A 55976-nucleotide genomic window follows, 5' to 3' on the forward strand; every position below is an offset into this window, starting at 1 on the left:
CATTTAAGTCTATATCCTTTGTTTTCCTTTCTACCAGGATTTTGTTCACTAAGTTAATTTCGTCCTCCCAGTAATTCCAAGGATACATAAACCAAGCCCAGTTTACAATCTCTTCTGCGTAGTAATCTGGCATTATTTTTGCAGCTGGTTTTATATATTGTAAAGTTGCTGTTTTAACTTCTTTTGGTCCAAAATTTTCCATTACATATTTCCGTGCTAATTCTATGCTATCTCCAGTATCTGTTATATCATCTACTATAATTACGTTCTTATCTGATAGGTCAACCTTAAATGGATATTTCACCTTAGCCTCTGGAGCATGAGATGCTGTCACTATCCAATGCTCTATCTTTATTGATAATATATCAAAAACACCTAAGACGTCAGCCACTAATCTAGCTGGAACTAAACCTCCTCTTGCTATCGCAATTATCACATCCACATCATAATTATCATCTTTAATTTTCTCGGCCAATTTAGTAGAAAGACTTACTATTTCATCCCATGTGACTACTTTCACTGGTATTTTGGGCAAAATTAACTCCCTAAAAAATCTCTGTTAAAACTTTATCAATTTTTTGGTTTATACTTTATAAGGTACGTTAATGTATTTCACTTATGATTGAGGAAAATGAAAAAGCCTCGATAGGAATTATTGGTGGTTCTGGGTTATATGATCCGGGTATTTTTTCGGAGAGTAAGGAAAGAAAAGTATATACACCATATGGAGAACCTAGCGATTTAATAACGATAGGTAAAATCGGAAATAAGACTGTAGCATTCTTGCCTAGACACGGAAGGAGACATAGAATTCCTCCTCACAAAATAAACTATAGGGCTAATATTTGGGCATTAAAAGAACTCGGAGTTAGATGGGTGATTTCAGTTTCTGCAGTAGGTAGCTTAAGAATTGACTATAAACCCGGTGATTTTGTTATACCAGATCAATTTATAGATATGACAAAGAAAAGAGATTACACCTTCTTCGATGGGCCCGTAGTAGCTCACGTCTCAATGGCTGATCCATTTTGTAATAGCTTAAGGAAATTGGCATTAGAGACTGCTAAGGAACTAAATATTAGGACGCATGAAAGTGGTACCTACATATGTATTGAAGGTCCTAGGTTTTCTACAAGGGCTGAGAGTAGGACATGGAGAGAAGTTTACAAGGCTGATATAATCGGCATGACGTTAGTACCAGAGGTTAATCTAGCTTGTGAAGCACAAATGTGTTATGCTACTATTGCCATGGTGACTGACTACGATGTTTTCGCTGAGATTCCAGTTACAGCAGAGGAGGTCACTAGAGTTATGGCAGAGAATACGGAAAAGGCTAAGAAACTTTTATATGCGTTAATTCAAAGGTTACCAGAAAAACCAGAAGAGGGGTCGTGTTCCTGTTGCAACAGTCTGAAGACAGCACTAGTATAAGAAAATTGGTGAAGTTTTTAAACATTAATTTTCCGCAAATAGATTTAATAGTATATGGTCGTGGTCTTGAACTCCCTTCATTTACTCTTGCAAGAGCTCTTTCTTCCTTGAAGAATAAAATAATCAGCACATTAAATATTTATGATTTTCTGTTTATTTACAATCCCTATGTTGAAGTTTCAAACGTTGTAGCGTTTACTGGGGACGAAAATGAATTGCGGGAACTTTTAGATGGTCTAGAGAGTTTAAGAGTAAGAGGAAGCATTTACCATTGTGGTGTTACAGATATTAAACCTAGATATAATCTTATTTCAATTAATAGTTTGGATAAAACTTTCTGTGAGATTAATCTATCCCTATCCATTTTAAAGGTATTAAGTAATAATAAAAATACAGAGAGAGAAAAAAGAATTTTAGATCAATTAAACGACCTTTCGGATTTAGATGATTACGTGAAGAATTATGCCAAAGTTTTCAACCCGGATTTGCCTATTCTCTTATCTCCGGTCATGGTTCCAGCTAAGTCCTTCTTAGAGAGTCTTGGGATAAATGTTTCAAGTTATTTTGATACTAAAATATTAGATGGTGCACAAATAGTTTATACTGGTGTCGATATGTATATTACTAGAAGGATGATTTTTTCCTTAAAATCAAAGGGGAAAAAGGTTACTGATGTTCTGATAGATGTAGACCCACTATTAGCACCCATATATTTAAGTATGATTATGTTTTACTTAAAAAAGAAATAAAGGAGGTTCTGCTGATTGAGCATCATAGAGTTTTGGCTAGAAGCTAAGACTACTATAGACAAATTAATCGAACAATTTCTAAATTCAAATAGGGATTGGGATCTAGTTGATATAAGTACTTATATTCTTAAAGATGGTAAGCGCTTTAGGGGAACTTTAAACATGTTCTTTACTGTTGCTTTAGGTGGAGATATTAAGGACTCTTACGGTGGTGCTTTGGCTATTGAAATTTTACATTCTGCTTCTTTAGCTTTAGACGATATAGTTGACCTTGATGTGACTAGGAGAGGTGATAAAGCTGCGTGGGTTATATACGGAAATAGGAAAGTAATATTCATAACCAATTATCTTATTCCCACTGCTCTCAGGATAATTCAGACTTCTTATGGTGACGATGCGTTAAATACGAGCATTGAGTTGTGGAAAGACACTTCAGTTGGCGCTTTAAGGGATATGTATGATAATAATGATTACATACGAACAATTGAGTTAAAAACTGGTAGTTTATTTAAGCTTTCCACAGTGTTATCTGCATATGCTTCTAAGCACTATAATACGAAACAACAGATGTTGGATGTTGGCAAGTATTTAGGAATAATCTATCAAATAATAGACGACTTTGTTGACTATAAAACTAAGAAATTAGAGGAGATAGATGGTAGTGCCAAGCAATTATTCAAGTATTACAGAGAGGGAAAGTTGGAAGAGTATGTTAGGTCAGTATATTTAGAATATAAGCAAAAATATGATGAGCTAATAAGTAACATTCCCTTCCAATCTAAATATATTAGTGAGATACGATCCCTTCCAGAGTTCTTAGCTAACGGTCTTCTAAAGGAGGCTAACATAGATAAGATTTAAGAAATTTAAATTCAAGGTCTTTTTGGTGAATTATTATTAGACTTGCAGTAATCCATGAATCTGAGAAAGTAACTAAGGCTTCTAAGCAACTTTTATTGGAAATAAAAAATAGGAATCATAGTGCCTATTATATTAGAATTTCTAAATTGAATGCAGAAATAACAGAAAAGGGTATAGAATTCACATATAGTGGAAAGAAAATTGACATAGATGGTGGGCTAATAAGGAATTTAGGCTTCATCTCCACCACTGAACAATTCATAAAAAGACTCGACGTATTGAGGGAGCTAGAAAGAAGTGGAGTAGTATTAATGAATAGGCCAGATTCTATGTTGTTGGCCAGGGATAAATTTGCAAGTTTAATGCGAATGAGAAGAGCGGGTATTCCAGTTCCAAACACTGCCTTAGTCGAAGATCCCTTTGAAGTTATGCGATTAGTAGAAAGGTGGGGTGAAGTTGTAATAAAACCCGTAGTGGGAAGTCTTGGTTTAGGATCTGTTAAAGTTTCAGATCCGGATATAGCATTTAGAGTAGCAAAGGCCATTTTATCAGTAAACCAACCAGTTTACGTTCAAAAATATGTGAAGAAACCAGATAGGGATATTAGAGTAATTGTAATTGGTGATAGGGTTTTAGGGAGTATATATAGGATATCAAAAAGCGGATGGAAGACTAATATAGCTCAAGGTGCTACAGCACAAGTTTTAATTCCAGATGCTGAATTGGAGGAGATAAGTTTAAAGAGTGTTAGAGTGCTTGGTCTGGATTATGCTGGGATAGATATTATAGAAGATGTAGAGAACGGTGGTTACAAGATAATTGAAGTCAATGCAGCGCCTTTATGGGATGGATTTGAGGCAGCTACAAACATTAATCCAGCTAAATATATTGCCGCGCATTTAATAGAAAAGATTAGGAGATGAGGAATAGAAAACCGTCTGATATGTGATGAGGAGCTCTCGCACCTGATTCAAAGATCAAGCTCTTTCTTATCCTTTATTGATCTAAGTACAAGCATCGTATAAGTTGATGTAACTCCATCCATATTTCCTATCTTATCTAATACTTTTGCCAAATCTTCTCTAGTTGGTACTCTCACTTTCAGTACTGCATAGTATTCTCCAGTTACATCATAAATTTCATAAATCTCTTTCATTTCCACTAATTGTTTTAGTATGTTATCATATTTCTTGGGATCCGCTTTTATTAATATAAAAGCTACAACGCTGAGTCCAATCTTATCGAAATCTATTTCAGTATAAAAACCCCTAATTACACCATTTTCCTTTAACCTCTTTATTCTAACATATATTGTAGCCTCACTCAAATTGAGCATCTTAGCTAGTCTAGAGAAAGGTATTCGTGAATCTTGTTGTAGTATATTAAGTATCTTTTTATCAATATCGTCAAGATAATAAAATGAGGAATTCAAATAAGAGACCTCCCAAAGATCTTTATTAAATCAACTCTATTAAAGTCGCCTATTGCAAATTTTAAAATTAGTTGGGGATCATTATTAAGTAACGCCTTCGAAAGTCTTACCGTGGTTGGATCTCTCTCTTTCGTCATTTTTATAATTTTTGCATGCCATTTTAACGACCAATATAACTTACTCTTTTTAAATTCCTTTTTGAAATCTTTTCCATTTAATATGGAGTCCGCTAAAATTTTTGAAGAAATAATCGACGGTCTTATTCCCTCTCCAGTTATTGCATATACTGTACCCAACGCCTCACCCGTATAATTACCGTCTAATCTGTCTTCTATCACTCCGTAATCGGTAACCCTAGCTCCATGAAACATTTTAATTCTCCCCTTGAGGATTTGTTTTAATCTTTCCTTTAGCTCTGGAACCTCAGCATATCCTCCAATTCCAATTTTTGATCCTTCCCTATCTGGAAATACCCAAGCATAACCCAAAAAGCCAGAGTAAAAATAGAATTCCACTACTTCCTTATCTATTTCGTAGTCGGTAATGTACTGAATTGCGGGAATTGACATAGACTTACTTACACTATAATGCCCAGTTGCAAATATCACCTTGTCATGATCTATTGGTTTATCATTTACGTAGTATTTATCATCCTTTTTTACAACTTTTGAATTAAATTCTACATTTACTTCTTCTGAAAGTCTTTTTAAGAAGAGAGGTTTATCAATAATGTATCCTAATTTGTTATCTGTGCTTATATCAAAAACAAGTTTATTATCAAGATATATTCTAAAACCCCTTATCTCACTAATTATAGTTTCATTTGGTATTGGTATTATATTTTCTATTCCAGTTATTAAGCCCCATGCGCACGGTTTAAGTCCAGGTTCTTCCATACTCTCGTAAATTGTTGCATCAACTTTTCTATTCCCTTTTAAAAAATAAGCTAGAGATAATCCTGCGGGACCAGCGCCTACTATTGCTATTCTCGTCATATATTGTTCACTTTTTTCTGAAGTAAAATAAAGCTATAATAGCTAGTATTAAAAATCCAGTATATAATGGTAAGAGCGCGTAAAAGTTTGTTATAAACGCTCTGCCTATTATTGCTCCAATAATTAAAACTAATATAAATGCAAAGAATCCATTTCCTACATATAATATATCTCTCTTTATTATATTAGGTAATACCGATTTCAACACTAGAAACAAGTTATATATGAATGGAATAGATAAGGTTAACGTAACTATGGCGAATTTGTACTCATCCTGATATGCCATAACAAAGAAAACCCCCGCTACATCTGCAAATGTTGACAACGCAGTAAAGTAAAGAGTGCTAATTGCAGTTTTTATATCATTTGCCCAAGGTTTTTCAGAAATTAAAACATACACTGCAACAATAAAGTCTATTAGAGCTCCTACCAAAAATGCTATAAAAGAGTCTACCAACCCTGGAACTATTGGTAAAACTATCATCAATATGGAAAGGGGTAATGTATAACTGGCTTTCATCTTATTCTTAAAGACTACTAATTAGAAAATAAAAATATCTATTCCCAATAGAAGAGTGTGAGATATAATTTACCAGTACTCGTAATACACGGCGGAGCAGGAAGTTGGCAAATAGTTAATCAAGATAAGGCGAAACTGACAATAAGCGAAGCGTTAGAGAGAGGATATTATGAGTTTAGGAAAGGTTCTGCGCTTGAAGCCGTAGTAGAGGCCATATACTATATGGAGGAGTCTGGAGTTTTCGATGCTGGAAAAGGTAGTGTAAGAAACTCAGCTGGATATATTGAAATGGACGCTGGAATAATGATAGGTAATACACTTCAAGTGGGGGGTATTATGGGATTGAGAGAAGGTAGCGCGATAAAAAAGGCTTTGGAAATCTTACTTCAAAATAGGCATGTATTAATGATAGGTAGTGGCGATAATACTTCTAATAATAAGAATGCAATTTCAGAAAGTAAGGTTTCCGGAGATACTGTAGGTGCAGTAGCTCTAGACCAACATGGTAATCTAGTTGCCGGAACTAGCACTGGTGGGATAAAGGGAAAATTACCGGGTAGAGTTGGGGATTCTCCTATTCCGGGCGCAGGCTATTACGCAACGCCGAATGTAGCTGTTTCTAGTACTGGAATTGGTGAGATAATTTTAAGGATGTTACCAGCTAAAGAAGTTGATATTTTAGTCTCATTGGGTTTCACTATTGATGATGCACTAAGAGCTGTGATAAACAAAATAACTAAAATTTTTGGAAAAGATAATATAGGAATGATAGGATTAGATAAATATGGAAATGCCTCGGCTTACTATAATACAAAAGGGATGGCTAGAGGTGTCATTTCCTCAGATGGAGTTAAGAAAGTGTATGTCTTCGAGGGTGAGATCTAAATGAAGATATTAGTAATGAGCAATATTAGATTCCCCGAACCTCATGTTGAAAGTATGTTATCAAGTATTATAAAGAAGGAGGAGCCAGAAGTTATAGTATTAAATGGTGATACTACCCAATGCTATTGGGACTATGAGTGTCCTAGAGTCATTGATGTGCTCTACGTTATTAGGAGTATAGCTCCCTGGGCTCAGATAATATACGTTCAAGGAGATATGGATCCTCATGCAATAAAATGTATAACTGCAGAACCCAGATATAGGGAGGAAATAATTGGTACAACTATGTATATTGCGGAAGCAGCCTCTGTCAAATACCACATTATTCATGGACACCAGGGAGAAATAGATCAGTTGAGGAAAAGTATTGGGGCTGGACCATGGGATTGGCTAGTAATAGGACAATATAAGAGGTTAGAAATCGATAAACTAGCAAGAGTATTATATAGTGGTGGTATCACTAGGGAATTTCCGCCAGAAGCAAGAGGTTATGTAGTTATCACTGACTCAAATTTTTACATTAGGAATCTCAGAACCTAACCACATGTTGGGAAATACATTCTTCGCGCAAGTTCTAGTATTTTCACATCATATACTTCTTCTATGGGATTCAAATCAGATCCCTCTTCCCAAATTTTGTAGTTGTTTGCAAATATACTATTCTTCTCTCCACTATAAAACAATATTTCTTTTATAAATGGTATTTTTCTGAGAGAGTTGACTATTTTTCTTATATTATTATCCATTATCCTATACTTGACTACTACAATCACATATTATAATTGTCCCTCTATTCTCTTAAGATAATTGATAATAATAGATGGTATTTTCATAAACCATTTAAATCTGAGTCTTACTAATAGCTTATGCAACTTGAAAATAAGCCAATTGTAGTGATCTCTTCAACCAACGCTGAGGAAATACCGAATTTCATTAGGGCGATGTTTAAGGATTGCAAGTTAAATGGGAGTAAGAAATTAATAATAAATTTCATTTCATCAATTTCTTACCCAGAGTTTATACAAAATGCCAGGGAGGCCCTTTTAGATAATATAGATTTAGGTGCGTATATTTACATTTGGAAACCCGAAGAGGTTGACCAAATGATGAAAAAGATCTTGGAAAATCGTCAAGATATGAAAGGTATAATAATATATTGTGATGATAATAATAAACATAAGATCGAAAAAATACTTCATAAGGTTCCTAATTCGATAAAGGCAAATATTATAAAGGATTATTGTAAATAATTTTTTATTCTAACGAGGGAAGTAGATAGTGGTGCTAAATTGAAAAGCGCCGAATATGATGTTTTAATTATTGGTTTAGGTATAGCTGGTGCATCACTTGCTTGGAAACTATCTCAATCTAACCTTAAGGTCTTAGCCATAGATAGTAAACCATGGAATAGGTTTGGCGATAAACCTTGTGGAGATGCAATAAGCAAGGAACATTTCGATAACTTGGGGATGCCTTATCCTCAAGGCAAAGAGTTGGAGGAGAAAGTGGAAGGTATAAAGCTGTATAGCCCTGACATGAAAACCGTTTGGACTGTAAAAGGAGAAGGTTTTGAAATTGATTCTCCCAGTTATGTACAGAGGCTGACCAAAGAGGCTAGAGATAGGGGAGTTGAAATTTTAGATCTAACGACTGCGATGAAACCGATAATAGTTGGCAATAAAGTGGAAGGAGCGGTCTTGTTTAACAGAAGGACTAATGAAACTATAGAGGCTAAAGCTAAAATTACCGTCGATGCTACTGGATATTCAACCAGTTTTAGAAGTAAGCTTCCATTTGAATTTCCGGTGACCGAGTCATTAGATGACAAAGACGCTGATGTTGCATATAGAGAAGTGTTAAATAGTAAGGATGAAATTGATGAATATCCGTATTTAAGGATATTCATAACACAGAAGGCTTCTCCAGGTGGTTATTGGTGGTACTTTCCGAAAGGACCAAATAAGGTCAATGTTGGTTTAGGTATACAGGGAGGCATGGGTTATCCCAGTATTCATGAATTCTACAATAAATACGTCGACTATTACGCTCCAGATATAGATAAGAAAAGGCTATTAGTTAAAGGTGGAGCGTTAGTACCTACTAGAAGGCCCCTTGCAACTATCGTATGGGATGGTGTAGCAGTAATAGGTGACTCGGCATTTACAGTGAATCCAGTACATGGAGGAGGTAAAGGTTCTGCAATGATTTCAGCTTATTGTGTTGGTAAAGCTATACTTAATGCATTTGAGAATAATGATTTCTCTGCAAAAGGACTATGGAATGCTAATGAGTGTTATATAGAGAGATATGGTGCTAAGCAAGCTAGCCTTGACTTATTTAGAAGATTTTTACAGAAGTTAAGTGATGATGAGATAAATTATGGAATGAGTAGGAAAGTGATAAGAGAGGAGGACTTATTGGAGGCAAGTGCGAATGGTGATCTTCAGCTTTCCACAGCTGAAAAAGCAATGAGAGCTATTATGGCTCTTGGAAAGCCATCATTACTATTTAAGCTAAAGACTGTTGCCGAGTATATGAAAAAGGTTAAGGATGTTTATAAGCGCTTCCCAGCAGAGCCTAATGGTTTAATGAAGTGGAAATATAGCGTGGACTCGATAATTTTAGAATTTAATAAGGCTTTGGAAAAGTAGTATAACTACAAGTAAAACATATGGTGCTACTAAGGGAATCCAAAACGTTTTTGAAGTATAACTCCCTACGTCCTCTAGCGCCTTTAGCATAATAGAAATTATTTTTCCGAGGATCTTTACACCTTTTATCTTAACCACTTTATATTCTATGCTATTTATCTCCTTCATATTCTCTGTGGATCTCTTAATTAGTTCAGATGCTTTATTCACGATATCTTCACAAAAAGTAGCTGGAGAGTATGTAATCCCTAGGCTTATCCCAGTACAAGAGTGATCATCTGGTGTGACTAAAATTACCTTATCAACGATTTGCCTGACTGCACTGGATATAGCGTTATTAAGTTCTTTAGTTGAGTTATTAGCGTAGATGTAAACTATAGATACTCTCTTTACTCTATCATCAAATGTGAAGACTCGTATACGACTATCACATAATCCCTCACATGTTTTAGCTAATTTTCCTTCTGCATATCCTACCAAAAGTTTCCTTGTACTTTTAATCCCTCTTTGATCCATGATGAATTCCTTTAAACTATTTATTTCGTGATTATCGTATTCTTTTACTAGAAAAGAGTTATGGCAATCTATAAGGTAGTTATTTGAGGATAGCATATACTTCCATAGGGAAGATGGTAAATCATCTATTCCAAACTCAGGTCTCTCCATAAATGATACTCTGAATTTATCGAATTCTAATGATGTAATATCAAAAGTAGAGCGTTTTTCGATTGAAATGCCGTAAAAAGTGGCCTTATACCAATTACTACGTTCTAGCGTACTTTTCGAGATTTCTTCCATTACTTTATTTACCTCGGCTGATGAGGGTAAATCTAATTCATGGCTACCTGGTCCATGAAATACCGTTACTACGTTATTTCTTAAGGTTTTTTCAATATCATAAACGAATCTAGAACTACCAACACTATCGAAAACTCCGAAATGTATTTGTGGTATCATGAAAAGAAAATCGTCCAATTTGTACATAAATACACTCAGATTAGTTTTTACAGATACTAAATTTAGAAAATTTTCTAGAGGTACTTTATTTTTTTCAGTTATTGCTGTTATGAAGGGAACAGCTACTTGCGTTGACTTGAACCCAAGTATTTTTACGCCCTTTCTATTAACTGTATATATATAAAAATGGAATATTAAACCTATTATAATTATATAGATTAGAAAGATAATCGAGTATTTAACGTAAAATATTATAGGGACATACGATGTAATTCCAGATAGCACTATGGAAGGAATTTCCTTATAACTACTTAGGAGAATATAAGCCATTAGCGGCATGAAAAATCCAAATGCGTAAAATGGAGCTATAGGTAACAGAGAAAGAAGAAGGTAAGGTATCGCAGTTAGATTCATAAGAAATAAGGCTAATTTTATCTTATTCTTAAAAATTATCGTTAGAAGAATTGAGTAGAGTGCAAATGAAAATAGATAATCGAAAGTTAGTTGGAAACTCCTTAGCATTATAAATAAAGATTCTGCTGAAAAGGTTGTTGCAAATATTTTTATATTTGGCAGAGTTTTAAGATAACCATAGTATTTCCTTGTTAAGTTTTCAGTATCCATGCCCATGATAAGTTGATGGGGTGAAATAAAATGGTTTTGTCAATCAATAAGGAAAAGTTAGGTGTAGACAAAGTTATAAGAAATTCGTTAGATTATTGTGACCTATATATCATACAAAAAGGTGACAAAGTGTTTCTTCTATATCTATTTGAGAGAGAAAAATACTATTATTTCAAAATAATGCCGGAGATAATTGGGAAATGGGAAGATTGTGAAAACGTACTCTATACTGCAATCGGGCTTTTTGGCTTTGTGAATAAACAAGATGAATTGGAACAAAAAATTAGAGAAAAGATGGAGGCGTTAATCAAAAATGTCAACACTTAATGACTATCAATTAATAATAAGTGATGTAGATGGGGTAATAGTAAGAGAAGGGGAACCAATATGGGAAAATATACAAGCGTTAAGGAATATACAAAATAATGGAGTTAAGGTTATATTTGTAACTAATAATTAAAAGATGGAGGCGTTAATCAAAAATGTCAACACTTAATGACTATCAATTAATAATAAGTGATGTAGATGGGGTAATAGTAAGAGAAGGGGAACCAATATGGGAAAATATACAAGCGTTAAGGAATATACAAAATAATGGAGTTAAGGTTATATTTGTAACTAATAATTCCGGTTTTAGTAGGATCTTATTATCTAAACAGCTGTCCTATTTAGGCCTTAAGGTTACTCCAGATATGATAATTACAAGTGGTTTGGCTGCTGCAATTTACATGAAGGAGAAGCTTAATGTTAAGTCTGTATTCGCAGTAGGCGAAGAGGGGCTTATTGAAGAATTGAAAAATCATGGTTTCTTAGTATTCTCTAATGTGGAATCAGAGAGAAACTTACCAGATGCCGTAGTGATGGGACTGGATAGGTTAAGTACGTATGATAAACTATCGTTAGCCATGAGGTGTATAAGCAAGGGATCGAAATTCATAGTAACAAATATGGATAGACTTTGGCCAGCTAAGAATGGGTTAAAGTTGGGTGCTGGGGCGTTGGCTAGTTCTATAATTTACGCCTTGAGAAGGGATCCAGACTTTATAGCAGGGAAACCTAACACTTGGATAATAGAAATAGCCATGCGAATTTCAAGTGTTAAGAAGTTAGATAAAATTCTAGTTATAGGGGATCAGATAGAGACTGATATCCAAATGGGATACAATATAGGTGCTGATACAGCATTAGTTTTAACTGGTATATCAACTGTTGACGATGTTGATAGGAGTAGTGTTAAGCCGAAATACGTAGTAAATAGTTTATTAGACCTTTTGTGAAATTGTAGAAAGAATACTTAAAAACTATTGTGCAAATATAAACTTGTATGGAAAAGATCGAATACGATGCAGTTGTAATTGGAGGAGGACTAGCTGGCTTAATGAGTGCACACGAGATAGCCTCTGCTGGTTTTAAAGTTGCTGTTATTTCAAAGGTGTTTCCCACAAGGTCACACTCTGCTGCTGCAGAAGGTGGAATAGCTGCCTACATTCCCGGCAATTCAGATCCAAATGATAACCCAGATTATATGACATATGATACAGTTAAAGGAGGAGATTATTTAGTAGATCAAGACGCGGCAGAGTTACTTTCTAACAAATCCGGAGAAATAGTAATGCTACTGGAAAGATGGGGGGCTCTATTCAATAGGCAACCTGATGGCAGAGTCGCAGTTAGATATTTTGGAGGACAGACCTATCCGAGGACTAGATTTGTGGGAGATAAAACAGGTATGGCGCTTTTGCATACGCTTTTTGAAAGGACTTCCGGTCTAAATGTGGATTTTTACAACGAGTGGTTCTCCTTAGACTTAGTTACTGATAATAAAAAGGTAGTTGGTATAGTAGCAATACAAATGAAGACGCTGACTCCATTCTTCTTTAAGACAAAGGCTGTCGTATTGGCAACTGGAGGAATGGGGATGCTGTATAGGCATACAACCAATAGTTACATTAACACTGGTGATGGCTTCGGAATTGCATTAAGAGCGGGAGCTGCGTTAAAAGATCCAGAATTTGTGCAATTTCATCCCACAGCATTATACCCATCAGACGTTCTTATTAGTGAAGCCGCTAGAGGAGAAGGTGGGATACTGAAAAATGTTAAAGGAGAAAGATTTATGACGAAATATGCTCCCAAAAAGCTAGATCTAGCGCCTAGGGATATAGTTTCAAGAGCAATCATCACCGAGATAAGGGAAGGAAGAGGGTTCCCTGGTGGATATGTTGGCTTAGATTTGACTCATTTAGGTGAAGAATATATTAAAGAAAGGTTAGCTTTAGCTGTAGAAGCTGCAAAAAGTTTTGCAAGTGTTGATGCGTTTACTGAGCCTATTCCAGTCAGGCCCGCTCAGCATTATTATATGGGAGGAATAGATGTGGATATAGATGGGAGGAATCCGGATATTGCGGGATTATTCTCTGCAGGTGAAGCAGCTTGTGTATCAGTACATGGGGCTAATAGATTAGGCTCAAATTCACTTCTGGACACTTTAGTATTTGGCCAAGTTACAGGTAGAACTGTTGTACAATTTCTTAAGTCTAATCCAGGTAACCCCACATCAAATTATGAGAAAGAGGCTGAGAAAGTTGTTGATGACGCTTACAAGTTCGTAAAGAGCGAGAGTGGTGTGCATTTTGGCCAAATATTAGAAAAGCTAAGAGATACAATGTGGGACTATGTTGGAATATATAGAGATGAGGGTGGTCTACTAAATGCAATGTCCGAGATAAATAAATTAAGAGGTATGATTAGTAGTATGTATGTTACAGATAAGAGTAAAGTCTATAATACAGAATTCTTTAACGCTCTTGAATTAAGGAATATGTTAGATTTAGCATTAACTATAACCAAGTCAGCTTTAGAGAGGAAAGAGTCAAGAGGGGCTCATTATAGGACGGATTATCCAGATAGAGATGATAATAATTGGTTGAAACACACGATTGCGTATTTAAGGGGTAATACGGTTGAAGTCACATTTAAACCAGTTAAAATAACCAGATGGAAGCCAGAACCTAGGGTGTATTAAAATGACTCAGTCTCAAGAGGAAGAAGTTATATTAAAGGTAAAAAGATTCAATCCCGAAAGAGGATTCTGGTGGGCAGAATATAAGCTGAAGGTTGATAGGTTTACACAATTTACAGAGGCCCTTAGGAGAATAAAGAGTGAACAAGATCCTACACTATCGTACAGAGCATCTTGTCATATGGCAGTATGTGGAAGTTGTGGAATGAAAATTAATGGTGAACCTAGACTGGCTTGTAAAACGTTAGTTTTAGATGTCGCCAAAAAATATAACAGCCATGTGATAACAATTGAGCCAATGGATTATTTTAAACCAATCAAAGACTTAATAGTGGACTGGAATGAGTTTTACGAAAGGATGTTCAAGGTAAAACCAAGATTATATCAGGCTAAAGAGGTATTAGAGGGTAAAGCTGAACATAGACTTAAACCCGAAGATCAGAAAGAGTTATGGAAATTCGCTCAATGCATATGGTGTGGATTATGTGTCTCAGCTTGTCCAGCGGTTATAATAGATCAGCAATTTTTAGGACCAGCTGCTCATGCTAAAGGTTATAGGTTTTTAGCTGATCCAAGGGATACAATAACCGAAGAGAGAATGAAAATATTAATTGATAGTTCATGGCGTTGTACTTATTGCTATCAATGCTTTAATGTGTGTCCAAGAGATATAGAGCCAGTGACTGCAATAAAGAAAACTAGAAGCTTTACTAGAATATACAAGGCCAAATCAGAAGTAGCAGAAAGAGGCGAAAATCATGTTGAGGCTATTCGTGAATCTATATTTAAAACTGGAAAGCTCTCTGAAGCACCAGTATATTTAAAGACCTACGGAGTGTTGCAATCCCTTATTGATCTAGTGTATATGTCGAGGGCAGGAAAGCTTAAGTACATATTAGTTCAAGAGAAACCCGTACAAAATATAAACGAAATTAAAAAGATAATAGGTGAGTGATAAGAATGAAAATAGCTTACTATCCTGGATGTGCAACCCATGGTTTATCTAAGGATGTAGATATAGCAACAAAAAAGGTAGCAGAAGTACTTGGAGTTGAGCTGATAGAAGTACCAGATTGGAACTGTTGTGGTGGTGGATTTTATGACGAATATGATGAAGTTGGTCATGTGGCTCTTAACTTAAGGAATTTATCACAAGTAGAAAAGATGGGTCTTACGAAGATGGTAACACCTTGTAGCGTATGTCTTCATAGCCATAGGCTAGCAACATACAAATATAAGGAAGATAGAGATATTAAAAGAAAGACTGATAAAAGACTAGAAGGCACTTCAGTTAAATATGAGGGAAAGGTGGATGCGGAACATATAGTTTGGGTTTTATTAAGAGATGTAGGAGTAGAGAATATTAAGAAACACGTTAAGAAAACTTTAACTGGACTTAAAGTAGGCACTTATTACGGATGTCAAATGCTAAGACCAGAACAAATAATGGGATTTGAGAAGGCATACAATCCCACTAGCTTATCTGAATTGGTTGCAGTAACTGGAGCTATACCAGTTCCTTTCCCTACCATGACCTCATGTTGCGGATTTCCCCTAGTTGGAAGCAATCCTAAGGGCGCTTTAAAGTTAGCATTTAACGTTCTTAATGGTGCCAAACAAGCTGGAGCTGATTTAGTAATACACCCGTGTAGTTTATGTCATCTTCAGCTGGACTCTTTACAGTTAAAGGTTAAGGCTGAATTTAACGTAAGTTGGACTATGCCTGCAATATATGTAACACAACTATTGGGTTTATCCTTTGGTTTCAGTCCTGAAGAACTAGGAATAGGAAAGATTGCAATTGACGTATTACGAAATAAGGGAGTGATATAAATGAGTGAGGAAATTAAGAAAATTATTCAAGATATTGGAGGAAAGCCGGAGGAATGGATTAGTGTTTCCGAAAGGCCGGGGAAGGAACCATTTGCTAAGGAACTTAATTATATTTTTAATGATTATTTCTGGGGTAAAGTTCATGTTAGGAATGAAGGAGATATTTACGTTCTTGTAATCTCAAAGGACGTATTCAATTGGAAAGATAGAATAAAGGATTTGAAACTCAGTGGCGAGGTTGTGGATGCCGCTGGGGGTTTAATGTGGATCCAAGAGTTTGACATCCAAGGGTTAAAAAGAGATTTCGCGTCCTTAAAGACTTTCATAGAAAATATAAGAAAGCAGAAACAACAGAAAACTTCATAATGTTTTTATTATATATTTAACATGGCCATACTCAGCAGACGCCCACGTGTCCCGTGGGGGGAGTGAAGTTGAGGCCTCCTCTTTTTAACTTTCTACCACTTTCAATAGGTCTTCGTGATCTAGTTTGTACGTTATTAAGTACTCATCAGACACTCTTCTAAGATCGGCATTATCTCCCCTAATCATTACACTTATCAATTGAGAATTGGCCTCTTTTAATGATCTTCTCACAGTAGTTTCTGCAATTTTATCTTCTCCATCTGTTAATAATATTATTTCACTAACTCCCTTAACGTGGCCTTCCTTTATATCTTCACAAGCAGATATGATTGATCTGCTTATATCTGTACCGCCTCCTCCTCTTATTTTCCCTATGTACTCAACCATTTTTATGATGTCTTTACTCTTAGCGTTCTTTTGAACTTTTATCAACGGATATGGAATGTTATCAAAGAATCTAAGGTAGAAATCTCTATTTTCTCTTTTCGCCCTACTATACAATGCTAACGCTACAGCTTTGGCCCATAATATTTTCTCTCCATCCATACTTCCCGATTTATCAAGTAACAGATATATAGGACCTAACGTTTCTCTAATCTGTTTTTGATATAATAACAACTGACCTTCTGCTAATTTCAAGTAAAAGAGCATATCTGGTAAGGCTAATTCGGAATAGAGTATTCTCTCAATATCACTTCCCTCTTCATATCCGTAAAGTTCACCTTTCGAGAATCTAGTTGTCCTCCTCTTAGTAATACTACCTAATTTTGGAATGCCGCTTAAAAACTCTAAGATCTTCTTAATTTCAGTATTCCTTGCAAGTCTTAACACTTCATGAATTTCTCCTTCAAATGTTAAAACACTCCCAGTGCCTGCCCCATTCCCTCCAACGATTTTTTGCATATTTCTAACTGAATTGGCATCTTCTATGGCCTTAGACATTGCCTTCTCATGAGCTTGTCTAAGGACTTTTTCCATGGACTGTTGGTTTGTGTTCTTTTGTTCTTTCCCTTCTTTCGAAGAGCTACCTTTCATTAAACCGTTTAGTATTTCTTCAGCTGCTTCCCTCTCCTCCATAGACTGAGAAGTTTTCTTTATTCTTTCTAACTCCTCAATCAGATTTTGGACGTAACTTACGGTTAAGGCTAAGCTTACGGCAGAGTTCACAATTGAGTATTCCCTATTTTTTAGAACCACGTCAGAAGATAGGGTAGAATTCACTAAAGAATACGCTATTTCTTTATTCTTTTCTATTTCGCTTTTTCCTTTAGTTATTGGTAATGGTAAATAGTGTACATAATAAGTATCGACTAAAAACGTTTCATTTAGTTGGACATCTCTTCCTAGTAATTTTTTCAAAGTATAGGAGATTCTCTCTCCTCTATATTTAACTAGAGGATCCTTATAATCTATTCCTCTTAATACACCTTCCTCTTCACTCATGGATAAATCCCTAATTTTCTAGCCACTTTTTCTATTAATTTGTCTATTTCACTTAAAACCTCTTTGGAAAACTCTTCGACTTTTTCGTCACCACTTTCTTTGCCTAAAGCTACTATCCTGTCCCTAGTTGCCCTTAGACTTCTAATTAATTCAATTAATCTTGGATCGGACTCATTTGCTGCTTCAACGTATTTTGCTGCTTCCTTAATATTATTATATATCTCATTCAATTCCTTCATGTATTTAATTGGTGTCTTTAACTCTTCAGATAATAATGCAGCTACTTTTTCAAAGTCATCTATCTCCCTCGGAGCTATATATTTTAAAACTATTAGATCTTCTTCAGTAGCCTTCAGTCTACTATTTAATATTGCATGTGCAGAAACCACTTTTAGAACTTTACCTTTTCTTCTATCTGGTAAGTGGATCCCTTTTTCCTCTAGCATTGCATATAGTTTTAATAATTTGTTTTTAACTCCAGACAGATCAACCTGGGATAAATATGAGTATAGTTTATCTAGATGCTCTATATTCATTATAGGCTCTTTAACCGCCCATCTATTAGTAAATTCTATTTCCCATGTTGCATCTAATAACTGTTTCCATAATTCCTCTCCCACAGGTCTAGCATAATGTCTTAAGAGTAGTCTATCGTAAAGTGCCTCCAATTCTGGTTCATCTGGTACTCTATTGCTTGCTGATATTAGAGTCCTTAGGGGTACTTTTATCACGTTGTAACCATCATAGATTACTCTTTCGTTTAACAACGATAATAAAGCGTTAAGTATTGCAGAGTTCGCATTAAATATTTCATCTAGAAATGCTATTTGGCTCTCAGGTAATCGATCTTTTGTAATTCTCTTATATTGTCCTTCTTTTAAAGCATTTATATCAAGCGCTCCAAATAATTCTGCAGGCTCTGTATATTTCGTTAATAAATACATGAAGAATTTAGCATTCAACAATTCTGCAGCTCTTCTTGCTAGCGCTGACTTCGCAGTACCCGGCTCACCTATTAGTATTACATGCTCTTTACTAAGTAAAGCTAATGTAATCACTTTTGCCTCTTCTTCTCTTCCTATAAATGGTGCCATTAAAGACTCCATGAATTTCTTGGGTAACTCAAGTAATGTCTTTTCACTCAATTTTATCCCATTCTTTACTTCTCAATTTTAGCTTATAAACAAAAATTAAGAACGACTTCTTATGAAGAAGAGAACTTTGATCCTTTAGTATAGGAAGTAAGATCTAATACGTTAGCTTTGATATTGCCCTTACATCTCATGAAATTTATACTACTAATTTAAGAAATATTGGAAATTTTTCTTATATCAAAATATATAAGAAATAATGCATGAAGATGAAAAAATGATTCTTGTTTTAGCTATGGCCACTCGTCATAACCCTTCTGTAGTGATTTGTCTAATATATTATCTAAAAATCTTTGGTTTATAGATGCTAACTCACTTGACTCTTCTTGATCCTTCATCTTCAATTCTTTTTAACATCCTTTCATTAGCACATAGATTTATAAATGGATAAAATGATAGTAGAAATAACAAATCTGTGAGTCGAGTCGAATGGGAGAAAAAGTAGGTAACCTAAAACCAAATATGGAAAGCGTAGATGTAACCGTAAGAGTTTTGGAAGCAAGTGAAGCAAGGCAAATACAGACAAAGAATGGTGTTAGGACTATAAGTGATGCTATTGTTGGAGATGAAACAGGCAGAGTAAAGTTAACATTATGGGGAAAACATGCTGGTAGTATAAAAGAAGGTCAAGTAGTAAAAATAGAAAATGCTTGGACTACTGCTTTTAAGGGTCAAGTACAGTTAAATGCTGGGAGTAAAACTAAGATAGCTGAAGCTTCAGAAGATGGATTTCCAGATTCATCTCAAATACCAGAAAACACGCCAACAGCTCCTCAGCAAATGCGTGGAGGAGGAAGGGGATTTCGCGGTGGTGGAAGAAGATATGGAAGAAGAGGCGGAAGAAGACAAGAAAACGAGGAAGGTGAAGAAGAGTGAATTTTGAAGATGTAAAAGACAAAAAACCAAAGAAAATAGGAGAATTAATCGATAGAAGCGAAGAGAATGAAAATTATATAGTAAAAGTAGCTGAAGATAAAGTATATGAGCTTGCTCCAATAGCTTATTATATTTGGACTATGTGTGATGGTAATAGAAGCGTGGATGAGATAGTTAATGAATTAAGTAAAGAGGCAAATTTAGATATATCGCAAGTTCGTGATCCCGTAGTAATGGTATTAGACGAGTTAGAAAAGGCGTCTCTCATAGCTTTTTAATCGTATAAGATATTGTTTTTTTATATGAGAGTGTTTGTTGGGGACGAATCATTATATTCAATAGATGAGGCAATAAAAGTCTACTTATCATCATTAAATTTCACTCCTAAAATTGTAAAAGTAGAAGTAAAGGACTCTTTCGGTTACGTATCTGCAGAAGACCTTATGTCGCCTATTGATTATCCTCCATTTTCAAGATCAAACGTAGATGGTTACGCCCTAAAATCTTCATGCACGCCTGGAGAGCTAAAAGTAATAGATAGAATAGGAATTGGAGAGTTTAAAGAAATTCACATAAAAGAATGTGTGGCAGTTGAAGTAGATACTGGTGCAATGATTCCAATGGGTGCAGATGCTGTAATAAAAGTTGAAAATGTCAAAGTAATCAATGGTAATTCCATAAAAATAGACAAAAAGATTAACTTTGGCCAAAATATTGGGTGGATAGGGAGTGATATTCCTAAAAACTCAATTATATTGAGAAAAGGCGAAGTAATTTCTCATGAAAAGATTGGTTTGCTAGCCTCATTAGGGATAAGTAGTGTAAAAGTTTATGAAAAGTTAAAGATATATTTAATTGCGACGGGAGATGAGCTAGTTGAACCTGGTAACTCCTTGTCTCCAGGTAAAATTTACGAGTCTAATCTACACTACTTATATTCTAAGCTCAAAGAAAATTACAAAATAGTCGGTCTTTCATTACTTAGCGATGATATAAGGAGTATCAAGAATGAGATAAAGAGGGCTATCTCAGTTACTGATGTTTTGATACTGACTGGCGGTACTAGCGCTGGGGAAAAAGATTTCGTTCATAGAGCTGTAAGAGAGTTAGGCAATATAATAGTTCATGGTATAAAGATTAAACCTGGAAAGCCTACCATTTTAGGAATCGTAGATGGTAAGCCAGTAATTGGATTACCTGGGAATATAGTATCTTCAATGGTTGTATTGAATATGGTTATTTTGGAAATTCTGAAAAGTCTTTATCCTTCTCGTAAAGAAATACTTGGATTAGGTAAAATTAAAGCTAGATTAGTACTACGCGTTAAAGCTGATGAACATAGAAATACTCTGATTCCAGTTTATTTATTTAGGAGTATTGATAATTCCTATTATGCTCTTCCAGTAAAGTTCGATAGCTATATGGTAGGTACTTTTTCCTTAACTGAGGGTTATATAATGCTTGGGCCTAACGAAGAAATTGAAGAAGGTAAGGAAGTCGAGGTTGATGTGAAGAAGTTTGATGATTCGATATCTATTATAGGAGAGGAGGATAAGAGAATCCTTAATTTAGATACAAAAAATGTGTTGCTTGGTTCCTTACCCGCAAGTAAAGCTATTGAATATAAATTTGGGGACGTTGCAGTTATTAGTTCATTATTTACTGAACCCATAGAGAATTATGATAAAGTACTCTGTAGACAAATTCTAGTTAATGGTGAGGGAGAGGAAATAGGCTATGATGATTGGATTGGGATGTCTAAAATTGTTAAGAACCCGGTAGTGAAGCTAAAATCTCCTTCTACAATTTACTCGTTAGTAGGTAAGGCAAGGGTTTATGCTCCAGAAGGTTATATAGTAGGTGATAAGGTAACTGAGGAATGTCTATACATGATAGGAATTAGTGAGAGGGGTAAGAGGTATCTAAGTGCAATAAAAGTATAGTACTTAACTAATAAATAGTGTGAGAATACTGGACGTGAAATAATTGGAGTAATACTCTAAACTACTTAAAGATTTAACATATAATGTGTTCTTGATCTGAGTAAATCGAATGCAATCCATAAACTAATAATGAATGATGTAAGAGAAATTCATCCTTTTTTGGTAGAGGATAAGTTAGAATGTAAAGTTATCGCTTTAGGACGAGAACAATATCAAAAGAATAATAAGATGTGCGAGATCTTATTAGATAGTATAATTTGTTTTATATCGTCAAAATCTATCTTATGTAGCCTCTTACAAGATAATAAGAAATTTATAAGTATTATTATTATTTAGGTTGTGGAGTGTAAAAGAGCTAGGGCATATTCGAGTTCAGCTAATTTAGGTTCCGGCTTTGATATATTATCAATGGCGCATACTGCGTTTTTTGACACTGTCGAAATATGCGTTGAGACTAAGAATTCAGAAAATATTGTGATCGAAAGTAATTCAAAAATTCCGCTTGAACCAAATAGGAACTCGGCTACTTATCCATTAGTTAGGATTATGGAAGAAAGAGGGATAAAGGCTAGTCTTAGAGTTAAAGTGATAAAGGGTATTCCGGAGGGTTTGGGATTAGGGAGTAGCGGAGCGTCGGCAACTGCAGCTGTTATGGCGTTTAGTAGTTTATTTAATCTAAACTTATCTAAGGAGGACCTAGTTAGGTATGCGATGTACGGGGAGATCGCTTCTTCTGGGTCTCCTCATCCAGATAATGTCGCCGCTAGTGTTTTTGGCGGAGTTGTCTCCGTAGTTTCCGTTAATCCGGTTAAGGTTGTTGAAATTCCTTTAAATTACTCATTTAATATTTTGCTTTTCGTCCCATTAAATATACATATTGAAGAGAAAACTAAGAAGGCCAGAGAAATGGTACCTAAAACAGTTAAACTTTCTGATTATATAAATAATTCAAGATATATCTCCTCTTTGCTAATTGGCTTCGTTAAAGGAGAGAGGGATCTGATAAGATTAGGCTTAAATGACGAAATTGTGGAGAAAGCTCGACTTCCCTTATTCCCATACTATCCTAAAATTAAAGAAATCGCGATAAAATACGACGCAGTAGGATCTTGTGTAAGCGGCGCGGGTCCTTCAATCTTAGTTTTAACCGATAAAATGACCGATGAAAATAAAATTGCAGAAGAGGGTACTAAAACTTGTAATGAATTTAATGTTGAATGTGAAGTTATCAAAGCCAAAATTGCTGGAGGTGTAGAGGTTGAAAGACGCAACTAGAACAGTAAGGGAAGATATGGATGAAGCGACTGGTGCTATTACTACTCCAATATATCAGACAACTGCCTATCATTATCCTGAAGGAGAGAAATACAGATATTCTAGGGAGGCAAATCCCACTGTTCTAGAACTCACTAAGAAAATCGTAGAACTTGAGAACGCTGAGATGGGTGTTGCGTTTTCTTCGGGGATGGGTGCTATATCCACATCTGCCTTAGCATTATTAAAACCTGGCAATAGTGTTTTGGTTCATCGTGATATGTTTGGTAGGTCTTATCGTTTCTTTACTGATTATCTTAAAAACTGGGGTGTTAATGTAGACGCATCAAACCCTGGTAGTGATAATATTATAGAGAAAGCGAAGTCTAAGAGGTACGATGTAATATTTGTAGAGAATATTACGAACCCATTATTAAGGGTTGTGGATATTACTGAATTATCCAAGGTAGCAAAAGAAAGAGGAAGTATATTAATTGTGGATGCGACTTTTTCCACTCCAATAAATCAAAAGCCGCTGGAGTTAGGTGCTGATATAGTGGTTCATAGCGCATCGAAGTTTTTGGCTGGACATAATGATGTAATAGCAGGATTAGCTGCTGGTTATGGTAAGTACTTAAATGTTATAGATCAAATGAGGAGAACATTAGGTACTTCCTTAGATGCCCATGCGGCATATCTGACTTTGAGGGGTATTAAGACTCTTAAAATAAGGATGGATGTTATTAATAGGAATGCGGAGCAAATAGCTGAATTTTTAGAAGGACATCCTAAAGTTGTAAAAGTGTATTACCCTGGTCTTAAGTCCCACGTAGATTATGAAATAGCTAGAAAGGTCCTCAAGGGATTTGGAGGTGTTTTAAGTTTTGAAGTAAATGGAGGTCAAGAAAGTGCATTGAAAGTAATGAAATCACTTAAGTTAATAATTCCTGCACAAACGCTTGGTGGAGTGAATTCCGTTATATCGCACCCAGCTACCATGTCACATAGGACACTGAGTTTAGAAGAGAGGAAGATAGTTGGGATAACAGATAGTCTTCTCAGACTATCTGTTGGAATAGAAGATGTAAATGACTTGATAGAGGATTTAGATAGAGCATTATGCACTTTATACTAGATTATTGTTCTTATTTCATGTCTTAATTCTTCCTCTAGCATTTCTCTTATCTCTCTCCTATGGACTCTACTTAAGTGTAAATAAAGTCCTTTTTTCGTGAAGGGTCCTCTGTTACATAATTTGCAATATAGCAAATTGTTATTCTCATAAACTAACCAAAAAGACACTTTATCTATAACATTTAAGGCTAATTTCTTTGAAGAAATTCCAACTAATTTAATTATCTCATCATCTTTGACCACCATTTTGCACGCTTTCTTAACACTAGGGTCGATTAATTTTTCCGCGATTATTGTAATTCCGCTGTCCATTTTTCATCCCATACTGATGCAATACCTATTGATACTGTAGCCAATGCTATTAGTCTATTAGCCCTTTTCTCTGCATTAGTAAAATCAAAGAATTGCCTTATATCATTTATATCTATTCCCAACACCCTAAGAACTCTTTCCACTCTAACTTCCAACTCTAATATTTCAGTTTCTAATGTACCAATATCTAATTTTCTCTTAACATCTATGATGAAATCTAATATATCTCCTAATTCATTTTCACTTATTTTATCAAAGATGTTTGTTATTTTCTTTCTAACCTTAGAACCTATCACTTCAGCCATTCCAGGAGAGTAGTCAATTGGTGATAATTTAGAAATCCAAAGATCGACGTATTTCATTATGGTATTTCTCACTTCCTCGCTCTCCCCTTCCAATTCGATTACTATAGATGCAGCTGCCAGTATGTGAGCCAATGCCTCTCCTACTCTTAACTCCTCCTCATAAGTCGTAAACATGTCCATTGATACGTTTTTACTATCAATTTCCGTGCTCAAGATATATTCCCTATCAATTCTGCTTTGTGGATGAAAATATGAGAGAGAGATCAGATAATACTAAATCGCCGGATGGTATGACGTTGTAGTGATATTATTAGGATAACTTAAAGTATAAAGTAGGAAAAGGTTTAAATATGAAAGCATTTGTTTTCGGGATAGGCGGTGGAGGCGACATAGTATCTGCGATAGTGGTATATACTTACTTGAGAAAGTTAGGCTATAATGTTTTGCTAGGTGCAGTGGTTTGGGAGAGATATGTAGAAGATCCCATACCGGGACCCATATGTTTTGACGATTTAAGAAACGCTATTCTAGTAAACCAAGGTTTATACAAGGTTAATAAAGATACTTATGCGATCAGAGGCAGTAGACAAGTAGTACCTCAATTAGTAAGGGCAATTAGGGCATTAGAATTGGAAGGAGCTTACGGAATTTGCAGTAAAAGTGGAGCCATGGGTCTTTATTCATCATTAAAGGAATTTGCAAATACAGAGAAAATTGATCTAATAGTTGGAGTAGATGCAGGAGGCGACGTATTAGCTAAGGGTTGTGAGGAAACCTTGGGTAGTCCACTCATTGATTTTATCTCTTTAGCCTCTCTTGTCAAGCTAGAGGAAGATGGATATAATGTTATGTTAGGAGTTATAGGTAGTGGTAGTGATGGAGAATTACAATACGATTACTTTCTTAAGCGAATTAGTGAAATAGCTTCGTTGAACGGTTTACTGGATATTAAAGGTTATGATAGGGAAACAGAAACTCTAGTAGAGAGAGTCCTAAATGAAGTTAATACTGAAGCATCAAAGATACCTTTTGAAGCATTTAAGGGGTCGTATGGAGAGATACCCATTAGAAATGGTACAAGAAATGTTTTCGTTACTCCAGTCTCAGCTATTACGTTCTTTCTTGATCCCATTAAGGTAGCCGAGACTAGTCCTCTTCATAGCCTAGTTAAGGATTCCTCTTCAATCGATGACGCTAACAAGAATCTTAATGAAGTTGGTATATACACTGAATATAACTTTGAAATAGATTTGTATAGTCAATTTGGTTTAAATGCTTCCCATGCTTCTGCATATGACGTAAGCAAGATTAGGGCAGAAGGTAGGAGGAAATTAGGGGGCGTTAAAATAAAGTGCTAGATTTTTATTATTGCATATTTATATTGCTATGTGGATCTGATTCGTGAACTAAAGTCAGAGTATGGCTTTGATGAAGATGAAATAAATTACGCGTTATCTAGAGCTAGAGGCATAATCTTTGGCTTTGCCATGGAGTATAGAGCTAGGCGAATATTACAAGAAATGGATTTTGAAAATATCAAGTCAGTCGATATGCCTACTCATGATATAGAAGCTGAAAAGAATGGTATTAAGTATTATGTAGAAGTAAAGGCTAGTAAAAAATCTCCTACAAGGGAATATAGTGCCTATAAGGTAGCGATGATAGCATTATTAGATGGGGTTCATTTGACCTTATCTATGATACCTAAGCCAAATCTTCTTTTAACTGAGGAAATTCTTAGTGAACCAAAAAGAATATTGTATAGGTTCTTTAAATTGGCTTATATGAAACAATCGGAAGAGCTGAAAGTATTTTTGGAAAATGAGAAAAATAGAGAAGTTTTAGATTCGTATTCTAATGTGATAAGGACTATTAGTAATAGATATCACTTACCGATTGCTATTGATCTCGTTAATTCCTTTTCTTCCTAATTTAGAGGTTTTGTATATTATCAGATCTTTTTCTGCTTTATCTAGAAATTTATAGACTGAGGAATGTTCTTTTCCATCAATCAAAAGCTCTATGGCCTTCCTTGCTATTTGAACTTGATCATAAGGTCCTATTATTCCTATATAATGGCCGTAAATTGATATATCAACCCCGGTATACTCTTGAATTATTCTTTTAGCTTTTCCACCTTCGCCTATTATCCTTCCCTTTACTCTTCTTATTGCATCTGGATTACTTCCTATGAGTGTTTTCAAATCTATCACATCTAAAATATATTCGTCACTAAGCAATCTAAAGGCGGATTGCTCATCGAATCCTAGACCTATTGCTCTTATTACTGAGACAGCCTTGAGGGCTTCATATTGATTTTGACCCTTAGGAAGTATATTGAAAGTCTTAGTTCTTTCATCGTACATAATTTTAGTATCTGTAAACTGCTCAAGTTTCTCAATGATTTTTTTAACTACTTCTAATTTCTCATCTTCTACCGTAGTGAACAAGATTATCAATCCCCGGAAACTCCGAATTCTATCAATAACTCTTCTGTGGGCTTTATATTTATTCCTTTATCCTCAAAAAATCTATTTATGTTATCGAGGTCTCTTTTCAATAACATAATCGCATCTTCGTAATCTATGGGAATTGCTTGGCTCACATCAATTATGTAGCATTTATTATCATAAACCATTACATTATACTCACTTAAGTCTCCGTGAACCAATTTAGCTCTTTTCGTCATAATTTCCACTTGTTGAATTAGGTCATCATACAATTCTTGCGTAATTTCTTCATCATTTAACTCCTTCAAAAGGGGAGCCCTTAGGCCATTTTCACCAATAAATCCCATTACAAGAATGTTTTCGTAAACCAGAATAGGTTTTGGTACTCTAGTTCCAGCCTCATATAGTCTACTAAGGTTTTTGAATTCCTTTTTCGCCCAAGTATTAATAAGTTGTTTAGTATTGGTTACCTTTACGTCTTCAAATCTTATATCGCCAACAGTATATTTTTTAATGGCTCTTTTACTTTGCGCTGTGGATGTGTAATATATCTTTACTGCATAGTACTTATTATCGAAAGTCTTTGCAGGATATATCCTAGCTTCTTTCCCAGACGATATTGCACCCAAATACTCCTCAATGTTCAATCTTCTAGCTATTTGAATTAAATTTAGATAAGTCCTATAATCTATTGTGGAATCTACTACTTTAAAAAGATCTTCGTCTTTACGTCTTTTTTCGTCTTTAGTCTTCTTTGGTAATTCCGTCAAAATCTATCCTCTTAACTGGTCAATTACTTCCCTACTTATGATATTCTCGTTTACAAGTCTCTTTATTTCATCATTTCCATACTTATACAATATGTCGCAACGATTGGGTTGAAAATCCCAAATACCAACAAGCACCACATCTCCTTCTCTCATCCACATCTTTTTCCTTATTTTACCAGGTATTCTAGCTAATCTCTCCTTTCCATCCATACACAATACTACTAAATGATCTCCACCTAACATTTTCTTAACTACGCATATAGTCTGTCCCTCTTCAGGCTTTGGTACATCTCTACTGGGCGCTTCCTGCGCTCTATCTTTCTTAGGCAACTTATTTATTCACCTACAATAGTCTATTGTTATATATGCATAAAAAATTACTTCATCTCTCTCAAGAGCTCGATAGCGACCGCAGTTGATCCTCCAATTCCATGGCAGATACTAGCTATTCCTCTTGCTCCACGCATTTTAGATAATACGTTTAAGAGCGTTACAATAATTCTGGCGCCACTTGCACCTATTGGATGACCTAACGCTATAGCCCCTCCAAAAACGTTAAGTCTATCATAAGGTATTCCCAAGTACCTATTTACTAGAACATTATTTACAGCGAATGCCTCGTTATTCTCAAAATAATCGAAATGATTTATATCAATATTTAATTTGTTTAATAATTTTTTAATAGCAAAGATCGGCGCCTCGGTAAACCTCCAACTCTCTATACCCACCCAACTATATCCTAGAATTCGGGCTATAGGTTCTATTTTGAGTTCCTTAATTGCTTTTTCACTCATTAATACCAACGCCGTCGCACCATCAGATATTTGTGACGAATTCCCAGCGGTGTGTGGGCCACCATCGGTAAACGCTGGAGGTAAAGTTGAAAGCTTATCTAAGCTGGTGTCAGCTCTTATACCCTCATCGACATTAACTACTTTTCCATCAGTTTTAATCTCAACGATTTCTGACTTAAAGTATCCATTAACTGTGGCCTTATGAGCCCTAAGATGACTTTGATAAGCAACTTCATCCAACTCTTTTCTTGAAATATTATGAGCTTTTGCAACCATATCAGCCTCTTGTCCCATTACTTTCTGCAAGAATGGATCGGTTAATCCATCGTATAACATAGTATCAATAAGCTCAATACTTCTATTCATTAACATTTTCACACCCCACCTAATATCAGATTTTATTGTAAACATTGCTTGACTCATACTTTCCGTCCCTCCTGCAACTATTATATCAGCATCTCCAGATTTGATCATCTGTGAAGCTGTAATTATGCTCATCATCCCCGAAGAGCAAACCATATCTACGGAAAATCCATCTATTTCGTATGGAATTCCAGCTCTAATCGCGCACTGTCTGGCTATATCTTGGCCATGTCCAGCTCTTAAGACGTTTCCCATAATTGCAATGTCTACCTTACTTGGTTCTACATAAGCTCTCCTTAGCGCCTCCCTAATTACTATTGAACCTAGATCCACCGGGGATAGATTTTTTAAAGTACCGCCAAACTTTCCAATGGGCGTTCTAACAGCTGATGCGATATATACACTTTCCGGCATACTGAATATACATTCATTCATTGGGTTTAAATTTTTTAAGCAAAAACTCCACGCAAGTCATAAAATGATGCTTCAGTTATTTTAACATTATACCACTTTCCTAGTTCTACATTTTCAGACCTGATCACGACTGGAATATAATTCATCAATCTTCCTACTACAGATCCTTTACGACCTAATTCTGTTGTAATAACTCTGCTAGTACTTCCCACGTATTCTAAATGGATAGATAACGCGATATCCTCATATAGTTTATTAGCTATTTGAATTCTCTTTTTCTTTACACTATCTGGAACTTGGGGCATTGATGCACTTCTAGTATTTGGCCTGATGGAGTACATTGCTAAATGTATTCTTTCAAATCTTAATTCCTTCATAAGCAATAGGGTATTATTAAATGCATCTTCATCTTCTCCAGGATGACCTATAATTATATCAGTAGTTATATTGGCAAATGGTATTTTACTTCTTATTTCACTTACCAACTCTTTATATTCGTCTATTGTATATTTCCTATTCATTAGCTTTAATACTCTATCATCTCCACTTTGGACTGGTAAATGGATAAACTTATACACCTTAGGGTTTCTCATGACTTCGATTAAATTATCTATTATTCTCATAGCCTGTTCTGGCGTCATCATGCCAATTCTTATCATAAAGTCTCCATCAATTTCCGTTACTTTATTTACTACATCAACTAAACTTATAGATCCTCCTAGATCTAACCCATAAGCTGCAGTATCTTGACCAGTTAATTCTATTTCTTTAGCACCAGCTTTTACAGCATCTCTCGCAGCATTAACTATTTCCCTTAATGGATAGCTCCTCAATTTCCTCCTTGCTAGTTTAGTTATGCAGAAGCTGCAATTTCCTGCACATCCATCAGCTACTGGAATTATTGCAATTTTTCCATCGAAAGTTCTAGGAGTTATAAGTGCTCTATCGCCCTCAAGGACAATTTTACGCTCCTCTGATTTAATTACATCGATTATTCTTTCAACTGATTGTGGACCTATTAATGACGCATTTGGAGCTATGGAAAGTACTGTAGCTGGTTCTGCACTACTCATACATCCTGCTACCACTAATTTTTTTGATAACGTGTTTAATTCCTTAATTCTTTGTTTCATTCTCTCTTCAGTTTCTAACCTTACTGCGCAAGTATTGAGTATAATTATATCTGCGTTCTCAGGGTTTTCTACAAAATTATAACCCTCACTTTTAAGCAACGTCATCATTACGTAAGTATCTGCCCTATTTAATGCACACCCATATGTCTCAACGTAGATGGTTTTCATTTTCTTCAGTAGTATTTTAAACCCTATGTGCTTATAGATTTAATGTGAGTTCAGAAAAAGAATACGTGGAAATGCTTGATAGACTATACTCAAAATTACCTGAAAAGGGCCGTAAGGAAGGTACACAAGCACTACCTAATCTAATAATATTCAATATAGGAAATACTACCATGATTAGAAACTTTGCGGAATATTGCGATAGAATTAGAAGAGAAGATAAAATATGTATGAAATACTTGCTAAAGGAATTGGCTGCACCTGGTAATGTGGACGATAAAGGTGAACTTATAATTCAAGGAAAATTCTCCTCACAAGTAATAAATACCTTAATGGAAAGATTTTTGAAGGCATATGTTGAATGTAGTACTTGTAAAAGCCTAGACACTGTACTAAAGAAGGAGAAGAAGAGCTGGTATATAGTCTGTCTAGCGTGTGGAGCTCAAACACCAGTGAAGCCTCTATGAAAGTGTTTCTAAATATAATTAGAGCACAAGGCATGACACTGGTAAATATATGTCAAGAGGAACTATTAGGGAAAGTATTCAGAGAAGGGGAAATAATACTCAATGTTAGTGAGAAGTTTTACGGAGGAGAGTCCGTAGAATTAGATTATGCCCTTTCATTGATCGATGAGGCTACAGTTATGAGCATTGTAGGGAATTACGCGGTAGAAGAGGCAATAAGGAGAGGGTTAGTTCACAAGGATTCTGTCATCAATGTAGCTGGTGTAAAATTCGCTCAAGTTTATAATGTGTGAAACTTATGTCAGGGAAGTTCTGTGTGCTATGCGGAAAGCAAAATGTTGAGCTAATAGACTCACTCTGTGCTGACTGCTATGTAAAATCTAAAAAACTGATAGAAGTACCTAAAAGGATAACCGGAAAGTATTGCAAGATCTGTGGTGCACAATGGATTAAGGGAAAGTGGATAAGGACTTCAGCAATATCTCTATCTTCAGTCGTGGAGGATATTATAATAAGAGAACTGGGGAATAAGATAGACATTGATAAAAACGTAGAGGAGTTCGCATTTGATATAAAGAGCATATGGAAGGATCCAAGTGGTAATTCCTTTGCTACTATTGAATTTAGAGGGAACGTAAGAGGTAAGCCCTTTTCCCAAGAGGCGATAATTAGTTTAGAAATGGAAAGGACATTATGTGACTCGTGCTTTAGGAAAAAGACACGATATTATGAGGCCATAGTTCAACTGAGGAGTAAAGGTAAGATTGGGATTGACGATAAGAAGAGAGTGTTCTTCGAATCCTTTTTCTCTACAAGCATAGTGGATAATATTTCTGATGTTATTGAGGGTAGAGAGGGTGTGGATTATTATTTTATGAGTAAAAGTGTTGCAAGAAAGCTTGTATCGATGATATCTTCTATTGTTGACGTTGAAGTTAATGAGAGTTATCAGAATGAAAAGATGAAAAACGGTAAAAGGGAGGCAAAACTAGTTATTTCATTGAGGATATGAGAATAGGTATAGACGAAGCAGGTCGTGGAGCCTTAATAGGTCCAATGATAGTTGCAGGTGTAGCTATCAGTGATTCAAAGCTAAAATTCCTTAAAGGCATTGGAGTAAAGGATAGTAAGCAATTAACTAGGGAGAGAAGGGAGAAATTGTTCGATATTATTGCCATTACCGTAGATGCTTTCACAGTAGTTAAAGTTTTTCCTTACGAAATAGATAATTACAATTTGAACGATCTCACATATGATGCAGTGTCTAAGATAATTCTATCACTTTCGGTTTTCAATCCTGAAATAGTAACAGTTGATAAAGTGGGAGAAGAGAAGCCTGTTATAGAGCTCATCAGAAAGCTAGGTTATAAGTCAAATGTAGTTCACAAGGCGGATGTCTTATTTGTTGAAGCAAGTGCAGCAAGCATTATTGCTAAAGTAATAAGGGATAATTATATTGATGAGTTGAAAAAAGTTTACGGTGATTTCGGGAGTGGATACCCTGCTGATCCTAGAACAATAAAGTGGCTTAAGTCCTTTTATGAGAAGAACCCAAATCCACCTCCCATTGTCAGAAGATCATGGAAAATTTTACGTTCTACTGCTCCACTATATTATATAAGTAAAGAGGGTAGAAGACTATGGTAACGAATTTACCCGCTGAAGCCAAGGCTAAATGGCTAAAGGTGATGGACGCAAAGACACCAGAGGAGAAATTCCAAGCTTTGCAGGAATTTCTTAAAGAAGTTCCTAAACATAAGGGAACCGAAAATCTGGTATATTGGGCTAAGAGGCGAATGGCCGAATTAAGAGAAGAAATGGAGGTAAGAAAGAGCAAGAAAAGCGGAGGTTTTTCGTTATTTGTTGAGAAAGAGGGTGCGGGTCAAGCGATTTTGATAGGAGATTTGCTCCTAAGATCCTTAATAATGAAAAAACTTACCAACGTAAAACAAGAATTCAACGAGTTACCAGTGCCTGGCATGGTTAAATATGAGGATGTTCAAATACAGTTGGTTAACCCACCTAAGAGTCTTCCGCTCACTAAGACAATAGGTCTAATAAGGAATGCGGATGAGGTAATTATTGTTGTAAACAATAAGGAAGAACTATCCTTTATGAGGAATATTTTGGAGGAGAATAATATCTTATTGAGAAAACCTAAGGGGAAGGTTATAATAGAGAGAACAAGGTATGGAATCTCTGGAATTAGGATAGTAAATTTAGGTAAACTGGTGGACGTCGATGAAAAAGCCGTAAGGGATTATATAGAGAGTTTTGGGATTAAATCAGCAATAGTGAAGATCATAGGTGAGGTTGCCTTAGATGATATAGAGAAATCCATGTTCGAAGCAGTTAGCTATAAGCCTACAGTAGTAATCTCTAAGGAAAGGTTTGATACTGGCGAGTTACCAATATTGAGTATTGATCATATAGATAAGTTACCTAAGCTTCTGTTTGAGATGTTAGAGGTGATCAGAATTTACACTAAGGAGCCTGGGGAAGAATCAACTAAGGATCCTTTGATACTTAAAAAAGGTTCCACTGTTCTAGACGTAGCAAGGAAACTACATTCATCACTGGCTGAAAATTTTAGATATGCCAGGGTTTGGGGAAGGTCGGTAAAGTTCCAGGGACAGAAAGTAGGTTCCTCACATGTTCTAGAAGATAAAGACATAGTTGAGATCCATGCAAAGTAGAATTTTCTATATAAATTTAAGTATAGGTTTATGAGAAAGTAACAATAGAATGAGTATATTTAATAGGCGTAATAACAAACAATCTCTCAACAATCAAGGCCCATCTAAAATTGAATTATTATTTTACAATTCCAGTATTATCAATGGTTTAGTTAAAAGCGTGGATATGAAAATCAAAAAAGCTGGTATAAGTCAAGATCCTCGCTTATTTGCATCTAGGCTATTTCTTGCTCTGATACTTTCAATTGCCATTTCAGCGCTATTAATAGCGTTTTCTATTAGGTTCTTTGAGCTATATAGATTGACATTGCTTACAAAATATTTGGCAGGGTTTTTAACATTGATAATATTCGGTGTAATAATACCGCCTGTTGTTTATTTGATGCAAATTCTTCAATTATCTCAATCAACTGAGAATAGAAGAATAGGTCTTGATAGTGAAGCTCCAGCATTCGCTGCAGTATTTAACGTTTTCTTAAGATCTGGTCTAAGTGCAAGATACGTTTTCGACTACTTATCTAAATCCACAGCAATGCGCTACGCTAGTCAAATCGCCTCATATGTCAATAAGAGAGTTAAATATCTAGGAGAAGGTGTAGAAAGCGCAATAGTGGAATCATTAAACTATTCACCTTCGAAAGTATTTAATGAGTTTTTAATAACTTACGTTACTGCTGTAAGAACCGGAGCTCCAGTTCTAGATACAATGGAAGCTAAGACTAAAGATATTCTAAAGAATATAGAAACTTTAGCTTCTACTGCAGCAGAAAACTTGTCCGGAATTGCTGAGGGTTTTGTAATTTGGCTTTCCTCCGGTTTCATAACATTCTTTCTGGTTTTATTGTTACAAGCAATATTTCCATCTCTCTTTGGTTCAGTCCCATTTCCTATAATGGCTATTTTCGCAATAATTATGATACCATTGATAAATCTACTATTCATATGGGTTGTAGATCAAACCCAATTTAGATTTCCAGAGAGGTCATTAAAAGCGTACAAGGTATTTTATATTACCTTCCCCTTAGGGATAGTTATATCATTTATCGTACTATATTTAATAAAGGACCCAATTCCTCTTCTTTTATACCTACTATTTTTGAATGGTGGTGTACAGCAAATACCATTATCCGTGTCAACATTTACAATAGGTCTATTAATAGCTGTCATACCTCCAGCAGTAATTGCAATTAGGGAATTGAGGGAAGGTACAGGATATGACGTCTATGTCGTTTCTTTTCTAAGGGCTGTTGCTGAGGGGCTTAGAGCCGGGTTAAATCCAGCTACTGTAGTTAAAAACTTAAAGGATTCCCCGGAAATGGGAAAGTTCAGAGATATACTGAATACCATTTACGCTTATTCTCTGTTAGGTGTCCCTATAAAGGACGCCTTTAAGATAGCCTCAGAGAGAATATTGGACTTTTCTAGTAGAGTTTCCTTAATTTCATTAGCGGATATGATAGAAATTGGTAGTTTGACACCAGAGACAGTTGAGTCATTAGCAGAACAAGTTGATGCTCAAATAAGGATAAGGAGAAACTATAACGCCAAAATAAGAGTGTTACTATATGCACCGTATATAGGAATTATTTTAGCCTTAGTAGCGTCTATCCTATTGGGTAACGCTATGTTTACTTTAATATCTCACCAATCTTATTCTTTATCTTATGGACCATTGTCCAATGCTACTGTGATCTTGCCCAAATCTCTCTATGTAATCTCTATTTCGGCACTCTTTAATTCGTTTTTGGCTGGATTGCTAGTAGGGAAATTAGGCTATGGCAAAACGGCAGCTGGTTTTATTCATTCGGCGATTTTAGTAGTTATAACTGCTATCTTAGTTGTCATATCATTACATATATCTCTAATACCTTCTATATCTCCTTCGTCAACATCTTTATAATCTAGATGGAGAAGTGATATATAATGAGTAAAATTTTTAAATCTCTCTTGCCAAAAGGCAAACCCACCGTTAAGCAATTGCCTATAGCAGAGTTGCCTATAACACTCTATCCAGTTAGCCCTTTTCCAGAAGAGGTAACTACAATTGTTGCAGACTACGAAGTGAATATACTAAGCTTAGCCCCAGAGGATGTCAAGTCCAATATAGTCCGAAATAATATAGAGTTAGTATTGCCGAATCCTCACATCTTTATTACCTTTGATGAAAGGAAGGGTATATACAAATACGTTTTATTGGAACCACCAGTAAATGATACCATTTACACCATGTATAATATATTCATAGAAGAGGTAGAGAGAGAATTACTTTCCAAAACACCCTCGCTTGACCTTGCGAAAATTATATTCGAACTTAATAAGAAAAGATCTAATCTTAATATCATCCAAGAGAAAAGGGGAGATATACACATACTAAGTACAAACGCAAGAGTTACGTTATATTACCTATTAAGGAACATGTTCGGATACAATGTATTAACTTCACTCGTTGCTGATAAGAACATTGAAGATATTTCCGTTTCTGGTCTGAATAATCCAGTTTATGTATATCATAGAAGTTACGAATACGTTCCAACTAACATTATGTTTACTAAGAACATGCAGATATCTCCGCAACTTAATATTACAATAGATGGTGAGGAGTTACTAGATCAATTAGTCCTAAGAATGCTCTCAACCACCGGTAAGTCAATTTCAGTTGCCGAACCGATACAAGATGGTATGTTACCAAATGGCGATAGGATTGCCGCAACATTCAGACGTGAAGTATCAGCAAGTGGTTCTTCAGTAGTGATACGAAGATTTAGTGAAAGGCCCATCACAATACTAGATTTAATCAATTCCAGCACCTTATCTCCAGAGTTGGCCGCATATCTATGGTATGGAATGGATCTGAGGATGAGTATCATGTCAATAGGAGTTACTGGTGCTGGAAAGACCACTTTGCTTAATGCAGTTCTGAATCTAGTTAAAGAGAGCATGAAGATTGTCTCTATAGAAGATATTCCGGAAATCAGATTAGCACATACTAATTGGGTTCAACTTTACGCTAGACCAGCATATGCAGGAGTAGGCAAAGAGATTTCATTAATGGATTTGCTAAAATTATCCCTCAGATATAGGCCAGATATAATAGTGGTAGGTGAGATAAGAGGACAAGAGGCTTACGTATTATTTCAAGCGATATCAACTGGACACGGTGGTGCTACGACATTCCACGCGTATAATACTGACTCTGTAATAAAGAGGCTTATGAATGAGCCCCTTAACATTCCACAAGAGTGGATACCTATGATGAACATAGTGATGACAATTAGGAGGTTACCAGTATATGTAGGCGAGAAGATCGTTCTAAGGAGACGTGTTGTGGCAGTCGATGAAATAGTTAGTTGGAATGATTATAGAAGGGTCTCGAGTTGGGATCCGAAAAGTGACACATTTACAATCAATCTTGACTCTGCCAGAGCATTAAAAAATAGAATAGAAGAAGCTGGACTTAGTATAGATGATGTTAAGAGAGAGATGGAGAGGAGAGCATTATTCCTAAAATTATTAGCGTCTTCCAGGGAGATAATACAGAGTGAGGAGAGTTATAAGCTTGTGAAGAACTATATAATAAAGTATAGTTTAAAGCCAGAAGAAGCCCTAAAAGAAGTTCAATCAATGGCCAAGACAAAAGCTATAGAATTAAAAGAATAATTGAAACCAAGATTAACAATAAAGATGAAATGGTGTTATTGAAAAGACTATTAACATATGCCATAATTGCGAGAATAACTCCCAATATTTTTATACTCAAGATTTCTTCTTCTTTTACAATGTGGTTTTTAGGAGTGACTTTCCATTTGAACCTTACTTTAAATACTCCTTGAACGTAACCTATAAGGGAAGCGATTACGGTTACAATCCCACTTCTATATTCATCCTTAGGTTTTATTAGAGTTATATAAATTCCATTTGAGACCAGTATTGGGATCAGTGAGCTAAAGACGTACAGATAGTTTATATTTAATGTAAACTGAAGGGAAATAACAATCAAAAATACTAATAGATATAAGGGGTACAATCCCCATTGTTGAGAATAAATAAATCCCTCAACTCCCTTTACTCCTAATTTAAACAGTCTCATGCTGTAGGCGAGCAATTCTCCAGAGCCATAAGCCCATCTTTTAATTTGGTTATATAAATCAGTTAGGGTATAAGGGGCTAAGGTATAAACTACAATATCATCAACATATTTCACTCTAATACCATTTAGAGCAAGTCTAATACCTAGCTCTAAATCTTCCGCTACACTATTTTCTTTCCATCCGCCTACTTTCCTTAAAATATCTCTCCTTATTGCAAATGCTGAACCATTTGCAAAAATTATTAGGCCTAACTTCTCTCTGGCCTTAAATAAGGCATTCATTACGAATTCATTAGTGTGAGAGTATATTTTTTGGACTGGTGTGACAGGATCTCTAACTTTTAGCCTAAACGCAGCAGCATCGTAACTAAGTTTAGAAATTTTACGTAAAAAGTTCTTTTCTACTCTGGCTTCAGCGTCAAGAAACACTAACAATTCCCCATCAGAAAGGTTAAAGGCAAAGTTTAGTGCTCCAGCTTTTCTTCCCATATTTTCTGGTCTCCTTATAATTACGAAATTCTCTGGAATTCTATCTACAACTTTCATAATTTTTTCAAAATTTTCTAACGAATCATCAGAAATTATTATAACTCTGTAAGGTCTGTAGTCCAATTCCGATAAATTATCGATTAACTCTTTTATCGTTCTCTCGTTCTCGTCCTTTATCGCGACTATTATATCTATTTTCTCATTAGACTTGTTTCTATCATTACCCAATACTTGTACTAAATTTTCATTGGAAACTTTATAGTAAAATGCTTGAAGAAGTATCCATAAAGATGTAATAGAGGAGGATATAAAAAGTAAAATTTCAAAAATTTCCCTTATCATCCTTGTTTCTTTCTGTCAATTGCTTTTTTAATTCTTTCCTTAGCCTCGGCTACGCCTCCCCATCCACTTATTTTTACCCATTTATTTGGTTCCAGTTCTTTATAGTGCTCAAAGAAATGTACAATCTTATTCCTTGTAGCCTCTGGAAGATCTTTAACATCGTTAATATTAGAAAATGAAGGGTCTGTCTTATTTCTTGGCACTGCTATTACCTTGGCGTCTTCACCTTCCTCATCCCTCATGTAAATCATTCCTATAGGTCTTGCTTCTATTACTGTACCCGGCATTAATGAGTAATTCCCTAGAACTAATACGTCTAAGGGATCCCCATCTTCTTCTAAAGTCTCTGGAATAAAACCATAATTAAATGGATATACCATTGACGTATATAACACTCTATCTACTTTAATAACCTCTCCCTCTTCATCATATTCGTATTTAATGTTTGAACCCATAGGTATTTCTATGAACACATTTACCTCATCTGGGGCTTTTTTCCCCGGACCTAACTTCATATCCTTTCACTGTTTATTATTTTGGAGTCAACTATTTAAACTATTCGTTATTTTAATAACCAGTTCTCTTATCTGATTCAAAGGCTCTATGGAAAGTAATTTATCTATTTCCTCTGCGTAACTTGAGATTATCTCATCAACATTAAATCCGATTCTCTTGTATCTTAATCCTTGTAAATATGTTGAAAGCCTATCTGATAACTTAGCTACTTTAGCCTCATTAGTCTTTAACTCCCTAAGTTCAAGGAAAAAATCCTTTCCTATCCCCAATTCGTCAAATGCCTCCACTTCAGCTTCCCTTTTATTAATTCTATTAGTAGCCCACTTTGGTAAATCTCCTAGTAAAGTCTCCCCTGCATCATGAAATAGGGCAATAACTGCACTATGTTCTGGATCGATTTCAACTCCTTTTCTCTTAAGCTCGGTGGAAAGTACATAGGCCAAGACTGACGCTTCGAAACTATGTGAAGCCACTGTTTCCCCCATTGCTGATGGGATCCCATTCTGCATCCAACCAGTTCTAACTAAATTTTTAGCGCCTTCTAACAATCTCTCCAGTTTCATCTTAAATTAAAATGAAGCTACAGCATTTTTAATAAGTTATCTAAAGTTTCTATCATCTCCTCCATATTTTTTGTCCAAAATCTAATCATTGCCTCCTTTCCCCTGGTACCTTTATCGTAAATTACATTAGGTATCCTAACGTATTCACCACTTATATACTCAATAATCCACTGCATCGTCTTTCCTTCTCCATGACTAGGTTCCAATTCCCTATTAATCTCAACAGTTTCATAGCCAATTTCCTTAAAACTCTCAACTATCTTATCGTCGTATCTAATGTTCATTAAGCAAGTACTATTCATTCCCTTGAGAATAATTGATAATAACATTCTGGCTGTATGGGTCGGATTTCCAAATACGACGGGATGACCAACAATTACCTTTTTATCCCACCTCCTTATTATTCTACCTCTAAATGTAGCAATGTCGTTTAGATCCCTAACGTATTCTGGTTTTATACTGTGTGCTAGATTCGATTGTACTTCAGGTATTAAAATCCAGAATTTCTCGTTATTTTCAGCAAAGTCTGCAAATCTTCTCATCTCCTCAACTACTTCATATTTCATAGACTTCTTCATGATCTCAATACTTACGTTAACTGGTCCTACACCTTTCCCTATATTAAGTCCATATTCTATTGGGGATTGAACAAAATCTCTTGCTTTCCTAAAGGCCAATTTTACATCCTTCGTCTTTATATATTCTGCAGTAAACGCAGTTGCAAATACGCTGCCAGTACCATGTGTGTCTTTTGCTTGTATCCTGTGATAACCTATCTTATATACTCCCTCTTCATTACACATGTAGTCGAAGCTAAAATCTCCCTTACTATGGCCTCCCTTAATTATTACGTGAGCAATATTGTAAGTTTCCCTTATCTTTTTACATGCAATAACTACATCACTTTCCTTTTCTACCTTAATACTGCTAATTGCAGATGCTTCTATTATGTTTGGTGTTATTACCTTAGCGATGGGTAAAATTATCTTCTTGTAATCTTCAACGTCTTTAATTAGTGGGGTTCCATCCTTTGCGTACAGTACTGGGTCTACTACTAAAAAAGAATCGTGTAATAATTCATTCACAACTTGAAACTGTTCTTTGGTATATATCATTCCCATCTTAACAGCTTCGACATTGAAATCATCAAGTAATGTTTCTATCTGTTTTTTAAGGAATTCAGAGCTAACAACATTAATATCTTTTATACCTTTTGTACTTTGAGCTGTTATTGCAGTAATTGCAAAAACTCCGTGAATTCCTAATACTTCAAAAACTCTTAGATCAGTCTCTCCTCCTGCTCCATTACCAGTATCTAATCCAGCTACGGTCATTCCAACTGGTTTAATCATTGCTTTTTCACTCTCGTATTTCCAGCTACTACCCAATATTCTCCATCATCTCTTATTTCCAATTTCCAAATTCCAGTACTATGTTTAACCAATTCCAATGTTTCTTTCACCGCATCTATGGCATCTTTTCTTCCCTTGCCTAGGGCCATTATAAGTAAGACATTCTCTCCAGGTTTCATGGACTCTATTACATGTATTATCTCAAGGTCAATCAAGTCACTATATTTCCTCTTCATTTCTTCTTTTATTTCTAGAAACCTCTTCCTGGTGTACTCTTCATAAGCTTCGTATCTCAGTTCTAAGACTTTGTGATTGTCTACTATACCTTTAACAAAACCTACATAAACAACTAAAGAGCCTGCTTCCGGAGGGGCTTTTTCTCTGAATTTCCTAATTTCCTCAAGTAAGTCGAACCTTTTCCCTATAATTAAATCTCCACCAGAAGGTGGTGGTAATAATGCTACCTCATCTCCATCTTTAATATTCTTAGTTGATGCTGAACCATTTACCAAAATTGAAACTTTTATCCCGTTTATTCCGTTTTTCAAGAAGTTTACTAATTCATTTCCGTACATTTTACCTAGTTGTTCAATGAGGCAGCCAACGTCTTCACACTCAGTTTCCAATACTTCATTCGACTTATGGGTTATATCTTTAATGAATGCAAAATAGAGAACTTTCACTTTTTTCATACACTCACCATTATTAATTTTTTAATCCTTAGTTAGTATGAGTGAAGACGAGATAATAGATTTAATATTCAATAATCAACGTGATATAAGGCAAGGTACAGCGATTAGGAAGGAAAACAATGAAGTTCTAAACAAATTAAATGAGATAGAGAAGCTTCTACAATATCTAATTAAGAGTAAAGAAAGAGGAGTTCAGCAAAACGGGAGTTTATGTGAACAAATTCTTTCATCAGCCTATGTTATTCTTGATGAGAGTATTGGAAACATAAGCAGAAATTACTATATAGTTGAGCTAGATAGTTCAAGAAAATTTATAACATTCAGAGATACAATAGAACTTCTCAACTTTTACTTTTCTCAAAATATAAATGAGCAAGATTTGGAAGATAAGCTTCCTAAAAGGCTTGTTCCGCTATTTAGATTCATGAGAAGAAATGGGTTAATATATTTTGGCTACGATGAGAAACGATATTTTATTGTTGATTATAAGTAAATAATATTATTTATTGTACTTTCGATCAAGTTTTCGTTTATAGATCTTTTTAAAGCTTCCTTTAGTACGTTCAGAAAGTCGTTAGTTTTAACTAAATCTTTTACAGAATAATCTAATTTATTGGACTTTGCAATTTCGTCACGTAAAATATTTATTTCATTACTAAAATTATAACTTGAGAGATAATCAGTATATGTTGAAATTTTCTGCTTTAGTAATGGTCTATCTTGTGATAGTTTGGATAAGAATTCTTTTACTTCAGGCTTAGAGCCCATTTTGCGTATAAGCTCACTGCTAATATGTTTAGAGATAATTGGAATAGTCAACAATAAGAAGTATTGGCTACCTCCTAAACTCCACATGACTACTTTTTCAGCAACTTCATCCTCAGAAGCCATTAAACCACTCACTACAGCTTTCACTAGCAAATCGAATATTATATTCTCATCTATCATGACTTTTTCTTCTTTAACTACTACCTCTTTTTTCTTTAGGAATAGACTGTATACTGATGTTGTTCCAAATTTCCAAGTAGAAAATGGACATACGGTCAAGAAGGCTTTTCTAGTAGATTTAAGTGGGCTACCTTTATAAGATGTTAAGAATAAGCCTGCACATTCATTATATGGTGAATTATATCCAAACTTCTTTGCCCAGCACCCTAAATGTATCTCCTTATCCTTTAGTTCATTTTTAATAACTTCATACGCAAATATTCCCTTCTGTTCACTGAACTTATTATAAATATACAATCCCTCCGGGCATAGAAAATAAATATCAGCAGCATTTTGTTCAATTCTTAATCTATTTATCTTCTCAACACTATTTTTCACACCTTCTAGATTCCCCGCTAGGTAATCGTTAAAACCGCAACAAATTCCAGTAACTAGTTTTACTCTAGGAGATAGCTCTTGAGGCAGCTTGTCTCCATTAGTTAAGAGGTAATTTAGGAATCCCTCTAGTCCTAATGGATCGTATTTTGCTGCACAACCTACAAATAATAAGAAGACTGGTCTATTCCTATATTTGGAGAGCAAACTGTTTTCCAGTTCGTAAATATCTCTCGGCACTTCATCTATTTCCAGTTCTACTGTTTCCTTATTTTCATTAAATTGCGGTAAAGTTTCCATTAGATTTGAAATGTTTATTCCTACCGGGCAAGCTTCTTGACAAGAAGCACATCCAAAACAGAATTCAAAATTAGTCTCACCAGTCAATAATCTATTGAATCTTCCTAAAGGCGAATAAATGATGCTATTGGTAGTGTTGTAGGCAAGACAACTGTCCAAACATAATGAACAATTTATACATTTAGATGCTTCAATTACTATGTTTTTATTTATTCTCCTGGATCTAACTCTTATTTCATATTTTTTAAAGTTTTTTAATATATCTTTATGGATTTCCTCGTATTCTTTCAAATAGGGGAACGGAACCACGTCTGGATTTCTTCTCAGATATTCGAAAAGTTCTGTTAATCTGGTTTCCTCTAAACTTCCTATTAGAACTTTATATCTCTCTGGTGAGTTATAGTTGATTATATATCCTATTTTAAAATCAAAATTAAATTCTACATTTTTGTCATAATTAGCCATCAATACTATAGGTACGTAATTTCTCTTGAATATATTATGTATCTCTATACTCAGACTTTTTATCAAATTGTTTGTAGATACTGATTTAAAATTCTCATTAATAATCTTATTGTAGAACGAGGGTATGTAATACCTTACACTATCTTTGTATATTAGCGCAGACCAAGCGAAGTTATTTTCACTTTCAGTCTCTAACAGTTCTGGATATTTTACAGCTAGAATTCTTACTACTTTGTAGTCAACTAGCTCATTTATAGTCTTTTTACCCTTCGTAAATCCGAATTTATAACTACCAAACCCCGACCCATTTAATACAGTGAAGCCTCCTACTGTGCCTTTTAAATATAATGGAAAAATTGCTGGAAAATAATTAATTTTCGAAAGCTCATCTATTAATTTATCGAAAGTTATTCCTGCAGGTACTTCAAATATTTTAAATATATTCTTACCTTCAACTTCTCTGAATACGCTACCATCATCAAATCTATCCGGAGCGCGTATGATTTTCGGATTAGCATATTTTAATACGTTACCATATAAACCGGTTAATCTACCAACCACCAATTCATTTTTATCTCTACTTTCGATCTTTTTTACATCATAGCCTCCTATCACGGCTCTGCTGAATATTGATGCGTCTAAAATCACAACTGCTCTTAGTAAAAATTATTAATAACAATTTTATAGTTTTAGGCGTGGAGATTAAAGTACCAGTTTCTATTTCTGGTATGTGGTACCCAGTAATAGATAGAGAGAATTTGTTTGAATCTGGATCTATAGGGTTGACCTTAACATTAGAACCGTACATAACTGCTGAAATTAGAGGTGGAAGTGGGATAGAATTTAACGGGATAGAGATAAAACTTCCCAATTACGATATATTAAAGAAAAAATTAGGAGAATATAGGTTATCTGTATATTCTGAAGTACCATTAGGTTACGGCTATGGCTTAAGTGGGGCTATAAGCCTGGCGTATGCCCTAGGAGTTAAGGAATTAGCACCAATAAGTGAGAAGGATGCAGTTAATGTAGCCCATTTAAGTGATGTTATAGCCGGAAATGGATTAGGGGATGTAATAGCACAGTATTATGGTGGAGGTTTAGTTTATAGGAAGAAGGCAGGAGGGTTGGGTTATGGCGAGGTTGAGATAATAAATATGGATTGGTCACAATATCCAATCTTCTCTCAACCTATTAGCCATCTTCCAACCAAGAGTATTATAAAGAGGTCAGAAATAGCCCTTAAGCTCATAGATGAATTTCTCAAAAATCCGTCTCCGTTGAAATTTATCGAGGTTGCACAAAAGTTTACAAGTAGTTTGGGTTTTAACTCAGAATATCCTTATTCATATAGGAAGAAGGGGATAATTGTTAAAATCTTTGATCCAGAGTATGGAGTATGGATAAAGCACAAGATAGCAAGTCGTGGAGCATACGTGACATAATACCAGAAAATCATCCTAGAAGGGAATCCCTATTAATCAGAGAAAAACTGATTGAAGCGATGGGAAAAAGCATTCTTGTTCCTCAAGGGTTAATAGCACATGGAAGGGGAGAATGTTTCGACTACTTAATAGGAGAGAAGACTCAGAATTTCGCTGAAAAGGCTATAGAAGCTGCAGCAGCTACCCTACTCTTAGCTAAAACACCCGTTATTTCCATAAACGGAAATATGGCTGCATTAGTCCCAGAAGGTCTAGTAAGATTGGCAGAGGAGACAAATGCCAAACTCGAAGTTAATTTATTCTATAGGGATGAAAGAAGAGAAAAAGTAATAGCTGAAGTACTTTATAAGGCAAATGCAAAGGAAGTTTTAGGAGTAGGTGAGGATGCTTCGACGGTAATACCTGAATTATTTAGTCAAAGAAGAAGAGTAAGTCCAAAAGGTATTTACATAGCTGATGTAGTATTATTGGGTTTAGAAGATGGAGATAGAACAGAGGCATTAGTCAAAATGGGTAAGAAAGTTATAGCAATAGATATCAATCCGTTATCGAGAACTTCTAGGACTGCTACAATAACTATTGTGGACAATATAATTAGGGCTGTTCCCAGACTAGTAGAGAAGGCGAAAGAATTGAAGTCTAAGAATAAAGAAGAGTTAGAACAAATAGTCTTAAACTATAATAATAAAAATGTTCTAGCTGAATCGCTGAAATTCATAGCTAACAGATTAACTCAACTTTCTCTTTCCTTATAATGCTGTTTTTCAGGGAACTTATTATTTTTCACGTCAATTATGTACTGATTTATTGCGTTAGAAATGATTTCTTTCAGATTTACATATGATTTAGCGAAGTAAGGAGTAAACTCAGATAGCCCTAGTAAGTCGTTTATCACTAATACTTGGCCATCACAATATGGACCAGCCCCTATACAGATTGTAGGTATGTTCAATTTTTCCGTAATTCTTTTAGCTATATCCACGTAAGTATTTTCTATAACTAATGAAAATACTCCCGCATCTTCTAGTTCTAAACTATCCTTTATCAATTGATCCTCTTCTTGTTTAGTTTTTCCGATGGTTCTAAATCCTCCTAGTCTTAGAAACCTTTGAGGAGTTAAACCAATATGCCCCATAACAGGTATTCCAGCCTTTACAATTGCTTTAACAGTGTCTTTCATTTCCTCCCCACCTTCTAGTTTTATCGCGTCACTGCCAGCCTTTACTAAAAGTCCTGCATTCTTTACTGCACTTTTTGTGTCTATCTCATAACTTAAAAAGGGCATATCTGCAACTATTAACTGAGGTGGATTTGCTCTTGCTACTGCTCTTGTGTGGGAGATCATGTCTCTCATGGTTACGTTGAGCGTATTTGGATATCCTAGTACAACCATTCCTAGGGAGTCTCCTACAAGTATGGAGTCCAGTCCAGTATTAGATATTATCTTCGCCGTTGGGTAATCGTATGCTGTTAACATTGTAATTTTCTCCTTCGTTGATTTCTTCTTTATGAAGTCCCTTATTGTCACCTTTTTCATTGTTAATTCTAGAGCTTATTCTCTTAGCTAAATTTATAATTTTTTTCAACTTTTCAGCAATCTCAAAGGTTTCTTCATGTCGAGAAGCCTTATAATACAATTTGACTATTAACGGTAAAATCTCAAATGAAAATTTCATAAAATTTTTCTTATCTAAGTCAAGTAGTTTAGGTTTCTTTAATAAGAATAGTAATTTTTTCTCTACCTCCTTTGGGTTTAAGCTATTATATTGAATAATTATAAGAGAAATTTCAGGATCTTCCTCGCTGTTATTGATTTCACCATTAAGCGCTAGCTTAGTCTGCTCAATGTCTATGAATTTCCACCAATGTTGATTAGCAGACTTATAAGTGGTCTCGATTATGCCGAAATCCTTCTCCAACGCTCTCAATATCATTCTAGGGTCATAGTTAACTCCAAATTCCCCTAGTTTTTCAACTAATTGCTTATAGCTGAAGTCTCCAAGCTCCCTATTTTCATTCTCCTCAGTAATTTCTATTATAGCCTTTAAGACATATTTAGCCTTGTCGCCATATTTGAGCAAAGCCTCTAATGTTCTGTCCTTGACTGTGCCAATCATTTTATATATTATCTCGAAAGCATATAATAAGTTCCTTAGCCATAATAGCATAAGTATGACAGAAAAACAATTTGCTGTTAGTGTTACCAATTTGCGAAAGAGAATTGGAAATAAGGATATACTTAAGGGGTTATCATTTAATGTGGAGAACGGAGAGGTTTTTGGGATAGTGGGGCCCAATGGAGCCGGAAAAACAACTACACTAAGAATATTGTCAGGTATTATTAAAAATTTTGAAGGATATGTAAAAATCTTCGGCCTTACTCCGGTTGAGGCAAAACAAAAGGGATATATTTCGTATATGCCAGAAGACGCTTTCCCGTATGAGAAGCTAACTGGCTACGAAAATTTAGATTTCTATGCTGAGCTATACGCTAAAGGTGACAAGCAGTTAAAGGAAAAATACTTAAAACTAGGTGTTGAGATTTCCAATTTAGGTAAGAGGATTTACGATAAGACCGCTGAGTATAGTAGAGGTATGAAAAGAAGGCTTATTATAGCAAGAACCTTAATGGTAATGCCTAAACTTTCAGTTCTGGATGAACCAACTTTAGCCCTAGACGTGGAGTCTGCAGTAAGGATAAGGAATATAATTTTAGATATGGCAAGAAGATATAACATGACAATAATACTCTCTTCACACAATATGTTAGAGGTTGAATACTTATGTGATAGAATTACTCTGATTAACGACGGAAGAGTAGTTGCTAGTGGAAAGCCCGAAGAAATAGTCAAAAACACTAATTCCAAGAATTTGGAAGAAGCTTTCATAAAACTCGTATTCGGTGATCAGTGATGCTGAAGACAATGATAAAGAAAGAGATAATGGATTTAAGAAGGGATAGAAAGCTACTACTTGGGGCTATAATTCTTCCTCTTATATTATTACCGCTAATTGGTATCATACTTTACGCTTCTATAGCTGTATCTCCACCCGTTATCGAAATAGTAAACCATAACCAATCAAACTTACCCTACGTTCAAGCCGTTTCACACTACATTACTCAAAACGGAGGAACAGTAATTTACAATGATTCGAATGCAAGTATAATACCTGATGTTGTAATAATATTCCCTAATGACTTCAATATAAATGCTAGCAATATCTCAAAACAAGCCTCTGTGTATGTAAAGATTCTAATTTCCTCTAATCAAGAAGCTTCGAATTTAGTTAATAACGCATTAGGCTATTTGTCCTATAGTCTAGTTTACAGTAGGACTGAATTCTTGATAAATTCTTCTAATTTACAGCGTGTTGTTAATCCTAGTGATATTCTAAGACCTCTATTGGTTAAAAATTACGTAGTTACTATAACTGGTAAAAATGCTCCACAGTCCCAAGCAAACCTAAGTGAAATAGCTAGGATAATAACTCTAGTCCTTTTCCCTAGTGCTACTCCAGTAATATTTTACGTCACAGATGGGATAGTTGGCGAAAAGGAAAGAAGAACTTTAGAATCTTTACTGGCTTCACCGATATCAATAAACTCCTTCATATTCTCTAAGGTAATCATTGCTATAATCTTAGGAGTTCTCTCATCATTAGGTGACATTCTGGGAGTAGTATTATTTTCCTCCTTAATGTCGTTCACATTTGGTTTACCGCTATCCCTTAGTACATCATTTATTCTAATTGTTGTACTAGCCTACCTACTAGCTGTATTACTAACTGCAGCGTTAAGTGTAGTTTTACTTCTAGCTTTAGGAGGATCTATGCGTAACATGCAAGTGATAAACTTTCTCATTTTATCGTTTGGCCTAATTGCGTCCTTTTCTGCCCTATTTATAAATGTCGCGAATTTGCAGTTCCCACTTAATCTAATATTGCTAATACCTTATGAACAATTAAGTTTATCATTACTTTACTTTGTTTCCGGTTCTACTTTTATTTCATTATCACTTCTATCAGGCGTGTTGATAGTCTCTGTGATAATTTTGTTAGTATCCTCAAGGCTATTTAATTCGGAAAGATTACTGCTAAAGTAAACCTTTAAATATTGAGTCGTAATTAATATTTTATGGCAGAAGTTGTAAGAGCCTACATTCTCGTATCTACTACTGTTGGTAAGGAAATGGAAGTAGCGGATATGGCTAAAAAAGTATCTGGTGTTATAAGAGCAGATCCAGTTTATGGTGAATATGATGTGGTAGTAGAAGTAGAAGCTAAGTCATCTGATGATTTAAAGAAAGTAATATATGAGATAAGAAGGAATCCTAACATAATAAGGACCGTGACTTTAATAGTAATGTAATTTTTTCTCATCTATTAATTATCTTCGTGTATTTTCATTCTATTAGGAATATACGATAGGTCAGTCTTTTAATTTTTCCACACTAATTTCAGTTCGTCCCTGCCACATCACTTGATAATCATAAAATCCGGGGGTGACCCTCCTGCGATCATTTTACCCCGGTACTCGGGGATTGGTCTGAAATCACGCAGGCCAATAAAAATTAGTTAAGGATAGATTAAATTTTTTACATCTGAAAGCCTCACCCTTATCGGTAGACCCAAAATCATATTACAAATATAAATTCAACATTAAACCTCATATTTTTTCTTAATAAATAAAAGAATATATTTTATTATACTCATAATCAAGAGCATTAAGAATAATGTATTAAATAATCAATGTAAATAAAACAGATTCTATCGTACACATCCCATCATTTTCTAATATTATAATAATATTCCTCAGTTAATTGTGTGGAAATATAAAAAATCTAATATGGTACTTGGAAATTTATAAAAATTATCATATAATTATCTAACTAATTACATTAAATCGTTACGAACTACTAATAATGAATAAAAATTATTTTTACTAATTAGATTTTGGGTCTACCGTTATAGCGGGGATGAAGTGCTTTGTTGATCTCTTCAATTTATTTCATAAGCATGATATGATGCACTGAGAATTTTTCAGTAATTAATATTTATTTCAACGTTATTCGCAAGCTCACACCCTAATACCCGGAGCTCTACCAACTAAAGAATTAGCCAAGTGGACCATCCATGCATAAGCCCAGAACTTGAGCTTAGCCTCAACCACTTGTCCTAAAAAACTTGTAGCCCTAACAGATTCCCCAAAAGTACGCTTCACAGCAGAGAATAAGGACTCAATCCTCCACCTAACACCGTAACCCCTCTCCTCCCTCCAACGATTATAACCCAACCTCTTGAACTCCCTTACAGCCTTTCTCCTAGCAGGATGACCGCGTCTAGTGGAGGCGTTCTTCCTAGGTGGGACAACAACCTCAACCCCAGTCTTGTAAACCTCATTAGCATCATAAGCTTTATCTCCATAAAACTTCTTGACCTTCTTTCCCTTATCTTGTAAATCCTTAACCGTCTTAACTGCAGTCTCAACCTCGTTGCTGGTTACTTCAGCGTTTATTACGTTGAATTGGTCCTTATCCATTACTATTTCGATCTTGAGGAATTTTGAGTCCTTGGTTTTACCCCATTTTGCTATAATGTATTGTCCTCCCTTGTTTGTGCTTATTCCCGTTGCGTCTGCTATTACTTCAAGTTGGTCATTTGCCTCTGGGAATTTTATGTTCATGTTTCTTACTCTTTCCCATATTGTTGAGTAGTCTAGGCTTGTTGGGATGATTTTCAGTCTTTCTAATGCTCTCAATACTCCTTCTATGGCCCTATAAGGTAGGAACAAGTGCAGGAACGCTAGGAAGTCGTTGAACTCCTTTGGCGCCTTGTAGGTTTTCTTGGCATTCCTATTCTCTTCTGCTAGTAATTCCCACCAGTGTTGGAAGACGTAGAAGGGGAACATTAGCTCGTATCTAGTTATAACGTTCTCGTCGTACTTGCTCCAATCCCTCTTGTACTTACTCTTTCCCATGAGTAATACTCGGTATAATTATTTATAAATTTTTGTATAATTCTGAAGTAACCCACAAAGCAGGGATGAAGAAAAAGTTTATAAGTAAGATAATATAGGCTGAATTCTTTTTCACGTTAATAGAGATCTTTTTATATTTGAGTATGGTAAAATTTTATTTATCAAGGATGATCTCTCACGCCGATGTGGGTTATGCCCAAAAGGGTGGGAGTAAAAATTATGGAGATGTGAGCCCCGTGCCGTTGGGCTCAAATGAGTCCCATGACCCATCTACTGTTAAGTTTGGTAGGTGGTTGAGGGCTAAGTCCCTACACTCGATCATGATTGAAGATAAAATGAGTGAAATGAAAGTGTAGGGACAAACGGGATCTCTGTCTACCTCTACTACCTCCCAAATTAGAGATGTAATTCCGAATCAATGGGAGAACTTATGATCCACTAAAGGAACCTTCACAGGATGGAGAGGAGATCAGCTTTGATTACTATCCACTACCTCTACTTGTTCCTCTTCCTCATCTTTCTCCTCTTCTAATATCTGCAACTTCTTTAATACCTCCACTAATAATGAATCTAACTGCGCAACTTTAGCCTCTAAAAAGGCTATACTCTCATCATACTTAGCGTTCTCCTTTTTCTCTTCATTCTCTTCATTCCTCTCAAAGTCTCCTTCAAGTCCTTTCTTTATAAACAATTTGACTAAATCAGTCATTTGAATTCCTAATTCATCAGCCTTCTGTTTAAGTTCGTCATACATCCACTCTGGTAACGATAAATGTATAGTAGGCATCTCTGTACACTCCTCTAAATATTAATATTGAAGTGGGAGTATATTAATCTTTATTTTCTATTATATATTCCTCTTTATGGAAGAATCCGGGAATACTGATCCAGAGAATACTTAAACCTTACTGATGACAAGTTTATATATGATAAAAGATGAGAGTTGTAACATTTAAGGTAGAAGAAGACCTATTAGAGTTATTGGATAGATACGCTATAAAATACGGTTTAAATAGATCAGAAGCAATAAGGAAAGCAATAGAAAAGATGGTAAGAGATGAGTTATCTAAGGAGAGAGTCCCAGTAGCGAGGGTTGAAAAGATAAAGCTCTAGTAGGATATAATATACACTAGTTTCTTGTTCTCTTCTATCTTTTCATCTATAAGATTGTTTTTCAGATCTATTCCTCTTACCTCATATTTTATATTAGATAAGAACTCTTCTGGAGGGTCTAAAGGCATGTAATGTCCTTTAATCCAATAGTGTATTGGGATTATAATTTTAGGTGAAACTTTATCAATTATCTCTAGTGCTTCCTTGTAATTTATAGTTATTACTCCACCTATGGGTATTAAAAGGACATTCGCTCCATATAATTCCTTATAAATACTTTCGTCTGGAAGGTGACCTATATCTCCAAGATGGACAATCTTCTCACCGTCATTCTTTTGTATCACATATATACTATTTTGTCCTCTTAATTTACCGTTATACTTATCATGGTAACTCTTTATTCCCTTTATGGTGTAATTAACGTAATTTAAAGAGCCATAGAAGTTCATTTTGAGATCCTTGTATTCGAAAATTTGGTATGCGTTATGATCGTAATGATCGTGTGTTATTAAGATTAGATCTACCTTTTTTATATCTGGCTTAGGTAAACCAATACTTCCCCCATCATGCGGGTCAATTAATATTTTATCATCAATTAAAACACAAGAATGCCCAAAATATTTTAGTACCATAAGATCGTTTAAGAATTCATCAATTTAAGTGCAATGTTTTTCGCATCTTCCACTGTTACCTTATTACCAGATTCAGCTAATTTCTTAATCTCAGCTAGGACTATCTTTAATTTATCTTCAGATAGGTATATTCCTTGTTCTTCTAATAATCTCCTTAAGCCATGTATCCCACTGTGCTTGCCTAATGCCAATCTTCTGAAATTACCTACTTCTTCTGGCGAAATTGGCTCATATGTGAAGGGGTTTTCTATTACTCCATGAACGTGTATCCCAGATTCGTGACCAAAGGCATTATCTCCAACAATTGCCTTGAAATAGGGCACTGGTATGCCAGTCATTTCAGCCACAAACCTACTTACCTCATACAATTTCCAAGTTTTTACATTTGTCTCATAATTTAGTAATTTCTTTATTCCCATTACTACTTCTTCTAGTGATGCATTCCCAGCTCTCTCACCTATACCATTTACAGTAACGTGAGCTTGTCTAGCACCAGCGTATACACCAGCTAATGAATTCGCTGTTGCTAAGCCGAAGTCGTTATGGCAGTGAACACTCACTATTATTCTCTCACCTACGAAGTTTACAATTTTCTTTATCATATCATAATACTTGAAAGGATGCATAGTCCCTACTGTGTCTGGTATATTTATCCTTTCTGCCCCTGCTTCTATTGCAGTTCTAATTGCTGTGAACAAGAAGTCCTCTTCAGTTCTTGTTGCGTCCTCTGGGCTAAATTCCACTATCATACCGTGATCTTTTGCGTATTTCACGCTTTCATAGATCTTATTTAGAACTTCCTCTTTTGTCATCTTTAATTTATATTTCATGTGCAATTCTGAAGTGGCTATGAATAAGTGTATACTTGAGATTCCAGTACTTATTGTCTTATCTATATCGTTTTTATTGGATCTAGATAATCCAATTACTTCTACTTGATCCCCTACCTCTTCGAAAATCTTTTTAGTAGCTATGAATTCTCCTTCTGAAGATGCAGGAAAACCTGCTTCAATTACATCAACACCTAGATCTGCTAAATTTCTAGCTATCATTATTTTTTGCTCTATTGTTAGATCTATACCGGGAGCTTGCTCACCATCTCTTAAAGTAGTATCAAATATCCTAATTTTTTTAGGCGTAGAGAATACTCATACCTCGTACGCACCATGATAACTTCGGTATAATGCTATTTAAAACTTACTATTCATCATAATTTAAAACTTGTTCAATTATCATTCTGGCTATTTCTAACTTTTTTCTTTTTATCATCGAAGCTGGTACGTCTCTCTTATAGTATGGTTTAGAGTATTTTCCAATAATTCCGGATTCAAAATCCATGGCATATAATCTTATTTTCCTAGCTCCCATGTACTTTGCTAAAACTACGGCCCTATCTCCGTCAGTGAACCCACCATACAGTCTTAAACGACCAAAAGGCATCACTTGTGAATTCGGAATTACCTTATCCATCTCCTTGACCTTAGGTAGTAAACTGATATTATCACCATGAGCCAACACTAGGTATATTGGGTTTTTATGGAAAGTTTGAAGACCATCCAAATCAGTTACCACAATATCAGGGATAACTCCTATATTTATGAGATAGTTTGTGGCACCATCCGCAGCTATTATAACGTCCTCTTCAATCTTATTTATTTTATCCAACTGAGGACTTGCTCCAACTACCGCAATTTCCCTTCCCTTAATTATGTCTCTCAATTCAGACTCATCGTACTCCTTCGTTACTAGATAGTTTAGTATTGATGCAGAAATATAGTCATCCCTTTCTTTAAATCCGAACCAACTCCTTACTATTTTATAAAAGTTCAACCATCCGAACGTACTATAAAGTAAATTATATCACCTTCCTCTTTAATTATGTCAATGTTGTATTTACCTTTTATTGTCTCGAAATATGGATTTTTTAAATTTATCTTAAATATTACATTATTATGAAGCAAGTACTCAATTGCCTCTAATGGATCATTCGAACATGTGTAGGAGTCTAGATCAATCGTGATATTCATCATATATTCCCTCAACCTCTTCTAGAATTTTCGTAATTTCGTCAACCAACATTTCCGCTTCCTTATTCCTTATTATTACAGTTGGAGTTTTCAAAGAGGACTCGTTTATCAAGGTTATTGGTATTAGTTTTAGTTCGAGATCCCTTAATTTCTTCTCTATATTACTTTCATCATTAAGCATTATTGTAGTATTCCAAAGGAGTTCATATCTAAATATATCCTTTAAAGCCAATAACACTCTAGCTAAATTTTCTATAGTATCTAAGCTTCTTACCACAGTGTAGTAAAGATCTCCATCCTCAAAGGCTATTTGTGCCTCTTTTAACGTTCTTCTAGCCCTGAGCAAATATTCAGCAGCTACTAGACTTTTATCCATTTTTCTCATCCTCTGAAGAATATAGTACTTTTCCATGATTATTTAGATACTCAATTATTGGTATTTCGTATTCCAATTCCTTAGGAGATAATATTAATCCGTAGATTTTAGGTAAATCTCCATGGCTTAAGATAAAATTCTTCGTACTCTCCTTATTCTTTACCTTATTGTAGAAGAACGAAAATATTTCACCCCTAGCATAGAGTGAGATTTTGGAGACTTTATCTAACACTAATAAATAAATTACCTCCTCAGTTTCATCAAATTTTTCAAAAGATTTT

At 35.2% G+C, this 55976-nt stretch carries 67 protein-coding genes and 1 pseudogene (2 of these 68 cut by a window edge); 37 read left to right on the forward strand and 31 right to left on the reverse strand.

Annotated elements, in window-relative coordinates:
* Positions 1–535: the 5' portion of a phosphoribosyltransferase gene (locus YN1551_RS13135; RefSeq protein ID WP_012718069.1), read on the reverse strand. Its footprint begins 98 nt before the window's first position; 535 of the gene's 633 nt are visible here — the first part of the coding sequence; the start codon lies at positions 533–535; its stop codon lies beyond the left edge, outside the window.
* Between the two features lie 83 nt (positions 536–618).
* Between YN1551_RS13135 and YN1551_RS13140 the strand changes: the two genes are divergently transcribed.
* The 4 genes from YN1551_RS13140 to YN1551_RS13155 are packed head-to-tail and all read left to right on the forward strand — an operon-like array spanning position 619 to position 3964.
* Positions 619–1431 (forward strand): S-methyl-5'-thioadenosine phosphorylase, encoded by an 813-nt coding sequence (locus YN1551_RS13140; RefSeq protein ID WP_012710318.1) that lies wholly within the window; start codon positions 619–621, stop codon positions 1429–1431.
* Complete coding sequence (locus tag YN1551_RS13145; RefSeq protein ID WP_012718070.1) at positions 1392–2180, forward strand: hypothetical protein; 789 nt, start codon at positions 1392–1394, stop codon at positions 2178–2180. Before YN1551_RS13140 ends, YN1551_RS13145 begins: the two co-directional genes overlap by 40 nt.
* A gap of 15 nt (positions 2181–2195) precedes the next feature.
* Positions 2196–3041 (forward strand): hexaprenyl pyrophosphate synthase, encoded by an 846-nt coding sequence (gdS-2, locus tag YN1551_RS13150; RefSeq protein ID WP_012718071.1) that lies wholly within the window; start codon positions 2196–2198, stop codon positions 3039–3041.
* A 50-nt stretch (positions 3042–3091) separates the two neighbouring features.
* Positions 3092–3964: an ATP-grasp domain-containing protein gene (locus tag YN1551_RS13155; RefSeq protein ID WP_080513593.1), complete on the forward strand. Its 873-nt coding sequence runs from the start codon at positions 3092–3094 to the stop codon at positions 3962–3964.
* A gap of 47 nt (positions 3965–4011) precedes the next feature.
* On the opposite strand, the gene YN1551_RS13160 is transcribed toward YN1551_RS13155, so the two are convergent.
* From YN1551_RS13160 to YN1551_RS13170, 3 genes are read right to left on the reverse strand one after another with little or no spacing between them, the layout of a single operon-like run.
* Positions 4012–4473: an Lrp/AsnC family transcriptional regulator gene (locus YN1551_RS13160; protein ID WP_012710322.1), complete on the reverse strand. Its 462-nt coding sequence runs from the start codon at positions 4471–4473 to the stop codon at positions 4012–4014.
* A complete protein-coding gene (locus YN1551_RS13165; protein ID WP_012718073.1) occupies positions 4470–5468 on the reverse strand; it encodes an NAD(P)/FAD-dependent oxidoreductase in 999 nt (332 codons plus the stop codon). Before YN1551_RS13165 ends, YN1551_RS13160 begins: the two co-directional genes overlap by 4 nt.
* A gap of 7 nt (positions 5469–5475) precedes the next feature.
* Positions 5476–5988, reverse strand: coding sequence for a hypothetical protein (locus tag YN1551_RS13170; protein ID WP_012712831.1), 513 nt, complete (start codon positions 5986–5988; stop codon positions 5476–5478).
* Between the two features lie 57 nt (positions 5989–6045).
* On the opposite strand from YN1551_RS13170, the gene YN1551_RS13175 reads away from it, so the two are divergent.
* Entirely contained in the window at positions 6046–6873 is an 828-nt protein-coding gene (locus YN1551_RS13175) for an isoaspartyl peptidase/L-asparaginase (protein ID WP_012718074.1), read from the forward strand.
* Positions 6874–7413 (forward strand): metallophosphoesterase family protein, encoded by a 540-nt coding sequence (locus YN1551_RS13180; RefSeq protein ID WP_012710326.1) that lies wholly within the window; start codon positions 6874–6876, stop codon positions 7411–7413.
* Here YN1551_RS13180 and YN1551_RS13185 read toward each other — a convergent pair.
* The gene (locus YN1551_RS13185) at positions 7410–7646 is read right to left on the reverse strand and encodes a hypothetical protein (protein ID WP_012710327.1); all 237 of its coding nucleotides are present in this window, start codon (positions 7644–7646) and stop codon (positions 7410–7412) included. The two genes, YN1551_RS13180 and YN1551_RS13185, sit on opposite strands and share 4 nt — an antisense overlap.
* 93 nt (positions 7647–7739) lie before the next feature.
* Between YN1551_RS13185 and YN1551_RS13190 the strand changes: the two genes are divergently transcribed.
* Positions 7740–8123 carry a DUF5751 family protein gene (locus tag YN1551_RS13190; protein ID WP_012718075.1) on the forward strand — a complete coding sequence of 128 codons (384 nt, stop codon included), beginning with the start codon at positions 7740–7742 and terminating at the stop codon, positions 8121–8123.
* Between the two features lie 39 nt (positions 8124–8162).
* The gene (locus YN1551_RS13195) at positions 8163–9524 is read left to right on the forward strand and encodes a digeranylgeranylglycerophospholipid reductase (RefSeq protein ID WP_012718076.1); all 1362 of its coding nucleotides are present in this window, start codon (positions 8163–8165) and stop codon (positions 9522–9524) included.
* Here the strand turns inward: YN1551_RS13195 and YN1551_RS13200 are convergent.
* Positions 9495–11111 carry a DUF2070 family protein gene (locus YN1551_RS13200; protein ID WP_012712835.1) on the reverse strand — a complete coding sequence of 539 codons (1617 nt, stop codon included), beginning with the start codon at positions 11109–11111 and terminating at the stop codon, positions 9495–9497. The genes YN1551_RS13195 and YN1551_RS13200 overlap by 30 nt on opposite strands.
* 30 nt (positions 11112–11141) lie before the next feature.
* Here YN1551_RS13200 and YN1551_RS13205 point away from each other — a divergent pair, with 30 nt between their 5' ends.
* The 7 genes and pseudogenes from YN1551_RS13205 to YN1551_RS13230 all read left to right on the forward strand — a co-directional run bounded on the left by YN1551_RS13205 (position 11142) and on the right by YN1551_RS13230 (position 16326).
* On the forward strand, positions 11142–11432 hold the full coding sequence (locus tag YN1551_RS13205) for a hypothetical protein (RefSeq protein WP_012710331.1): 291 nt from the start codon (positions 11142–11144) through the stop codon (positions 11430–11432).
* A pseudogene (locus YN1551_RS16300) lies at positions 11419–11562 on the forward strand (HAD-IIA family hydrolase); the annotation flags it as partial. The gene YN1551_RS13205 and the pseudogene YN1551_RS16300, both read left to right, overlap by 14 nt.
* A gap of 25 nt (positions 11563–11587) precedes the next feature.
* Entirely contained in the window at positions 11588–12382 is a 795-nt protein-coding gene (locus tag YN1551_RS13210; protein ID WP_012718079.1) for an HAD-IIA family hydrolase, read from the forward strand.
* A gap of 47 nt (positions 12383–12429) precedes the next feature.
* Positions 12430–14130 carry a succinate dehydrogenase flavoprotein subunit gene (locus YN1551_RS13215; protein ID WP_012718080.1) on the forward strand — a complete coding sequence of 567 codons (1701 nt, stop codon included), beginning with the start codon at positions 12430–12432 and terminating at the stop codon, positions 14128–14130.
* Position 14131: 1 nt separating this feature from the next.
* A complete protein-coding gene (locus tag YN1551_RS13220) occupies positions 14132–15082 on the forward strand; it encodes a succinate dehydrogenase/fumarate reductase iron-sulfur subunit (RefSeq protein WP_012718081.1) in 951 nt (316 codons plus the stop codon).
* A 5-nt stretch (positions 15083–15087) separates the two neighbouring features.
* Positions 15088–15960 (forward strand): CoB--CoM heterodisulfide reductase iron-sulfur subunit B family protein, encoded by an 873-nt coding sequence (locus tag YN1551_RS13225; protein WP_012710335.1) that lies wholly within the window; start codon positions 15088–15090, stop codon positions 15958–15960.
* Entirely contained in the window at positions 15961–16326 is a 366-nt protein-coding gene (locus tag YN1551_RS13230; protein WP_012712839.1) for a hypothetical protein, read from the forward strand. It abuts the gene before it with no gap.
* A gap of 84 nt (positions 16327–16410) precedes the next feature.
* Here YN1551_RS13230 and YN1551_RS13235 read toward each other — a convergent pair whose 3' ends face one another.
* Together YN1551_RS13235 and YN1551_RS13240 are read right to left on the reverse strand one after the other, a co-directional pair.
* The gene (locus YN1551_RS13235; RefSeq protein WP_012718082.1) at positions 16411–17769 is read right to left on the reverse strand and encodes a vWA domain-containing protein; all 1359 of its coding nucleotides are present in this window, start codon (positions 17767–17769) and stop codon (positions 16411–16413) included.
* The gene (locus tag YN1551_RS13240; RefSeq protein ID WP_012718083.1) at positions 17766–18914 is read right to left on the reverse strand and encodes an AAA family ATPase; all 1149 of its coding nucleotides are present in this window, start codon (positions 18912–18914) and stop codon (positions 17766–17768) included. The genes YN1551_RS13235 and YN1551_RS13240 overlap by 4 nt, the downstream gene beginning before the upstream one ends.
* A 435-nt stretch (positions 18915–19349) precedes the next feature.
* Here YN1551_RS13240 and ssb point away from each other — a divergent pair, with 435 nt between their 5' ends.
* The 5 genes from ssb to YN1551_RS13270 all read left to right on the forward strand — a co-directional run bounded on the left by ssb (position 19350) and on the right by YN1551_RS13270 (position 24128).
* Complete coding sequence (ssb, locus tag YN1551_RS13245) at positions 19350–19796, forward strand: single-stranded DNA binding protein (RefSeq protein WP_012718085.1); 447 nt, start codon at positions 19350–19352, stop codon at positions 19794–19796.
* Positions 19793–20074 carry a PqqD family protein gene (locus tag YN1551_RS13250; RefSeq protein ID WP_012712840.1) on the forward strand — a complete coding sequence of 94 codons (282 nt, stop codon included), beginning with the start codon at positions 19793–19795 and terminating at the stop codon, positions 20072–20074. Before ssb ends, YN1551_RS13250 begins: the two co-directional genes overlap by 4 nt.
* A gap of 24 nt (positions 20075–20098) precedes the next feature.
* Positions 20099–21739, forward strand: a complete 1641-nt coding sequence (locus tag YN1551_RS13255) for a molybdopterin molybdotransferase MoeA (protein WP_012718086.1) — start codon at positions 20099–20101, stop codon at positions 21737–21739.
* A 339-nt stretch (positions 21740–22078) separates the two neighbouring features.
* On the forward strand, positions 22079–23014 hold the full coding sequence (locus YN1551_RS13265) for a homoserine kinase (protein WP_012715452.1): 936 nt from the start codon (positions 22079–22081) through the stop codon (positions 23012–23014).
* A complete protein-coding gene (locus tag YN1551_RS13270) occupies positions 22998–24128 on the forward strand; it encodes an aminotransferase class I/II-fold pyridoxal phosphate-dependent enzyme (RefSeq protein ID WP_048052386.1) in 1131 nt (376 codons plus the stop codon). Before YN1551_RS13265 ends, YN1551_RS13270 begins: the two co-directional genes overlap by 17 nt.
* On the opposite strand, the gene YN1551_RS13275 is transcribed toward YN1551_RS13270, so the two are convergent.
* Positions 24125–24439 carry a hypothetical protein gene (locus YN1551_RS13275; RefSeq protein WP_012710344.1) on the reverse strand — a complete coding sequence of 105 codons (315 nt, stop codon included), beginning with the start codon at positions 24437–24439 and terminating at the stop codon, positions 24125–24127. The two genes, YN1551_RS13270 and YN1551_RS13275, sit on opposite strands and share 4 nt — an antisense overlap.
* On the reverse strand, positions 24418–24957 hold the full coding sequence (locus tag YN1551_RS13280; RefSeq protein ID WP_012718089.1) for a hypothetical protein: 540 nt from the start codon (positions 24955–24957) through the stop codon (positions 24418–24420). Before YN1551_RS13280 ends, YN1551_RS13275 begins: the two co-directional genes overlap by 22 nt.
* Before the next feature lie 137 nt (positions 24958–25094).
* Here YN1551_RS13280 and YN1551_RS13285 point away from each other — a divergent pair, with 137 nt between their 5' ends.
* Together YN1551_RS13285 and YN1551_RS13290 are read left to right on the forward strand one after the other, a co-directional pair.
* A complete protein-coding gene (locus tag YN1551_RS13285; protein WP_012718090.1) occupies positions 25095–26102 on the forward strand; it encodes a DUF1152 domain-containing protein in 1008 nt (335 codons plus the stop codon).
* A gap of 30 nt (positions 26103–26132) precedes the next feature.
* Positions 26133–26675, forward strand: coding sequence for a hypothetical protein (locus YN1551_RS13290; protein ID WP_012718091.1), 543 nt, complete (start codon positions 26133–26135; stop codon positions 26673–26675).
* Here YN1551_RS13290 and YN1551_RS13295 read toward each other — a convergent pair.
* The 5 genes from YN1551_RS13295 to YN1551_RS13315 are packed head-to-tail and all read right to left on the reverse strand — an operon-like array spanning position 26634 to position 30836.
* A complete protein-coding gene (locus tag YN1551_RS13295; RefSeq protein WP_012718092.1) occupies positions 26634–27203 on the reverse strand; it encodes a KH domain-containing protein in 570 nt (189 codons plus the stop codon). The two genes, YN1551_RS13290 and YN1551_RS13295, sit on opposite strands and share 42 nt — an antisense overlap.
* The gene (locus tag YN1551_RS13300; RefSeq protein WP_012712846.1) at positions 27200–27964 is read right to left on the reverse strand and encodes a serine protein kinase RIO; all 765 of its coding nucleotides are present in this window, start codon (positions 27962–27964) and stop codon (positions 27200–27202) included. The genes YN1551_RS13295 and YN1551_RS13300 overlap by 4 nt, the downstream gene beginning before the upstream one ends.
* A gap of 3 nt (positions 27965–27967) precedes the next feature.
* Complete coding sequence (locus YN1551_RS13305) at positions 27968–28294, reverse strand: translation initiation factor aIF-1A (RefSeq protein WP_012710350.1); 327 nt, start codon at positions 28292–28294, stop codon at positions 27968–27970.
* Positions 28295–28341: 47 nt separating this feature from the next.
* Entirely contained in the window at positions 28342–29556 is a 1215-nt protein-coding gene (locus YN1551_RS13310; protein WP_012712847.1) for a thiolase family protein, read from the reverse strand.
* 14 nt (positions 29557–29570) lie between these two features.
* Positions 29571–30836, reverse strand: coding sequence for a tRNA (N(6)-L-threonylcarbamoyladenosine(37)-C(2))-methylthiotransferase (locus tag YN1551_RS13315; RefSeq protein WP_012710352.1), 1266 nt, complete (start codon positions 30834–30836; stop codon positions 29571–29573).
* Between the two features lie 71 nt (positions 30837–30907).
* Here YN1551_RS13315 and YN1551_RS13320 point away from each other — a divergent pair, with 71 nt between their 5' ends.
* From YN1551_RS13320 to YN1551_RS13350, 7 genes are read left to right on the forward strand one after another with little or no spacing between them, the layout of a single operon-like run.
* Complete coding sequence (locus YN1551_RS13320) at positions 30908–31300, forward strand: translation initiation factor IF-2 subunit beta (RefSeq protein WP_238525259.1); 393 nt, start codon at positions 30908–30910, stop codon at positions 31298–31300.
* Positions 31297–31593, forward strand: a complete 297-nt coding sequence (locus YN1551_RS13325) for a DUF424 domain-containing protein (RefSeq protein WP_012710354.1) — start codon at positions 31297–31299, stop codon at positions 31591–31593. Before YN1551_RS13320 ends, YN1551_RS13325 begins: the two co-directional genes overlap by 4 nt.
* Before the next feature lie 5 nt (positions 31594–31598).
* On the forward strand, positions 31599–32312 hold the full coding sequence (locus YN1551_RS13330) for a 60S ribosomal export protein NMD3 (RefSeq protein WP_012712848.1): 714 nt from the start codon (positions 31599–31601) through the stop codon (positions 32310–32312).
* On the forward strand, positions 32309–32947 hold the full coding sequence (gene rnhB, locus YN1551_RS13335) for a ribonuclease HII (RefSeq protein WP_012718093.1): 639 nt from the start codon (positions 32309–32311) through the stop codon (positions 32945–32947). The genes YN1551_RS13330 and rnhB overlap by 4 nt, the downstream gene beginning before the upstream one ends.
* Complete coding sequence (locus YN1551_RS13340) at positions 32941–33996, forward strand: TGS domain-containing protein (RefSeq protein ID WP_012718094.1); 1056 nt, start codon at positions 32941–32943, stop codon at positions 33994–33996. Before rnhB ends, YN1551_RS13340 begins: the two co-directional genes overlap by 7 nt.
* 49 nt (positions 33997–34045) lie before the next feature.
* A complete protein-coding gene (locus tag YN1551_RS13345) occupies positions 34046–35896 on the forward strand; it encodes a type II secretion system F family protein (protein WP_012712850.1) in 1851 nt (616 codons plus the stop codon).
* 23 nt (positions 35897–35919) lie between these two features.
* The gene (locus YN1551_RS13350) at positions 35920–37653 is read left to right on the forward strand and encodes a type II/IV secretion system ATPase subunit (protein WP_012718095.1); all 1734 of its coding nucleotides are present in this window, start codon (positions 35920–35922) and stop codon (positions 37651–37653) included.
* Here YN1551_RS13350 and YN1551_RS13355 read toward each other — a convergent pair.
* From YN1551_RS13355 to YN1551_RS13375, 5 genes are read right to left on the reverse strand one after another with little or no spacing between them, the layout of a single operon-like run.
* Positions 37634–38914 (reverse strand): glycosyltransferase family 2 protein, encoded by a 1281-nt coding sequence (locus YN1551_RS13355; RefSeq protein ID WP_012718096.1) that lies wholly within the window; start codon positions 38912–38914, stop codon positions 37634–37636. The genes YN1551_RS13350 and YN1551_RS13355 overlap by 20 nt on opposite strands.
* Entirely contained in the window at positions 38911–39429 is a 519-nt protein-coding gene (ppa, locus tag YN1551_RS13360; RefSeq protein WP_012710361.1) for an inorganic diphosphatase, read from the reverse strand. Before ppa ends, YN1551_RS13355 begins: the two co-directional genes overlap by 4 nt.
* Positions 39430–39456: 27 nt before the next feature.
* Positions 39457–39993 (reverse strand): HD domain-containing protein, encoded by a 537-nt coding sequence (locus YN1551_RS13365; protein WP_012718097.1) that lies wholly within the window; start codon positions 39991–39993, stop codon positions 39457–39459.
* A gap of 17 nt (positions 39994–40010) precedes the next feature.
* A complete protein-coding gene (gene thiD / locus YN1551_RS13370; RefSeq protein ID WP_048052387.1) occupies positions 40011–41345 on the reverse strand; it encodes a bifunctional hydroxymethylpyrimidine kinase/phosphomethylpyrimidine kinase in 1335 nt (444 codons plus the stop codon).
* The gene (locus YN1551_RS13375; protein WP_012715460.1) at positions 41342–42037 is read right to left on the reverse strand and encodes a MoaD family protein; all 696 of its coding nucleotides are present in this window, start codon (positions 42035–42037) and stop codon (positions 41342–41344) included. The genes thiD and YN1551_RS13375 overlap by 4 nt, the downstream gene beginning before the upstream one ends.
* A 37-nt stretch (positions 42038–42074) precedes the next feature.
* Between YN1551_RS13375 and YN1551_RS13380 the strand changes: the two genes are divergently transcribed.
* Complete coding sequence (locus YN1551_RS13380; protein WP_012712856.1) at positions 42075–42530, forward strand: hypothetical protein; 456 nt, start codon at positions 42075–42077, stop codon at positions 42528–42530.
* Here the strand turns inward: YN1551_RS13380 and YN1551_RS13385 are convergent.
* Positions 42521–44773, reverse strand: coding sequence for a 4Fe-4S dicluster domain-containing protein (locus YN1551_RS13385; RefSeq protein WP_012718099.1), 2253 nt, complete (start codon positions 44771–44773; stop codon positions 42521–42523). The genes YN1551_RS13380 and YN1551_RS13385 overlap by 10 nt on opposite strands.
* A 47-nt stretch (positions 44774–44820) precedes the next feature.
* Between YN1551_RS13385 and YN1551_RS13390 the strand changes: the two genes are divergently transcribed.
* Complete coding sequence (locus tag YN1551_RS13390) at positions 44821–45570, forward strand: pantoate kinase (RefSeq protein WP_012715462.1); 750 nt, start codon at positions 44821–44823, stop codon at positions 45568–45570.
* A complete protein-coding gene (locus tag YN1551_RS13395) occupies positions 45525–46325 on the forward strand; it encodes a 4-phosphopantoate--beta-alanine ligase (RefSeq protein ID WP_012712859.1) in 801 nt (266 codons plus the stop codon). The genes YN1551_RS13390 and YN1551_RS13395 overlap by 46 nt, the downstream gene beginning before the upstream one ends.
* Here YN1551_RS13395 and panB read toward each other — a convergent pair.
* Together panB and YN1551_RS13405 are read right to left on the reverse strand one after the other, a co-directional pair.
* Positions 46304–47107: a 3-methyl-2-oxobutanoate hydroxymethyltransferase gene (panB, locus tag YN1551_RS13400; RefSeq protein WP_012718100.1), complete on the reverse strand. Its 804-nt coding sequence runs from the start codon at positions 47105–47107 to the stop codon at positions 46304–46306. The genes YN1551_RS13395 and panB overlap by 22 nt on opposite strands.
* Positions 47004–47687, reverse strand: coding sequence for a hypothetical protein (locus YN1551_RS13405; protein ID WP_012715464.1), 684 nt, complete (start codon positions 47685–47687; stop codon positions 47004–47006). Before YN1551_RS13405 ends, panB begins: the two co-directional genes overlap by 104 nt.
* On the opposite strand from YN1551_RS13405, the gene YN1551_RS13410 reads away from it, so the two are divergent.
* The 3 genes from YN1551_RS13410 to YN1551_RS13420 are packed head-to-tail and all read left to right on the forward strand — an operon-like array spanning position 47632 to position 49939.
* Positions 47632–48483: an ABC transporter ATP-binding protein gene (locus tag YN1551_RS13410; RefSeq protein ID WP_012718101.1), complete on the forward strand. Its 852-nt coding sequence runs from the start codon at positions 47632–47634 to the stop codon at positions 48481–48483. The genes YN1551_RS13405 and YN1551_RS13410 overlap by 56 nt on opposite strands.
* The gene (locus tag YN1551_RS13415) at positions 48483–49673 is read left to right on the forward strand and encodes an ABC transporter permease (RefSeq protein WP_012710372.1); all 1191 of its coding nucleotides are present in this window, start codon (positions 48483–48485) and stop codon (positions 49671–49673) included. The genes YN1551_RS13410 and YN1551_RS13415 overlap by 1 nt, the downstream gene beginning before the upstream one ends.
* A 32-nt stretch (positions 49674–49705) precedes the next feature.
* Positions 49706–49939, forward strand: a complete 234-nt coding sequence (locus tag YN1551_RS13420; protein WP_009989431.1) for an Lrp/AsnC ligand binding domain-containing protein — start codon at positions 49706–49708, stop codon at positions 49937–49939.
* A 708-nt stretch (positions 49940–50647) separates the two neighbouring features.
* Here the strand turns inward: YN1551_RS13420 and YN1551_RS13425 are convergent.
* Positions 50648–51547: an IS5 family transposase gene (locus YN1551_RS13425; protein WP_012718102.1), complete on the reverse strand. Its 900-nt coding sequence runs from the start codon at positions 51545–51547 to the stop codon at positions 50648–50650.
* 143 nt (positions 51548–51690) lie between these two features.
* On the opposite strand from YN1551_RS13425, the gene YN1551_RS13430 reads away from it, so the two are divergent.
* Positions 51691–51903 carry a hypothetical protein gene (locus tag YN1551_RS13430; RefSeq protein WP_012715467.1) on the forward strand — a complete coding sequence of 71 codons (213 nt, stop codon included), beginning with the start codon at positions 51691–51693 and terminating at the stop codon, positions 51901–51903.
* Between the two features lie 113 nt (positions 51904–52016).
* Here the strand turns inward: YN1551_RS13430 and YN1551_RS13435 are convergent, their stop codons facing one another.
* A complete protein-coding gene (locus tag YN1551_RS13435; protein ID WP_012710374.1) occupies positions 52017–52334 on the reverse strand; it encodes a hypothetical protein in 318 nt (105 codons plus the stop codon).
* A gap of 149 nt (positions 52335–52483) precedes the next feature.
* On the opposite strand from YN1551_RS13435, the gene YN1551_RS13440 reads away from it, so the two are divergent.
* The gene (locus tag YN1551_RS13440) at positions 52484–52660 is read left to right on the forward strand and encodes a ribbon-helix-helix protein, CopG family (RefSeq protein ID WP_009989429.1); all 177 of its coding nucleotides are present in this window, start codon (positions 52484–52486) and stop codon (positions 52658–52660) included.
* On the opposite strand, the gene YN1551_RS13445 is transcribed toward YN1551_RS13440, so the two are convergent.
* From YN1551_RS13445 to YN1551_RS13470, 6 genes are all read right to left on the reverse strand, one after another.
* Positions 52657–53292, reverse strand: a complete 636-nt coding sequence (locus tag YN1551_RS13445; RefSeq protein WP_012718103.1) for an MBL fold metallo-hydrolase — start codon at positions 53290–53292, stop codon at positions 52657–52659. The genes YN1551_RS13440 and YN1551_RS13445 overlap by 4 nt on opposite strands.
* An 8-nt stretch (positions 53293–53300) precedes the next feature.
* On the reverse strand, positions 53301–54419 hold the full coding sequence (locus YN1551_RS13450; protein WP_080513274.1) for an isopropylmalate synthase: 1119 nt from the start codon (positions 54417–54419) through the stop codon (positions 53301–53303).
* 73 nt (positions 54420–54492) lie between these two features.
* A complete protein-coding gene (locus YN1551_RS13455) occupies positions 54493–55122 on the reverse strand; it encodes a 6-hydroxymethylpterin diphosphokinase MptE-like protein (protein ID WP_012710377.1) in 630 nt (209 codons plus the stop codon).
* The gene (locus YN1551_RS13460; RefSeq protein WP_012710378.1) at positions 55119–55319 is read right to left on the reverse strand and encodes a hypothetical protein; all 201 of its coding nucleotides are present in this window, start codon (positions 55317–55319) and stop codon (positions 55119–55121) included. Before YN1551_RS13460 ends, YN1551_RS13455 begins: the two co-directional genes overlap by 4 nt.
* Positions 55303–55695, reverse strand: coding sequence for a hypothetical protein (locus YN1551_RS13465; protein ID WP_012710379.1), 393 nt, complete (start codon positions 55693–55695; stop codon positions 55303–55305). Before YN1551_RS13465 ends, YN1551_RS13460 begins: the two co-directional genes overlap by 17 nt.
* A protein-coding gene (locus tag YN1551_RS13470; RefSeq protein WP_012710380.1) for a hypothetical protein crosses the window boundary here: on the reverse strand, positions 55688–55976 show its 3' portion. The gene runs 89 nt beyond the window's last position; only the last 289 of its 378 coding nucleotides appear in the window; its start codon lies beyond the right edge, outside the window; the stop codon is at positions 55688–55690. Before YN1551_RS13470 ends, YN1551_RS13465 begins: the two co-directional genes overlap by 8 nt.

Source organism: Sulfolobus islandicus Y.N.15.51 (assembly GCF_000022485.1).
GTDB classification, from domain to species: domain Archaea; phylum Thermoproteota; class Thermoprotei_A; order Sulfolobales; family Sulfolobaceae; genus Saccharolobus; species Saccharolobus islandicus.

Bases quoted from the DNA above. Each gene is read 5' to 3' on its own strand.
- YN1551_RS13140 (WP_012710318.1), top strand. From the start codon at position 619: ATGATTGAGGAAAATGAAAAAGCCTCGATAGGAATTATTGGTGGTTCT.
- YN1551_RS13165 (WP_012718073.1), bottom strand. From the start codon at position 5,468: ATGACGAGAATAGCAATAGTAGGCGCTGGTCCCGCAGGATTATCTCTA.
- YN1551_RS13170 (WP_012712831.1), bottom strand. From the start codon at position 5,988: ATGAAAGCCAGTTATACATTACCCCTTTCCATATTGATGATAGTTTTA.
- YN1551_RS13180 (WP_012710326.1), top strand. From the start codon at position 6,874: ATGAAGATATTAGTAATGAGCAATATTAGATTCCCCGAACCTCATGTT.
- YN1551_RS13190 (WP_012718075.1), top strand. From the start codon at position 7,740: ATGCAACTTGAAAATAAGCCAATTGTAGTGATCTCTTCAACCAACGCT.
- YN1551_RS13200 (WP_012712835.1), bottom strand. From the start codon at position 11,111: ATGGGCATGGATACTGAAAACTTAACAAGGAAATACTATGGTTATCTT.
- YN1551_RS13210 (WP_012718079.1), top strand. From the start codon at position 11,588: ATGTCAACACTTAATGACTATCAATTAATAATAAGTGATGTAGATGGG.
- YN1551_RS13215 (WP_012718080.1), top strand. From the start codon at position 12,430: ATGGAAAAGATCGAATACGATGCAGTTGTAATTGGAGGAGGACTAGCT.
- YN1551_RS13220 (WP_012718081.1), top strand. From the start codon at position 14,132: ATGACTCAGTCTCAAGAGGAAGAAGTTATATTAAAGGTAAAAAGATTC.
- YN1551_RS13225 (WP_012710335.1), top strand. From the start codon at position 15,088: ATGAAAATAGCTTACTATCCTGGATGTGCAACCCATGGTTTATCTAAG.
- YN1551_RS13230 (WP_012712839.1), top strand. From the start codon at position 15,961: ATGAGTGAGGAAATTAAGAAAATTATTCAAGATATTGGAGGAAAGCCG.
- YN1551_RS13235 (WP_012718082.1), bottom strand. From the start codon at position 17,769: ATGAGTGAAGAGGAAGGTGTATTAAGAGGAATAGATTATAAGGATCCT.
- ssb (WP_012718085.1), top strand. From the start codon at position 19,350: ATGGGAGAAAAAGTAGGTAACCTAAAACCAAATATGGAAAGCGTAGAT.
- YN1551_RS13255 (WP_012718086.1), top strand. From the start codon at position 20,099: ATGAGAGTGTTTGTTGGGGACGAATCATTATATTCAATAGATGAGGCA.
- YN1551_RS13275 (WP_012710344.1), bottom strand. From the start codon at position 24,439: ATGGACAGCGGAATTACAATAATCGCGGAAAAATTAATCGACCCTAGT.
- YN1551_RS13285 (WP_012718090.1), top strand. From the start codon at position 25,095: ATGAAAGCATTTGTTTTCGGGATAGGCGGTGGAGGCGACATAGTATCT.
- YN1551_RS13310 (WP_012712847.1), bottom strand. From the start codon at position 29,556: ATGAATGAATGTATATTCAGTATGCCGGAAAGTGTATATATCGCATCA.
- YN1551_RS13315 (WP_012710352.1), bottom strand. From the start codon at position 30,836: ATGAAAACCATCTACGTTGAGACATATGGGTGTGCATTAAATAGGGCA.
- YN1551_RS13320 (WP_238525259.1), top strand. From the start codon at position 30,908: ATGCTTGATAGACTATACTCAAAATTACCTGAAAAGGGCCGTAAGGAA.
- YN1551_RS13325 (WP_012710354.1), top strand. From the start codon at position 31,297: ATGAAAGTGTTTCTAAATATAATTAGAGCACAAGGCATGACACTGGTA.
- YN1551_RS13330 (WP_012712848.1), top strand. From the start codon at position 31,599: ATGTCAGGGAAGTTCTGTGTGCTATGCGGAAAGCAAAATGTTGAGCTA.
- rnhB (WP_012718093.1), top strand. From the start codon at position 32,309: ATGAGAATAGGTATAGACGAAGCAGGTCGTGGAGCCTTAATAGGTCCA.
- YN1551_RS13340 (WP_012718094.1), top strand. From the start codon at position 32,941: ATGGTAACGAATTTACCCGCTGAAGCCAAGGCTAAATGGCTAAAGGTG.
- YN1551_RS13345 (WP_012712850.1), top strand. From the start codon at position 34,046: ATGAGTATATTTAATAGGCGTAATAACAAACAATCTCTCAACAATCAA.
- YN1551_RS13350 (WP_012718095.1), top strand. From the start codon at position 35,920: ATGAGTAAAATTTTTAAATCTCTCTTGCCAAAAGGCAAACCCACCGTT.
- YN1551_RS13355 (WP_012718096.1), bottom strand. From the start codon at position 38,914: ATGATAAGGGAAATTTTTGAAATTTTACTTTTTATATCCTCCTCTATT.
- ppa (WP_012710361.1), bottom strand. From the start codon at position 39,429: ATGAAGTTAGGTCCGGGGAAAAAAGCCCCAGATGAGGTAAATGTGTTC.
- YN1551_RS13365 (WP_012718097.1), bottom strand. From the start codon at position 39,993: ATGAAACTGGAGAGATTGTTAGAAGGCGCTAAAAATTTAGTTAGAACT.
- thiD (WP_048052387.1), bottom strand. From the start codon at position 41,345: ATGATTAAACCAGTTGGAATGACCGTAGCTGGATTAGATACTGGTAAT.
- YN1551_RS13375 (WP_012715460.1), bottom strand. From the start codon at position 42,037: ATGAAAAAAGTGAAAGTTCTCTATTTTGCATTCATTAAAGATATAACC.
- YN1551_RS13380 (WP_012712856.1), top strand. From the start codon at position 42,075: ATGAGTGAAGACGAGATAATAGATTTAATATTCAATAATCAACGTGAT.
- YN1551_RS13395 (WP_012712859.1), top strand. From the start codon at position 45,525: ATGGATAAAGCACAAGATAGCAAGTCGTGGAGCATACGTGACATAATA.
- panB (WP_012718100.1), bottom strand. From the start codon at position 47,107: ATGAAAAAGGTGACAATAAGGGACTTCATAAAGAAGAAATCAACGAAG.
- YN1551_RS13405 (WP_012715464.1), bottom strand. From the start codon at position 47,687: ATGATTGGCACAGTCAAGGACAGAACATTAGAGGCTTTGCTCAAATAT.
- YN1551_RS13415 (WP_012710372.1), top strand. From the start codon at position 48,483: ATGCTGAAGACAATGATAAAGAAAGAGATAATGGATTTAAGAAGGGAT.
- YN1551_RS13420 (WP_009989431.1), top strand. From the start codon at position 49,706: ATGGCAGAAGTTGTAAGAGCCTACATTCTCGTATCTACTACTGTTGGT.
- YN1551_RS13425 (WP_012718102.1), bottom strand. From the start codon at position 51,547: ATGGGAAAGAGTAAGTACAAGAGGGATTGGAGCAAGTACGACGAGAAC.
- YN1551_RS13430 (WP_012715467.1), top strand. From the start codon at position 51,691: ATGGTAAAATTTTATTTATCAAGGATGATCTCTCACGCCGATGTGGGT.
- YN1551_RS13435 (WP_012710374.1), bottom strand. From the start codon at position 52,334: ATGCCTACTATACATTTATCGTTACCAGAGTGGATGTATGACGAACTT.
- YN1551_RS13440 (WP_009989429.1), top strand. From the start codon at position 52,484: ATGAGAGTTGTAACATTTAAGGTAGAAGAAGACCTATTAGAGTTATTG.
- YN1551_RS13445 (WP_012718103.1), bottom strand. From the start codon at position 53,292: ATGGTACTAAAATATTTTGGGCATTCTTGTGTTTTAATTGATGATAAA.
- YN1551_RS13460 (WP_012710378.1), bottom strand. From the start codon at position 55,319: ATGAATATCACGATTGATCTAGACTCCTACACATGTTCGAATGATCCA.
- YN1551_RS13465 (WP_012710379.1), bottom strand. From the start codon at position 55,695: ATGGATAAAAGTCTAGTAGCTGCTGAATATTTGCTCAGGGCTAGAAGA.